Origin of the sequence: Nocardia sp. XZ_19_385 (assembly GCF_015355755.1) — a bacterium.
In the GTDB taxonomy this organism is placed as follows: Bacteria; Actinomycetota; Actinomycetes; order Mycobacteriales; family Mycobacteriaceae; genus Nocardia.
The window spans coordinates 1-41,808 of sequence record NZ_JACVEE010000010.1; the positions used below are offsets into that span (position 1 = coordinate 1).

The 41,808-nt window shown below is 64.5% G+C and carries 41 protein-coding genes and 2 pseudogenes; 25 read left to right on the forward strand and 18 right to left on the reverse strand.

The window, feature by feature from the left end:
- Positions 1-676 precede the first annotated feature (676 nt).
- Complete coding sequence (locus IBX22_RS36810; protein ID WP_194820476.1) at positions 677-865, forward strand: hypothetical protein; 189 nt, start codon at positions 677-679, stop codon at positions 863-865.
- A gap of 49 nt (positions 866-914) precedes the next feature.
- Here the strand turns inward: IBX22_RS36810 and IBX22_RS36815 are convergent, their stop codons facing one another.
- The gene (locus tag IBX22_RS36815) at positions 915-1,139 is read right to left on the reverse strand and encodes a hypothetical protein (protein WP_194820477.1); all 225 of its coding nucleotides are present in this window, start codon (positions 1,137-1,139) and stop codon (positions 915-917) included.
- A 264-nt stretch (positions 1,140-1,403) separates the two neighbouring features.
- Here IBX22_RS36815 and IBX22_RS36820 point away from each other — a divergent pair, with 264 nt between their 5' ends.
- The 3 genes from IBX22_RS36820 to IBX22_RS36830 all read left to right on the forward strand — a co-directional run bounded on the left by IBX22_RS36820 (position 1,404) and on the right by IBX22_RS36830 (position 3,058).
- A complete protein-coding gene (locus IBX22_RS36820; RefSeq protein WP_194820478.1) occupies positions 1,404-1,925 on the forward strand; it encodes a hypothetical protein in 522 nt (173 codons plus the stop codon).
- 97 nt (positions 1,926-2,022) lie between these two features.
- Positions 2,023-2,313 carry a hypothetical protein gene (locus IBX22_RS36825; protein WP_194820479.1) on the forward strand — a complete coding sequence of 97 codons (291 nt, stop codon included), beginning with the start codon at positions 2,023-2,025 and terminating at the stop codon, positions 2,311-2,313.
- A 376-nt stretch (positions 2,314-2,689) separates the two neighbouring features.
- A complete protein-coding gene (locus IBX22_RS36830) occupies positions 2,690-3,058 on the forward strand; it encodes an STAS domain-containing protein (RefSeq protein WP_194820480.1) in 369 nt (122 codons plus the stop codon).
- 459 nt (positions 3,059-3,517) lie between these two features.
- Here IBX22_RS36830 and IBX22_RS36835 read toward each other — a convergent pair whose 3' ends face one another.
- On the reverse strand, positions 3,518-3,949 hold the full coding sequence (locus IBX22_RS36835; RefSeq protein ID WP_194820515.1) for a hypothetical protein: 432 nt from the start codon (positions 3,947-3,949) through the stop codon (positions 3,518-3,520).
- Between the two features lie 168 nt (positions 3,950-4,117).
- Between IBX22_RS36835 and IBX22_RS36840 the strand changes: the two genes are divergently transcribed.
- Positions 4,118-4,816 (forward strand): TetR/AcrR family transcriptional regulator, encoded by a 699-nt coding sequence (locus IBX22_RS36840; RefSeq protein ID WP_309234948.1) that lies wholly within the window; start codon positions 4,118-4,120, stop codon positions 4,814-4,816.
- A 21-nt stretch (positions 4,817-4,837) separates the two neighbouring features.
- Here the strand turns inward: IBX22_RS36840 and IBX22_RS37840 are convergent, their stop codons facing one another.
- Complete coding sequence (locus tag IBX22_RS37840) at positions 4,838-5,062, reverse strand: hypothetical protein (RefSeq protein WP_309234950.1); 225 nt, start codon at positions 5,060-5,062, stop codon at positions 4,838-4,840.
- Between IBX22_RS37840 and IBX22_RS36845 the strand changes: the two genes are divergently transcribed.
- Positions 5,011-5,310 (forward strand): helix-turn-helix domain-containing protein, encoded by a 300-nt coding sequence (locus tag IBX22_RS36845; RefSeq protein WP_194820482.1) that lies wholly within the window; start codon positions 5,011-5,013, stop codon positions 5,308-5,310. The genes IBX22_RS37840 and IBX22_RS36845 overlap by 52 nt on opposite strands.
- 267 nt (positions 5,311-5,577) lie before the next feature.
- On the opposite strand, the gene IBX22_RS36850 is transcribed toward IBX22_RS36845, so the two are convergent.
- The 4 genes from IBX22_RS36850 to IBX22_RS36865 all read right to left on the reverse strand — a co-directional run bounded on the left by IBX22_RS36850 (position 5,578) and on the right by IBX22_RS36865 (position 10,787).
- Positions 5,578-5,919, reverse strand: coding sequence for an Lsr2 family protein (locus IBX22_RS36850; protein ID WP_194820483.1), 342 nt, complete (start codon positions 5,917-5,919; stop codon positions 5,578-5,580).
- Between the two features lie 124 nt (positions 5,920-6,043).
- On the reverse strand, positions 6,044-7,477 hold the full coding sequence (locus IBX22_RS36855; RefSeq protein WP_194820484.1) for an NAD(P)/FAD-dependent oxidoreductase: 1,434 nt from the start codon (positions 7,475-7,477) through the stop codon (positions 6,044-6,046).
- A gap of 25 nt (positions 7,478-7,502) precedes the next feature.
- Positions 7,503-9,323 (reverse strand): DUF3556 domain-containing protein, encoded by a 1,821-nt coding sequence (locus IBX22_RS36860; protein ID WP_194820485.1) that lies wholly within the window; start codon positions 9,321-9,323, stop codon positions 7,503-7,505.
- 69 nt (positions 9,324-9,392) lie between these two features.
- Positions 9,393-10,787 (reverse strand): AMP-binding protein, encoded by a 1,395-nt coding sequence (locus IBX22_RS36865; RefSeq protein ID WP_255526632.1) that lies wholly within the window; start codon positions 10,785-10,787, stop codon positions 9,393-9,395.
- A 214-nt stretch (positions 10,788-11,001) separates the two neighbouring features.
- On the opposite strand from IBX22_RS36865, the gene IBX22_RS36870 reads away from it, so the two are divergent.
- The 3 genes from IBX22_RS36870 (at position 11,002) to IBX22_RS36875 (ending at position 14,384) form a co-directional block, all read left to right on the forward strand.
- A complete protein-coding gene (locus IBX22_RS36870; protein ID WP_194820487.1) occupies positions 11,002-12,225 on the forward strand; it encodes a CdaR family transcriptional regulator in 1,224 nt (407 codons plus the stop codon).
- 314 nt (positions 12,226-12,539) lie between these two features.
- Positions 12,540-12,719: a hypothetical protein gene (locus IBX22_RS37845; RefSeq protein WP_228540216.1), complete on the forward strand. Its 180-nt coding sequence runs from the start codon at positions 12,540-12,542 to the stop codon at positions 12,717-12,719.
- Positions 12,720-13,115: 396 nt separating this feature from the next.
- Positions 13,116-14,384 (forward strand): CdaR family transcriptional regulator, encoded by a 1,269-nt coding sequence (locus IBX22_RS36875; protein ID WP_194820488.1) that lies wholly within the window; start codon positions 13,116-13,118, stop codon positions 14,382-14,384.
- A 147-nt stretch (positions 14,385-14,531) separates the two neighbouring features.
- Here the strand turns inward: IBX22_RS36875 and IBX22_RS36880 are convergent, their stop codons facing one another.
- On the reverse strand, positions 14,532-15,167 hold the full coding sequence (locus tag IBX22_RS36880) for a TetR/AcrR family transcriptional regulator (RefSeq protein ID WP_194820489.1): 636 nt from the start codon (positions 15,165-15,167) through the stop codon (positions 14,532-14,534).
- An 84-nt stretch (positions 15,168-15,251) separates the two neighbouring features.
- Complete coding sequence (locus tag IBX22_RS36885) at positions 15,252-16,547, reverse strand: ROK family protein (RefSeq protein WP_228540217.1); 1,296 nt, start codon at positions 16,545-16,547, stop codon at positions 15,252-15,254.
- Positions 16,548-16,755: 208 nt separating this feature from the next.
- Between IBX22_RS36885 and IBX22_RS36890 the strand changes: the two genes are divergently transcribed.
- The 8 genes from IBX22_RS36890 to IBX22_RS36925 all read left to right on the forward strand — a co-directional run bounded on the left by IBX22_RS36890 (position 16,756) and on the right by IBX22_RS36925 (position 25,705).
- Positions 16,756-18,018 carry an ABC transporter substrate-binding protein gene (locus tag IBX22_RS36890; protein WP_194820490.1) on the forward strand — a complete coding sequence of 421 codons (1,263 nt, stop codon included), beginning with the start codon at positions 16,756-16,758 and terminating at the stop codon, positions 18,016-18,018.
- Positions 18,019-18,088: 70 nt separating this feature from the next.
- Positions 18,089-20,095 carry an ABC transporter permease gene (locus tag IBX22_RS36895; protein WP_194820491.1) on the forward strand — a complete coding sequence of 669 codons (2,007 nt, stop codon included), beginning with the start codon at positions 18,089-18,091 and terminating at the stop codon, positions 20,093-20,095.
- The gene (locus tag IBX22_RS36900; RefSeq protein ID WP_194820492.1) at positions 20,092-20,868 is read left to right on the forward strand and encodes an ABC transporter ATP-binding protein; all 777 of its coding nucleotides are present in this window, start codon (positions 20,092-20,094) and stop codon (positions 20,866-20,868) included. The genes IBX22_RS36895 and IBX22_RS36900 overlap by 4 nt, the downstream gene beginning before the upstream one ends.
- A complete protein-coding gene (locus IBX22_RS36905; RefSeq protein ID WP_194820493.1) occupies positions 20,865-21,629 on the forward strand; it encodes an ABC transporter ATP-binding protein in 765 nt (254 codons plus the stop codon). Before IBX22_RS36900 ends, IBX22_RS36905 begins: the two co-directional genes overlap by 4 nt.
- Complete coding sequence (locus tag IBX22_RS36910; RefSeq protein ID WP_194820494.1) at positions 21,619-22,020, forward strand: DUF6379 domain-containing protein; 402 nt, start codon at positions 21,619-21,621, stop codon at positions 22,018-22,020. The genes IBX22_RS36905 and IBX22_RS36910 overlap by 11 nt, the downstream gene beginning before the upstream one ends.
- Positions 22,017-23,042, forward strand: coding sequence for a sugar phosphate isomerase/epimerase (locus IBX22_RS36915; protein ID WP_194820495.1), 1,026 nt, complete (start codon positions 22,017-22,019; stop codon positions 23,040-23,042). The genes IBX22_RS36910 and IBX22_RS36915 overlap by 4 nt, the downstream gene beginning before the upstream one ends.
- Positions 23,039-24,571: a GMC oxidoreductase gene (locus IBX22_RS36920; RefSeq protein WP_194820496.1), complete on the forward strand. Its 1,533-nt coding sequence runs from the start codon at positions 23,039-23,041 to the stop codon at positions 24,569-24,571. Before IBX22_RS36915 ends, IBX22_RS36920 begins: the two co-directional genes overlap by 4 nt.
- A gap of 33 nt (positions 24,572-24,604) precedes the next feature.
- Positions 24,605-25,705, forward strand: a complete 1,101-nt coding sequence (locus tag IBX22_RS36925; protein WP_194820497.1) for a zinc-binding alcohol dehydrogenase family protein — start codon at positions 24,605-24,607, stop codon at positions 25,703-25,705.
- A gap of 61 nt (positions 25,706-25,766) precedes the next feature.
- On the opposite strand, the gene IBX22_RS36930 is transcribed toward IBX22_RS36925, so the two are convergent.
- From IBX22_RS36930 to IBX22_RS36955, 6 genes are all read right to left on the reverse strand, one after another.
- A complete protein-coding gene (locus tag IBX22_RS36930) occupies positions 25,767-27,017 on the reverse strand; it encodes an MFS transporter (protein ID WP_194820498.1) in 1,251 nt (416 codons plus the stop codon).
- Positions 27,018-27,078: 61 nt separating this feature from the next.
- Positions 27,079-28,614: an FAD-dependent oxidoreductase gene (locus IBX22_RS36935; RefSeq protein WP_194820499.1), complete on the reverse strand. Its 1,536-nt coding sequence runs from the start codon at positions 28,612-28,614 to the stop codon at positions 27,079-27,081.
- Positions 28,615-28,677: 63 nt separating this feature from the next.
- The gene (locus tag IBX22_RS36940) at positions 28,678-29,376 is read right to left on the reverse strand and encodes a hypothetical protein (protein WP_194820500.1); all 699 of its coding nucleotides are present in this window, start codon (positions 29,374-29,376) and stop codon (positions 28,678-28,680) included.
- Between the two features lie 96 nt (positions 29,377-29,472).
- Positions 29,473-30,399 carry a VOC family protein gene (locus IBX22_RS36945; RefSeq protein ID WP_194820501.1) on the reverse strand — a complete coding sequence of 309 codons (927 nt, stop codon included), beginning with the start codon at positions 30,397-30,399 and terminating at the stop codon, positions 29,473-29,475.
- A 7-nt stretch (positions 30,400-30,406) separates the two neighbouring features.
- Positions 30,407-31,288, reverse strand: a complete 882-nt coding sequence (locus IBX22_RS36950) for a fumarylacetoacetate hydrolase family protein (RefSeq protein WP_194820502.1) — start codon at positions 31,286-31,288, stop codon at positions 30,407-30,409.
- A 212-nt stretch (positions 31,289-31,500) separates the two neighbouring features.
- A complete protein-coding gene (locus tag IBX22_RS36955) occupies positions 31,501-32,289 on the reverse strand; it encodes an IclR family transcriptional regulator (RefSeq protein ID WP_194820503.1) in 789 nt (262 codons plus the stop codon).
- Between the two features lie 116 nt (positions 32,290-32,405).
- Here IBX22_RS36955 and IBX22_RS36960 point away from each other — a divergent pair, with 116 nt between their 5' ends.
- From IBX22_RS36960 to IBX22_RS36995, 8 genes are all read left to right on the forward strand, one after another.
- Positions 32,406-34,034 carry a bifunctional 3-(3-hydroxy-phenyl)propionate/3-hydroxycinnamic acid hydroxylase gene (locus IBX22_RS36960; RefSeq protein ID WP_194820504.1) on the forward strand — a complete coding sequence of 543 codons (1,629 nt, stop codon included), beginning with the start codon at positions 32,406-32,408 and terminating at the stop codon, positions 34,032-34,034.
- The gene (locus IBX22_RS36965) at positions 34,027-34,956 is read left to right on the forward strand and encodes a VOC family protein (protein WP_194820505.1); all 930 of its coding nucleotides are present in this window, start codon (positions 34,027-34,029) and stop codon (positions 34,954-34,956) included. The genes IBX22_RS36960 and IBX22_RS36965 overlap by 8 nt, the downstream gene beginning before the upstream one ends.
- Positions 34,957-35,041: 85 nt before the next feature.
- On the forward strand, positions 35,042-35,794 hold the full coding sequence (locus IBX22_RS36970) for a fumarylacetoacetate hydrolase family protein (protein ID WP_309234949.1): 753 nt from the start codon (positions 35,042-35,044) through the stop codon (positions 35,792-35,794).
- A complete protein-coding gene (locus IBX22_RS36975) occupies positions 35,791-36,753 on the forward strand; it encodes a TAXI family TRAP transporter solute-binding subunit (protein WP_194820506.1) in 963 nt (320 codons plus the stop codon). Before IBX22_RS36970 ends, IBX22_RS36975 begins: the two co-directional genes overlap by 4 nt.
- Before the next feature lie 46 nt (positions 36,754-36,799).
- Entirely contained in the window at positions 36,800-37,795 is a 996-nt protein-coding gene (locus IBX22_RS36980; RefSeq protein ID WP_194820507.1) for a hypothetical protein, read from the forward strand.
- Positions 37,792-38,892: an alcohol dehydrogenase catalytic domain-containing protein gene (locus IBX22_RS36985; RefSeq protein WP_194820508.1), complete on the forward strand. Its 1,101-nt coding sequence runs from the start codon at positions 37,792-37,794 to the stop codon at positions 38,890-38,892. Before IBX22_RS36980 ends, IBX22_RS36985 begins: the two co-directional genes overlap by 4 nt.
- Before the next feature lie 38 nt (positions 38,893-38,930).
- Positions 38,931-39,599, forward strand: coding sequence for an MBL fold metallo-hydrolase (locus IBX22_RS36990; protein WP_194820509.1), 669 nt, complete (start codon positions 38,931-38,933; stop codon positions 39,597-39,599).
- The gene (locus tag IBX22_RS36995; RefSeq protein ID WP_228540218.1) at positions 39,599-40,321 is read left to right on the forward strand and encodes a class II aldolase/adducin family protein; all 723 of its coding nucleotides are present in this window, start codon (positions 39,599-39,601) and stop codon (positions 40,319-40,321) included. Before IBX22_RS36990 ends, IBX22_RS36995 begins: the two co-directional genes overlap by 1 nt.
- A 31-nt stretch (positions 40,322-40,352) precedes the next feature.
- Here the strand turns inward: IBX22_RS36995 and IBX22_RS38110 are convergent.
- The 3 genes and pseudogenes from IBX22_RS38110 to IBX22_RS37005 all read right to left on the reverse strand — a co-directional run.
- A pseudogene (locus IBX22_RS38110) lies at positions 40,353-40,790 on the reverse strand (transposase family protein); the annotation flags it as partial.
- Positions 40,767-41,168: pseudogene (locus IBX22_RS38115) on the reverse strand (GAF domain-containing protein); the annotation flags it as partial. The pseudogenes IBX22_RS38110 and IBX22_RS38115, both read right to left, overlap by 24 nt.
- A gap of 118 nt (positions 41,169-41,286) precedes the next feature.
- A complete protein-coding gene (locus IBX22_RS37005) occupies positions 41,287-41,607 on the reverse strand; it encodes a hypothetical protein (protein ID WP_194820511.1) in 321 nt (106 codons plus the stop codon).
- Between the last annotated feature and the right edge of the window lie 201 nt (positions 41,608-41,808).

Consider the following 41,808-nt stretch of genomic DNA (forward strand, 5'->3'; position numbering starts at 1 on the left):
CGGGCCGACCAGGGACCGGGGAGCGGGGCCGTTGCCATGCTGAACAGACCGGCTTGACACCAAATCCATCCACCATCGATTCTACGGCCGCGCCCGCCCGCACAAAAGTGCCTCTCGCTGCCGAAAGCCCTTGCCAGGTCATGACTTTCTTCTCGGCGGCCCCAAGACGTCCTTCGAGCCCTGATCGATCCTGCCCTGATACCGACCGGGCAAGACTTCGCGGCACAGTTAGACCCCTGCGATACCCGGACCACGCAAAGCGGTGTCATTCTGTCTGCACGAAACCGCTACTCGTGATGCGATGGGACGCTCGAGTTCAGCTGCAAACGATCCCGGAATTCCCCCCGTCTGGCCACGTGTCGATTGTGATATCTGGACGACCGCCCAACGCGCGCGCCGCGGCAAAAGCGTGTAGTGGAATCGACGACCCCGACCACCCAGACGATCAGTCCGCCGATCAAGGTTGGCGGAAGGCTTGGTGCGGCGTCGCCCATCCGTCGCTCAGACGGCGCCGAACTAGATGAGGGTCAGCTGGTTCTGCGAGACCGGCAGATCTGATCGGATACGGGTGTGTCATCGAGGAGCGCGACGCGCAGACGGCTCCTCGATGACCACCGGATGTGAGGGCCTGTAGCGAGTTGACCACCACACAGACACCACCGAACAAGGGGCAGATGTGGAACGGCAACCGAGCGACATCGGGGCCTACCGGCTCCTGAACGAGATCCTCGCACGCTACGGCAGTATCGACGCCTTCTGCGCCTATCTGCACCGGCTGCTCGACGACCCCACCACCGAGACGGCTCCCCAGCCCATCATCTCTGCACCCGCCCCGGGCGGGCGACACCACCGGCTTGAAAGCTGAGCAGCTCGACACACGATGGTCTTCGGTGCACGACGTCGCGTTCAGGGGTTCACCGGCTTTCTTCGCGTCTTGATGTCTGTTCGTTGTATGCGTCCTGGTCGATCGTTTGCAGGATCTGAAGGGCAGCATCGATCCTGCCGCTGACCCACCTCAGGATCGCCTCCTGCGGCGGCTTCTCCGCTTTGAGGGAAGCCCACTGTGCGTAGGCTTTCGGCAGCATGTCATCGACGATGTGATCACGAACGTGCTCGAGGGTTGTGCCGTCATTGATCATCGGGGCATTGTGCGCCGCCTGGGGCCGTAGCCGGGCCGGACGCGCCGACTTCGGCTCAGCACCTGACCATGGGCGGTTGCGCCCATACCCACGACTCCAAAAAACTGACGCTGCCTGCGAACCACTGATACCCCCACAGGTCCGAGAGGCCACCGATAGGGGCGGGTTTTGCATCGATCCGCCCGGGTATCGACCGCATGCCGCTGATTGCCTGCGGTTAACCACTCCATTCGGATCAACGATGATCGTCAGAGGAGAGCACTAATGGCTGAACTCAGGAAGATCGCAGCTTTGTCCGCTATTGCCGCCAGTGTCCTGGCCGCCCCGCTCATCGCAAGCCAGCCTGCCCAGGCGGAGCCGATCGGTGGCTGGTGCCCGGCGAGTGTGATGACCTTCCACACCAACCCGCTGGGGATGAACACCGTCGCAGCCCAGGGCGGATTCAACGCCGACCTCGGCGGCTGCACCGGCACGCCGACCGGTGACGTCGCTTTCCGTAGTCAGTTCAACGGCAACGCCAGCTGCAACGACGCGCTCGGCAATCTCGAAGGCGCCCTGCACTGGGCCGACGGACAGACCAGCCGCGTCGCCGGTCAATGGCATGTACCGGGCGGCAATCCGGCCGCCGCCGTCACCAACGTACTCAACATCATGGACGGCCCCGGCGCCGGCGGGCGACTGCACGTGGATCAAGGTCCGGTAGACAGTGGGCCCCTGGTCAACGCGTGCTTGAACGGGACGATGCAAAACGGTCGAATCCCGATCACCAGCCTTCATTTCAGCTGAACTCGACCGGGGTGTGGTGCCCGAATCGCCCCACGCCCCGCTCGCGTAGCGGTACACACCGACTTCCGATCTTTCGCCCCGGCATCCCTCGAGGAGCATGACAGTGAGCCTGATCCTGTGCGCCCTACAAGACACCGTCCTCACCCAGGTCGTCGGCAACCCCGCCCCGGAAGCGCCGCCATTGGCCGACAAACTCCTGCAGATGGGCCGCTACTTCACCTGGCTGGTCCAGCTCTCCGGCATCACCGCCATCACCTATGGCGGCGGCCGCTTCGCCTGGGAGAAATGGAACGGCGGCAACCTGCAGTCACCGAAGATGATCGCGGGCGCCATGACCGGCGGCGCTGTCGCCACCAGCGCGGGCACCATCATGAACACCGTGGTCTAGAAACACTCACCGCCGGCACCGCCCAGGCGGCGTCACCTCGGGAGGTCGAATGTGCAGCACACGGTGCTTGCTCGCTATCTCGACCAGGCCTTAGCAATTTTCGCCTCTGGTCATCTGCCACGTCTCGCCGCGGTGGGATCGACACCTGGATAGCCCGAAACCGACTGGGGCTCATCGCGAGGCCGCACACAGGTGGCGAGCCAGATCAAGTCCGCGAGGCGTACGCACTGACCAGGATCCAGCAAGTCGCCCTGCCGGCCTTGACCCCGCGCATTGTCGAGTGAACAGCGCCGACGCAAACGCTTGCCAGCACGGAGACACACCCCGAGGTCAGCCCACAAGCGATCGAAAGTGGTTCCTACCCAAAGGAGTTCACATGATCGACCTACCATGCACGATCGGTGTCGAGTTCGAGAGCGGGCACCAGGACGGACCAATTCTGGTCGTGACCGGGGAGGTGGACATCAACACCGTCGCCGAGCTGTCCAACGCGCTCGCGACAGCCTTGGAAAGACATCCCAAACGGGTTGTGGTGGATGTGAGTGAGGTGTCCTTCATGGGTTCTGCCGGGGTCGTGGTGCTGGCGAGGGCTAATGCCGCGGCGTGGCCACACACGGACCTCGCCGTGGTGGCCGCGGGCCCTGCAGCGCGGCCGCTGCGGTTGACCGTTCGCGAGACCGGAATCGCGCTCTACCCACACCGGTCGATGGCCTTGGCCTGTACCCCCGCCCTCGCACGGGCCTAGATGGTGTGACCCGCGACCATTGGACAGGAAAGGGGCAGTGGTCCCAGTTCGGACCTCGATCATGCTGGAGTTCCCCAAAATTCGCGCATCTGCGCAGCACCGTTGCACTCAGCGCCGCCGCCGGAACCCCGAGCCCGACGGCACGTCGGGGAGGTGGTCACGTTTGGTCCACGTCCAGCCGGGCCGGGGTGACCACACACACACCGCCACCACACCACCGGACAGGGGAATATGTGGATCGGTTGGGAGGAGGTCGGCACCTACAGGCTGCTGAGCGAGATCCTCACCCGCTACAGCATCGCCGCCTTCTGCACGACGCAATCCTGTCGATTCTTACCGAGTTCGCGATTACGGGTCGCTACAACCACCTCGACAGCCTCGGGTCCTCGACCATCACCTCCAAAGACGCTGAGCAGGAGTGGGACAAGAGAGTCCTGCCGTTACTGGCCGAGAAACACCTCAATGGGTTGTGCAGGTACCGATCTCGCTGCTCCGCCACAACCGGGGCTGGGCCGACTGGACCTGCCTCCCGCCGTGACTGTGCCCGCAGCCACCGCGGCCGGCGTTGTAGCGGGCTTCTTCCGCAACGTGGCACGGATCCGGCAGCAAGCGCCTGATCAGGACCCTCGACTGGTCGTTCCGGACGAGGAGGTGATGCTGGGGTCGAGCATCGTTGGGGGCACTGCGTGACTGCCTGTCTCGCAGGACACGGATGCCGATGAACCCGTACAGCAGGCCGGTGCCGATCTCGGCGAGCGCACTCATCCAGGAGAACCAGGTGACGTTGGTGTGCGGCAACGAGATGTAGCTGTCTTGAAAATCGGCCCAGAACGTCGGCAGCAGGTGGGCGTAGGTGAAAGCCGCGCCGCAGATGATCCAGACCGTGGACACCGAAGCCGATCAAAAATGTCACCGCCGCCGACCGCAGGCCCCTTGCCGTATTTCGATGTACCTGCCCGGCCATTACGCACCTCGATCCCCTTCGCACAATATGAATATATTGTGTCGCGATATGAATGTATCGTGACACGGTATGGGCATATTGTCTATGGTGGATCCGTGCACCACACATCGCCGTTCCCGCTACCAGCGGCTCCGGACCCGTCGGCCGCCGACCGGATCCGCATCGCCGCGTTGAAATGTTTTGCCGCCGAAGGAGTCGCGGCGACCTCGCTGCGGCTGGTCGCCGAGAAGGCCGGGGTGTCGATCGGACTCGTACAACATCACTTCGGCGCCAAGGCCGGACTGGTTGTCGCTGTCGACGAGTACGTGCTGCAAACGGTCGCGACAGCAGTGGCCTCTCAGCCCCTGCCGTCACCACCGGATGATTCGCTCGGCGAACTCGGGCATCGGGTGACTTCGATCATGACCGACCACCCCGAGGTCGTCGATTACACCGCACGCGCGTTCGTCGACGGCGATACCATCGGTGCCACCATCTTCGACGGCCTGCTCAGCATCAGCACGACACAATGGGATCAATTCGACGAACACGGCCTGCTGCAACCCGGTATCGACCGCACCTGGGCAGCGCTACACCCACTGATCCTGGTCATCGGCACGGCCCTATTGCGGAAACAGATCGACCGCCACCTCCCCGAGCCCCTCACCACGCCAACACAATTGCACCTCTGGGACGACGCGGTCGCCCAACTTCTGCGCAGCGGACTCTTCGCGAACTCGTCATCGTTCGCCGGCTCGCGGCGGAACACCAATGCTGACACACACGGTCCACCCCGAGGGTCGGACGCGTTGTGATCATCCAGTCTCCAATACACGTCAGCCGCGCGGATGCCTGGAGTTTCCGCGCCTGAAATCCGTTGGCTGATTGCAGTATTCGGCGGTGGACTGGGAGCGACTGCAGGCGCCGGAAGAATACGCTGTGGCGCCAGCGCAACGTCTCCGGCGGCACGGCGAGGGTGATGTCGGGTAGCGGTCGAGGAGGTGGGTGAGTGCGGTGGTGGCTTCGAAGCGGGCCAGGCGGGCGCCGAGACAGTGGCGGATCCCGGCGCCGAACCAGGTGCCCCGACATCCACGGCCGTGCTGGCCTGGTTGCTACTCGGCCAGTCACTGGCGACGGCCTGGTCGCCAGGACCTCCTACCCAGAGGTGCCGCCGCGCGTGGAGTACGCCCTCACGCCGCTGGGTGAGGGTTTGCTCGAAATCGTGGCCGCACTGGTCGATTGGGCTTCCGAGCATCACGAGGAGATGGAGCGCAGCCGTTCGGCATCAGCCGACGGCACGGAGCAGTGACTGTTGCATTCCGGCACCTCGAGATCAACTGCCAGTTGTAGGAGGGCAGAACGTTGGTGACTCCAACTCGCGATACTGACGGGAGCGCGCCCCGAGACATCAAGAGCCCCGCGACACAGATCCGTTCCCTATCATCGTGGGCGAGTGCGGAATACAAGGCGCTGGGCCCCGCGTCGCCGCTCAGTGTCGAAAGTCCGAACTCGGACGCCATCGGTTCCAGACGAACAGATTCTAAATCCGAGCCCTGCGAGCGAGTCCTTGTGCAGATCACATGCTTTGGTGTGCTTTCTCGTAGGCCGCGACCAGTTCGGTCGAGATGCGCCCACGGCTGGAAACATCATGGCCGTGCTGGCGTGCCCAAGCGCGGATTTTCGCGCTCTGTTCCCGGTCGACGGGTGGTCGCGGCGCGCCGCTCTTGCTGCGCGGTGCGCGGCCGACTTTGCGGGCGTGTGGTGTCCACTGTTCGAAAACGGCGCGCAGTTGTTTGGCATTGAGGGTCGACAGGTCGATCTCGTAGGCGGCACCGTCTAGAGCGAACGACACGGTCTCATCGGCGCTGGATTCGCCGTCATGGTCGTCGACCAGTGTTACTACGACTTTGCGGGCCATGCGGTGTCCCTTCGAGGTGTACGAACCTTGGAGAACGAACGGTAGTGCCGCCCGAAGAGGAGGGCAAAACCGGACCGGTGAGTGACCTCGAAGGCTTCGAAACTTGTTAACAGTGGCACTGTGATCACCGTTCCGAAACGGTTCGGTCCGCAGATCGGCGGAGTGCTCGGTGCGCTGCGTTGGCTCCGCACATGCCGTGCGCTCCTGGGCCTGGCGGGGTGGCCGCGGAGCAGAGATAGTGTCCGGGTATTCCGAGGTCGTAGGGGTGCGGGGTTTTGCGTGGTCCGAAGACGAGTTGGGAGATGGTCTTGGCACCGGTCATGATGTTGCCGCCGACGTAGTTGGCGTTGTAGGTGGCGAATTCGGGTGTGGTGGTGACGCTGGTGCCGATGATGCGGTCGCGGAATCCGGGCGCGAAGCGTTCGATTTGGGCGATGATCGCGGCGGTCGCGTCGCCGGTGTAGCTGTGGGGGACATGGGCGTAGGACCAGATGGGGTGCACATTGCCGACCGAGCGCTGGGGGTCGGCGAGGTATTGCTGGCCGACGAGGACGAAGGGTCGTTGAGGCATTCGTCCGTGATGGATGTCGCGTTCGGTGGCCGCGATTTCGGCGAAGGTGCCGCCGAGGTGCACCGTGCCGGCGTGCTGTGCGCGTTCGGCGCGCCAGGGGATACCGCCTTCGACGGCGAAATCGACTTTGAACGCGCCCGGACCGTAACGGAAACGACTGTATGCCTTGATGATTCGAGGTGGTAGGTGATCGCAGAGGATTTCGGCGACCGCTGTAGGGGTGGTGTCCCACATCGTGATGTCCGCGGGCGGTAGGTCGCCGGCGGCTTGTATGTGGATGCCTGTTTCGATCTTGCCGCCGAGTTCGCCGAGGGCGGCGGCCATCGCGTCGGTGATCCGTTGGGAGCCGCCGGTTGCGACGGCCCAGCCGTAGGTGTGACCCGCGGTGAGGATCCCCAGACCGATACTCGCGCTGAGTGGATGGTGCAGCGGGTGGAACGCGTGGGCGGCGACGCCGCCGAAAAGCCCGGCGGCTTGCTCGGTGCCGAACATCTTCGCCAGGACCGCGGCAGGAGCCAGCGCGGGAATACCGAACCGCGCCAACAGCAGTGGGTGGCGTGGTACCCGTAAGAGCGGCTGCATGATGTCGGTATTCAAGCGGTCGTAGTTGGTGGTGGTGCGCTCGAACAGTAGGCGCCACGCTCGTGCGTCGACGCCGAGACCGGTGGCGGTCTCTTCGACCGACCGCAGCAGGATTCCGGCGGTGCCGTCGTCGAGGGGGTGGGCGCAGTCGACTTCTGGCCAGGCCCACCGTAGTCCGTGGCGTTGCAGGTCGAGGCTGCGCAGGAACGGAGAGCCGACGGCCATGGGGTGGATGGCCGAGCAGTGGTCGTGCAGCAGGCCGGGCAGGATCGCTTCGCTGGTCCTGGTGCCGCCGCCGATTTCCTCGGCACGTTCCAGCACGGTGACTTCGTGGCCGGCGCGGGCCAGGGTGATGGCCGCCGCCAAACCGTTCGGGCCACTGCCGACAACGAGTGCGGTACTCATCGGTCTCTCCGTTCCTGCGCTCGTGTCAGTCGAAGTGTTGCGGCGCGGTGGCCGGCACGAGGTTGTGGTGTTGTGCCAGTGGTACATACCCCTCGCGCCGCCAGGTCACTCGGTGGGGGATGGGGCCATCGGGCAGCCATGGTTGTGCCTGGACGGCGTCGCGGACTTCCCAGCTGCCGCGTTCGACGACACCGAGGGCGGCGTCGATGACTTGGTAGTGCTGGGTGCCGCGATGGATGGGCTGGGATTCGACCCACACCACGATCCATTCGCCGGGCGCGAAGCCGACGCGGGATTGCACGGCGTTGATCAGGTCGATGTTGTGCAGGTGTCCGTCGCCGAAGTTGAAGCCGATCAACGAGTTACACCCGAATTCGGCCTCGCGGATGGTCCACCGGTCGATGTCGGGCAGGTGGCGGTACAGCAGTGAGAACAGTCCACGTCCCTGACTGTGCATCGATCGCCAGGCGATGGTTTGTTGCATCGTGATCTCGGCGATGGCAAGGGTGTGGCCCATCGCTTGGAGTTGGTCGACCTGATTGCGGGTGGGCCGGTGTGCGATGGTGTTCAGCTTGGCCTCGGCGCCGGGTGCGAACGCCCACAGCGCTGAGGCCCAGTTGCCCGCGTATTGGCGCATCGAGGGAAGGAACGACACCAGGTCCGGACGCAGATTGCCCAGGATCGGGAAGAACGCGAGTCCAGCGATGATCGCGACGGTCAGCCACGGCGAGGACATGTCGCCGAGGCCGTAACCGCTCTGGTTGGGGTAGCCCAGGAACAGGAACACGCTCAGGTAGGCGAACAGGATGTTCCACTCCAGGGGCACCGCCAGCGGGAATGTGGAGGTGATGAACGTGTGGAAGAGCACCATCAGCGCGACACCGGCCACGCTGACCCAGTGATTGGTGGAGAACAGCAACACCAGGGGAGCGAGGATTTCGACGGTGGTGCCGCCGACGTGGGCCAGGGACGAGGCGACTTTGGACGGGCGGATGTCGTGGGGGAAGTCGCGGTAGTGCAGGCGTTTGATCCACTTGGCCGGCACCCCGGGACTGTTGGAGACCATCGGGGGCACGACGTTGCTGAAGTGGCGTCCGAACTTCGACGCTCCTGCCCCGATCCATACCGCGCAGATCAGCAGCTTCGCGGCGATGATCATGTCGACGAAAGGCAGCGCGGCGAAGAAGACCAGCGCCGGCAGATACTGTTCACCGCGGGCGGTGAGGAAAATGGTCTTGTCCCGCAATCCGCACAGGACATAAAGGATGATCGGCGCGATCAAAAGAGCCGGGTTCACCAGGTCGGAGGTGTTGTCTGGCAGCGCGGCGCTCAGGGACGCGCTCGGGACCCCGGGCAACAGGATGGCCAGCAGCAGCGAGCCCAGAAACGCCAGGTATAGCAGTACGTCGGCGACCGTGCGAGTGTCACCGTTGGTCAGCGGTACGCGCCGCCACGGCCGCAGCCGGATCGTTCCAGGCCGGGCGTAGAAGAGGACTCCGCCGGTCATCGGCTTGAATTTGCCCGCCAGCGGCCCCCAGGATCCGGCGATGCCGATCGCTTCGATCAGTACGGTCCACAGCACCAGTTTCTGGTACACGATCGGCTGGTTCCACCACGTCGCGACGTCCCAGAACGGGCCCACGCCCGAGGTCCAGGTTGTCAGCGCTACACCTGCGAGCACCGAAATGAACAGCATCTTGGCCAGGTAGATGGTGTGAACCATCTTCGGCGTGCCGAAGCCGTACTCCACCCAGTGCAGGGCAAGGGTTTTCACGCGCTCTTGTAGTGGTTTGTGGAGAAAAGTATCCACATCGACGGGCGGGAAGTTTCCCGTTTTGAACCCCATTGTTCTGACCTTTCTAACAGGCGCGAAGAGGAACCGCGCGCCGACGACCTTTAGCGAGGTGACGCGATATCAGCGAGTGGCGGCGAATGCGCGGAGCTTTCGTTTGTCGATTTTTCCGACTGGATTTCGCGGGAGCGAATCAAGGAGGTCGATCGAGGTCGGTAGTTTCGTGCGCGCGAGGGTTTTCGCGCAGTGTGCGAGCAGGTCTTCGGTGTCGATCGATGTGCCGGGCATGGCGACGATGTAGGCCGCCGGGACCTCGCCGAGCACGGGGTCGCCGGCGGCCACTACAGCAGCCTCCAGGACGCCGGGGTAGCTGTGGAGAACGTTCTCGATCTCTTTGGGGTAGATGTTTTCCCCGCCTCGGATGATCATGTCCTTGATCCGGTCGACCAGCACGAGGTATCCGTCGGGATCGATGTAGCCGACGTCGCCGGTGTGCAGCCAGCCGTCGATGATCGTTCGTGCGGTGTCCTCCGGTCTGGCGAGGTAGCCGCGCATGACATTGGCCCCGCGGATCACCACCTCGCCGGGCTCACCCTGTGCGGCGTCGCTGCCGTCGGTATTCTTGATCGCTACCGTCTGCCCGGGCAACGGCTTACCCACGGTCCCGGGCCTGCGCGGACCGTCCGGGGGATTCAGTGTCGAGGCGCACGTCCCTTCCGACAATCCGTAGCCTTCGATAATCGGTACGCCGTAACGGGATTCGAACTTGTCAATCAGCTCCGCGGGCATCGGCGCGGCTCCGCAGATCACCCGGCGCAGCGACGAGGTGTCCGGTGCTGCGCTCTCCGGTTGCGAGACGAGCATCGCGAAGATGGCGGGGACCGCCGAGAAGTAGGTTGGCTGTAGGCGTTCGACGAGGTCGAAGAGCGCGGACGCCGAGAATCGGCCCGCGATCGTTGTCTGCCCGCCCGCCAACAGCGGCGACAACACGCTCACCACGATTCCGTTGACGTGGAACAGTGGCAGGATAAGCAGGCTGTGGTCGGTAACATCCAGGTTCAGCGCCTCCACGATCATCGCGCACATCGCCGCCACGTTCGCGTGGTCGAGCATCACACCTTTGGGCTGGCCTGTGGTGCCGCTGGTGTAGATGATCAATGCCAACGCCTCGGTGTCCACTGTCGTGGCGTCGGGGATCGCGAGACCACTCTCAGTGGCGCAGACCTCGGCGATATCGAGGGTGTCCACCCCGCGGCCGCCCTCGGTGACCACGACCTTCGCCGCGCAGTCCGCAATCTGATATCGGAGCTCGTCGTAGGTCGCGTCCGGTCGCACGGGGGTGGCCGCGGCGCCCAGACGCCACGTCGCGAACAATACAATTACGAATTCGATCCGGTTGGGCAGAACGATCGCGACGACATCGCCTTCGCGAATCCCGTGCGCGAATAGCCTCGCCGATGCGATGCGCACCCGCCTCGCGAACGCCGAATTATCGAGTATTTCCCGTTCGTCGGCCAAACACGGACCTGATGGATTACGCCTCGCCCGAATGTCGGGCAATTCAACGAGCTGCTGCACTTCTTCCTCACGACCGCTGTGATGGGTATTACATTTCACGGTAGGTGTGCCGTGATGCACTGACTACGGTCCGCCGCTCCAGAATCGGCGGCGCCTGTTGTGCCGGCGGCACGAAAGTACGAATTCGCCGGCCGCGCTCCGGTACGGTCCGGGAATGGATCTCGAGGTGGAGACGACCGTCCGCGTCGTCGCCGAGCAGGTCAAGAACGGGCTCGACGCGCTCACATCGGACATGACGACGATGTTCATCGACGTCATCCCGGAGTTCCGTCATGACGACGAGGTTCGCCGGCTGATGATTGCCAGCACAGCGTCGAACCTGGCCGCGATCCTCGATGTCCTCGCCCTCGGCATCTCGAGGCATGACATCACCGTGCCGCCCGCCGCCGCCGAGTACGCGCGGCGATTCGCCCAACATGGAATGTCGCTTGAGGCTCTGTTGCGCGCCTACCGCCTCGGCGAGCACATGTTCGTCCAGCACGCGATTGCCGTACTGGCGCAGGAGAATCCACCGACAGAGCGCGCCCTGGCCGCCGCCAGCCACATCGCTCGATTGGTCAACGCTTACATCGACCAGGTCATAGAGGGCCTCATCGACATCTACGAAGCCGAGCGGCGACGCTGGGACGCACGCTCGGACAGCAATCGCGGCGCACAGATCCGCGCGGTCCTCGACACCGAAGACCTCGATCTCGCCTCCGCCGAGCAAATGCTGGCCACTTCACTGCGCGGATGGCATATGGCAGCGGTGATCTGGATCGCCAAACCCGTTGCAGGCTCAGCCGATGCGCTTCGTGCTGGTGCAGGCATGCTCGGCGCCGCCACCGGGAAGAGCCCCTTGATGGTGCTGGTCGACGAACAAAACTGCTGGGCGTGGATCTCCTCCTCCGGCAAACCCGCGCTCGATTCCGACCGACTCGAACACCAGTTGCGGCAGCAACCGCACATCCATATGGCAATCGGCGATCTGGGGCCGGGGCTTGCGGGTTTCCGGCAGACCTTTCGCGACGCCCAGCGCGCCCGCAACCTCGCTCTCGCCACGAACCGGCCACGGCAGCTGACGTTATACAACCGGGTTGCCCTGACAAGCTTGCTGATCGACCGCCTCCCGGACACGCGTGCCTGGGTACATCGGGTATTGGGCGCTCTCGCCGCCGACGACGAAACATCGGCGCGGCTACGCGAAACGGTGCAGGCCTACCTGGACGCCCGCGGCAGCCTCACCGACGCCGCATCGCGGCTGCACGTACACAAGAACACCGTTCACTACCGGATACGAAAAGCTGAAGAAGTCCTTGGTCATTCGCTGGCCGCCAACCGTCTCGAAACCGAAGTCGCTTTGCGGCTTTGCGAGCAACTCGGGCTCGACCGGCTGTGACTGCACAGCGTGACGGGCGTCCACGGGACGCCGAAGGATGGAGTGCATCCTAGTAGCGTTGCCACCGTCGCGATATGCCTCATTTACACACAGAGATAATCCCATACCGGCAGAAGGTTATGAATTTCCACAACGGATATTATTGTGGGGCGGGGTTGTCGGTGAATTGTATATTTCTACGAATGTATTTGAATTTGGCGGTGATTCATCCGAAATCGCATCGAGTAGGAGGGGCGTGCGACTCGGTTCTGGTCTGATGGGGATCGTCCCGAACCCGGGGCGTGTCAGATGGAACAAACACCGAGGATCGTTGTATGAACTCCAAAATCATCCGTCCGCTTGTTGTTGCCGGACTCGCAATGTCCGCCGTTGCCTTCAGTACCGGGGTCGCGGCTGCGCATTCCGCCGCTCCGATCTCCGGGTCGAGCTCCGGCTCGGTGGAGGTATGCCTGCCGATTCCGCTGGGCCCGTTGGAGTTCAGTCTCTGTCTCTAATCGTCGGTTATCGGGTCGGCGATGGTGGCGCGGCTGTTCGTCACCATCGTCGGCTTGTTGCGTGCCAAGGGCTCGTCGGGAAACGTCAGGCGGAGGGTCAGACGCCTTCGCTCGCGGATGTATTCAGTCGGCGGAGGCCGGTTGGTCTGCGGCCGGCGAGGTCGTCGTATGTGAATAGTGCTGGTTGCCAAGCTGATTGAAAGGTGGATCGGGTGTGTCAGTCGGGGGCATACCGGGTTTCGCTGCCATCGGTCAGCTCTCGGCGATCTTGTTAGGATCTCCAAACCGGCGGAACATTCGTTCTCCCTTGTCACAAGCGGCGAGGCGCGTCAAGAAGTCCTACCCGCCGGTAGCGTTGGGTTCCTGCCCGATGTGCTGTGCAGGAAAGGAACTACCATGTCTGTCACAACCTCTTCCGAGCCGTTTCTGACTTCTTCGGGTCGGCCGGTGTCTACCCCGTTGAAGGATGTGCGGACTGTTTCTCGTCAGATGGTCGGTCATTTCATCGAGAATGTCGTGCCTTGCGCGACGTTGCCCGGCGAAGCACTCCATGGCGACGTGACAACCATAACCCGGGTGTGCTTGGAACTGACCCGGAGCATGCTCGATGGGCGAGACCTTCCGGGGCGCACCGAGCGCGTGCGAGCGGCCGCGGCGGGCTGGGCCCGTGAAGGAATTCCTATCGACACCATCCAGCACGCGATCCATGAAGGTTTCAAAATCGGTTTCGATCTTATTCTGGCGAATGGTATAACTCAGGACCATGAAACCGTCGCGGGGGTTGCGCTGCGGTTGATGGAGGCTCTGGACATGATCACCTCGGCGGTGTCGGTGGGTTATGTTCGTGAATTGCGTTCGGTGGTCAGCGAACACCACACGGCGGTACACACCTTGACCTCGGCATTGCTCGGCGGTCAGAGCACATCGACCATGGCCAGGGAATGCGGTATCGAAGTCGTCGACGAGTATCATGTTGTGGGGTTGGAGCTTCCGCGACATCCGGATGAGTTCGATTCCGCACTGGACGCGAATGTGGTTGCGCGGCGGAAATTACGACGGGTCCAAGCGGAGCTGGCCAACCGGTGCGGCGGGAAAGTGCTGTCGCTGCTGAGTGTCGATGGTGGCACGCTGCTGCTACCCGCTCCGCAATTCTCCGATTCTGACCTGGATGAATTGATTGGCCATTTGTCGACGGCCGCGCACGTGCCGGTCCGGGCCGTGTCGATGACGGCGGCGCATGCGGAAATCCCGATGGTGGCCGAGCAGGTCCATGAGCTCGTCGATATCGTTCATCGGCTTGGTGGCGAGAGCAGGGTGTATCGCCCGCACGAGTTGGCGTTCGAGTATCAGTTGACTCGCCCGGGCCCGGCCCGCGACTACCTCAGTTCAGTGCTCGACTCTCTCGAGGCCCATCCGGACTTGCTGCTGACCCTCGAGGTGCATATGGCAACGAACATGCAGCGCAACCTCTCAGCGCGTAAGCTTCATGTGCACGCGAATACCGTCGATTACCGGTTGAAAAGGATCGGTGAGATCACGGGGTTCGACCCGACGGACCTCACCGGTCTGTGTCATTTACGGGCCGCGCTACTGATTCGGTCCCATCGCGGACGCAGCGCCGCACGAACTCGGCATTCCCAGCAGGTCGATTCCTTGGCGGGGTAGGTGCGGCCGCTGCCCTGAGCAGCTCGGTGACTGCAGTGCCCCGGTCAGGCGCTGCGGCATCGACCGGTCTCGCCAGCCGTCGGGCGGACTACTCCTATCAGATGCGAGATGGGCGCACAATGCTCGCTCCGGTCATCCGCGGGTGGACTACCAGGGAAGATCGCGAGCGGGCTTGCGGTGTTCCTCGAACCAGGTGGCGATCATGTCCGCGGTGGCCGCGATGAGTTCGCGGCGTTCGCGACCATCGACGTCGAGGGCCGAGGCGCGCAGTACCGCGGCGAAGCCGGTGTTGACCACTACCGAGGCCATGACGTCGTATTTACGGTCATCGCCGGCGCCCAGGATCTGGATCACCAGCACCTTGATCATCAGCCGAAGTCGCGGCTCGAACTCGGGCAGGCCGCTGCTGTAGAACTGCACGCCGGCGATCAGTGCTCGGACCAACCCGGCGTTGGCGACCAGCACGTCGGTGATGACGCCGATGATCGTTGTGAACATGTCCAGGACGGGCATGTTCTTGAGGCTGAAAAGCGAAGTGGTGAACGCGGTTTCGATATCGGTGAGCAGCCGATCCAGCAGCTCGTCGACCATCACCGAGCGGTCGCTGAAGTAGCGATACACCGTGCCGATACTGACCCCTGCCTCGGCCGCGATGCGGTTGGTCGAGGTCTCGGTGATCCCGCGTTCCCCGAACAATTTCGCTGCGGCGTCGAGGATGTGGCTTCGGGTCGCCTTGGCCCGGTCCTGCGTGGGGCGGCGACGGCTACGAGGAGTCGAGGGCACCCCTGTTCTCCTTTCGTGGTCAACACTGAGCCGGAGGACAGCGTATGCCGCGCCACGTCCGCGAGCTAATGATTCACCGCTGCGTCAGGCCTCTTCTTTCGCCATCTCCGGCGTGATGCGGTGCGTCCAGGTGTCGATGTAGGTGGAGCTGAGCAGCTCATCGATGGCGGTCAGTGCCGCTCCGACGATGCCGGCTTGGTCGGCGTGGGTGCTGAGAACCACTTGGAGGTCGCGGGTGGCCAGCGGTAGCGATCGTTCGTAGACGACCTTGCGCAAAGAGGGCAGCAAAAGATCGCCCGCTAGGGAGACACCGCCGCCTATGACGATCAGTGACGGGTTGAAGAGGTTCACCAGGGTGGTCAGCGCCTCGCCGAGGTGCTGGCCGGCGGCGGAGAGTAATTCCAGGCTGGCCTGATCACCGGCAGCAGCGGCATCGCGGACATCGATGGCGGTGAGCTGATAGCCGTCTGCGGCTCGGCGAGCAAGCTCTGGGCTCGTACCGCTTCTGGCCAGCATGGCAGCCTCTTTAGCCAGGGCGTTGCCACTGGAGTAGGTCTGCAGGCAGCCGACTTTGCCGCAGCGACAGACGCGGTCGGAGTTCGGGTCCAGACACAGGTGCGCGATGTCGCCCGCTGAACCCTGCGCGCCGCGATGCAGACGTCCGGCGGAGACGAGCCCGGCACCGATGCCGGTTCCGATCTTTACGTAGACGAAGTCGCGGTGCCCGCGAGCCAGGCCGCTGCGAAGTTCGCCCAAGGCCATCGTGTTGACTTCGTTGTCGACCCAGACGTCGACGCCGAACCGCTCCGCGAGCCGTTCTCGGACCGGATAGTTGTCCCAGCCGGACAGTATCGGCGGGGAAACAGGTCGGCCACTGGCGAATTCGACCGGGCAGGGGAGTCCGACGCCGATGCCCAGCGGGGGAGCGTGACCTGAAGATTCGGACAGCAGCTCGTCGAGCATGCGCTCGAGCTCGGCGAATGTAGATTCGGGCCCTGCGGTGGCCGCCCACTGGATCTCGCGGGTGGCCAGAGGGTTTCCGGCCAAGTCGGTGAGTCCTGCGGTCAAACTGGTGACGCCGACTTCCACCGCGATCACCGTGCCTGCTTCGTGTCGGAAGCGCAGTTCACGCGGTGAGCGGCCACCGGTCGATCGGCCCTTACCGCCGTAGGCCAGCAGTCCGGTTCCCACGAGGTCGGAGATGCGCTGGGCGACAATCGTTCTGCCCAGCCCGGTGGCGTCACAGAGGTCATTGACTGTAACGAGTTCGTGAGTACGAACCAGCTCGACGAGCATCGCGGTTGTCTCGGCCGTCGTGGTGCGCTTCAGTCCGGGCGCCAGTGCGCGCACGGTGGCCTGGCCGTCGGTTGCCCGTTTCAAGAAGGTCTCCTTACGTCGCCGGAGGGTTGACTTCCCTCACTTATGGGGTTAGTTTCCTCACATTCCGGCAAAAGTTCAATAGCTATAACCAAAAGTGACGTGGCCAACTCCCGCCGCCCCCGTGGAAAGCTCTCCACCTCGGCGGCGATCGGTGCACCCGGACTCCGCTCGCCTTTCCCCGGTCACCTCGAAAGCTCCAGGAGCTGACATGAATTCATCCTCTCCCTCGAGACTCGCCATCGCTCTGGTCTCGGTTGCCGCGCTGCTGAGCGCGTGCGCAGACAACAACGCACCGCAGAGTCCCGGCATCGCTACGACGATCGACAACGCGGTCGGGAAGACCTACAGCGGCAGCACCGGCAATGGGAATGCGACGGGTTCACCGATCATGATCGGCCTGGTCAACCAGCAAGGCGGCCCGGTGTCCAACCCCGAATTCACCGTCGCCGCGCAGGCCGCCGCGGACTACATCAACGACCAACTCGGCGGGGTGGGCGGGCGGCCTGTCACCCTGCACACCTGCGACATCGTCGCGGCCGAGTCGCAAGGCCAAAAGTGCGGACAGGAAATGCTCGCGAACCAGGATGTTCAGTTCATCCTGCAGGCGGGACTCAATGTCGGAACGCAATCGCTGCACGCCACGCTCAATGGCGCCAAGCCGGTACTGGTCGCCATCGCCAATCCCGGCCCCGACGTCACCGCAAAGAACACCTATGCGATCAACGCCAGCTCACTGGCCGGAATGGCCTCCACCCCACTGTTTTTGAAGAACGTGCTCAAGGCTAAGACCGCAGCCATGATCGCAGACGACAACCCCGGCAACCAACTGATCGCCAACCGCCTGAAGGCTGGGATCGAAGCCCAGGGCATCGCAGTACGACTCACCACGTACCCGGCAGGCTCGGCCGATCTGGTGAGTCCACTGACCGCTGCCGGCGCACAAAAGGTCGATGTGATTCTGCCGATCGCGGTTACACCCACCGCCTGCATCGCCACCGCGAAGGCCTACCAACAGTTAGGGCTCAGCACGCCGCTGCAGTCGTCCGGGCTCTGTGCCTCCGACGCGGTCAAAAAGGGTCTCGGTGACTTCCCTAAATGGATCTTCAGCGGATCGCTGCTGAACATCCACGCTCCCGACGACACCGGGCAGGTCCCGTTCTACCGGGCGGTCATGGCGAAATACGCGCCGAAGGGCGCCGAACTCGGCATCAACGCCCCCGCCGGTTTCGCGGGCCTGTTCACCGCCGCCGATATCCTCAACCAGGCGGGGCCCGAACAACTCTCGGCCGACACCATCGCCAAGGCTGCCGCCGCGTTTACCGGTCCAGTACTGCTGGGCTCGCCCAAACTGAAGTTCGGTGTGGATCCCGCGATGCCGACGATCGGTTCCCGTGCGGCGCGCTACTACCGCTACGAGGGCGCGGACAAGTGGGTCGACATCTCCAACGGTTGGCTCAACCTCCCCGAATGAGCAACTCCGTATGCGGTTTTCGGACGGACGGTCCGTCTGCGGTTCCCTGGAAAGATCGTGAGGTTCAAAGTTGAACCAGTTACTGCTGTTCATTCTCTTGGGGGTAGGTCCCGGTGCCCTGTACGCGGGTCTGGCCCAGAGCCTGGTCCTGACTTACCGCGGTGCGGGCGTGATCAACGTCAGTGCCGGTGCGATGGCGATGTGGGGCGCCTACAGCTTCTACGCGTTGCGGGAAGGGCACTTGTTGTTGCCGTTCTTCTATCCCGATTTGGGCGGGCCGATCGCTGTCGCGCCGGCCTTCCTGATCGCGACCGTCGAATCCGCACTGCTCGGTGTCTTCATCGACCTCTTGGTGTTCCGGCCGTTGCGGCAAGCAGCGCCCTTGGCGAAGCTGGTCTCGACCGTGGGCATTCTGCTCACGGTCCAAGCGGTGATCGTGCTGCGGTTCGGCGGCCAAGGCCAGACGGCGCCCGCAGTGCTCTCCGGGGGCACCGTGACCGTCTTTGGTGGGACGGTGCCGATCATCCGGCTCGAAACCTTGGTGCTCGTCATAGTCTCGGCTCTCGTGCTAGCCACGGTGTATCGGTACAGCCGATTCGGACTGGCTACCCGCGCCGCCCAGGAAGACGAGGCCGAAGCCGTTATGGCGGGACTCTCTCCGCGGACCTTGTCGTTGATAAACACGACCGCGGCTGGTGGTCTGGCAGGTGTGGTCGGAATCCTGGTGGCACCGATGACCCAGCTCGATCCGACCACGCTCACCCTCTCGGTGGTGCCGGCCCTCGGTGCGGCGCTGATTGCGAAGTTCTCCTCTTTCACCGTGGCCGCGGCCGGCGGAATCGCTATGGGCGCAATGCAATCGGTGGTCACCTACCTGCAGACCTTGCCGTGGTTTCCCACTTCCGCTGGCCTGCCCATGCCCGGGCTCGCCGACGTGGCGTTCTTCATCGTCATCGCCGCAGCGCTGGTCTGGCGTGGGCGGAGCCTGCCGGAAAGAGGTAGCTACATCGAGCCGCGCCTGCCGCCCGCGCCGGCACCGAAGAAGATCGTGAAACCGGCGGTCGTGCTGGCGACGGTCGCGGTGGTTGCTCTGGTGGTCCTGCCGTTCGATCTGCGGCAAGGTTTGATCATCACCTTCATCGGGTTGATCTCTTGCCTGTCGCTGGTGGTGCTGACCGGCTTCGTCGGCCAGGTGTCGTTGGCGCAGTACGCATTTGCGGGTCTATCCGGCTTGGTAGTGTCGAAACTGGCGATCCACGCCGGGCTCGGGTTTCCGTGGGGGCCGATCGCCGGGATCGCTGCCGCAACCGTCTTCGGATTCATCGATGTCCTGCCGGCTACCCGAGTTCGTGGTGTCCACTTAGCCGTACTGACGCTCGCGGCGGCAGTCGCCTTGCAGAACTTCGGTTTCCACAATCCCTCATGGGGTGCTAGCGGTCTCGGATCACCTGTGAGTCCGCCGACGATTTTCGGCCTCAACTTCGGCCCCACGGGATCCTTCCCGGTCAACGGTGAGCACCAGCCCAGTCCGCTTTTCGGGATCGTCTGCTTGGCTGTGGCCGTCAGCATGTGCGTAGCGGTGGCCAACCTGCGTCGCAGCGGTCTGGGGCAGCGGATGCTCGCGGTTCGCTCCAGCGAGCGAGCTGCCGCGGCTGTGGGCATCTCCGTTCCCGGTATAAAGGTCACCGCGTTCGTCATCTCCGCGTTCATCATGGGTGTGGCCGGTGTCCTCTACGCCTACAACTACGGATCGGTGGATCCGGCCACCTTCAACATCGTCAACACCCTCGTGCTGATCGCGCTCGCCTATATCGGCGGCATCACCACCATCAAGGGTGTCGTCATCGCCAGTCTGCTCATGGCCGGTGGCCTCGCGAGCACCATTATGGAGAACTACATCGGGCTGCCCTCGGATTACCTGTTGCTGTTCGCGGGTGTATCCCTCGTACTCACCATCGCTATGAATGCCAGCGGTATCGCCATGGCACGCGACAAACCCGACCCTGAGCAAACCCTGCCCGACAACGAAATCCGCACCTCCGGGCTCACCACCGCAGTCGCGGAAGGAGCACGATGACCACCCTGACAGTCTCCGAACTCACCGTCCGTTACGGCGGCGTACTCGCCCTCGACGCCGTCAGCTTCACCGTCGTGTCCGGCGAACTCGTCGGCCTGATCGGTCCCAACGGGGCAGGAAAAACTACCTGTATCGACGCCATTTGCGGTTTTGCCTCCGCCGCAGGCCAAGTCACACTCGATCACCACGTGATGACCGGCGAACGAGCTTTCGCTCGCGCTCGTGCCGGTCTCGGGCGTACCTGGCAACAGGCTGACCTGTTCGATGACCTCACCGTCGCCGAAAACCTCTCTGTCGGTGCCTACCGGCCCGGTCTATGGCACACCGCGATCGAGGTTTTGCGCGGACGGTCCTCCGAACAGGCTTCCTCCCAGCACATCCCGAGGATGCTGGGAATCGAGCACCTGCTATCCCGCCGCGCCGATGGACTATCGGCCGGGCAACGCAAACTCGTCGACGTCGCCCGCGCGCTCGCCGGAGATCCACCCATTCTGCTACTCGACGAGCCCGCCGCCGGGCTCGACACCAACGAAAGCAAGATCCTCGGTCAACGATTGCGTTCGATCGTCGACTCAGGAAAAGGCATGCTGCTCGTCGACCACGACATGAGCCTGGTGCTTTCGGTCTGCGATCGGATCGTGGTGCTGGACTTCGGCGCCGTCCTGGCGGTCGGCACACCGGCTGAGATCCGCCAGAACCAAGACGTGATCAATGCCTACTTGGGTCGTACCGCCACCGAAACCACCACCACTGCTGCCGGAGGCCGGCAATGACCGCCACCCCTACCACCACGGCGCTGCTGGACATCCGCGGATTGTCAGCTGGCTACTTCGGTGCCGCCGTGGTCCGTGAGATCGACCTGACCGTCGGGCGCGGCGAGGTTGTCGCGTTGCTCGGCCCCAACGGCGCCGGCAAGACGACCATCCTGCGAGCGGTCTCGCGAACGCTCACACCGCTGTCGGGCGAAATCACCCTCGCAGGCACTGACCTCGCCAAGATGCGACCGCAGGAAATCGCGCGCGCGGGTCTGGTGCACATGTCCGACCGGCGCGGAATCTTCTATAGCCTCACCGTGGAGGAGCATTTCCGGCTGCGCGCCAAGGGCGAACGACTCGATGTCGACGCCGCCTACGAGTACTTCCCCGAACTCACCCCGCTGCGTTCGCGCCGAGTCGGGTTGCTCTCGGGCGGTGAACAGCAGATGGTCGGGCTGGGCCGGGCACTGGCGCGCCACCCCAAAGTCCTGATGGTCGACGAACTGAGTAAGGGCCTGGCGCCGGTCATCGTCGAACGCCTCATGCCGGTTGTCCGCCGGTACGCCGACGACACCGCCGCTGGGGTGCTGCTCGTCGAACAGCAAGTGCAACAGGCGCTGGAGATCGCCGATCGCGGCTACATCGTCGCCCACGGAAGCCTCGAGCGCCACGGCAACGCCGCCGATCTGCTGGCCGACCGCGATGTGATCGTGTCCAGCTATCTCGGCGGTGCCGCCTTGACGAATGCGAGTCGGCAAGGAGGCGACGTTGTTCCGTGAACGGATCATCGCTGAGGATTCCCTGGTCATCACACCCCGCGGATATCAGCTATCGGTGCGACTGCCCTGGTATCGCGCTCTGCCGGTCAGCGCCATCGAAGAACTCGAAGTCAGCCTCGACGGGGTGCGGGCCGAACCCGACTCCATCACCATCGAGATCAACAGCCGCGAACGCACCCTTGCCGAGGCCGCCCTGGACTGGGACGACGTCTGGTATGTGCTTGACGACGCGATAGTGCGCGTCACCTCCGACCCGGTCGGGCGCAAACAAACCCACGAGCTCGAAGTGACTCTCGGAGTACGCATTCCGTACCTGCCCGTGGCCGGACGTCCTCTGGTGATGACCGAGCGCTTCGTCAAGACCATGCCCGAGAAAGAGATCAGAGAATGAGCCTGCCCAGACTCGGCGTGACCCTCTACAGCTTTACTCCCTGCTTCCACGCCCGCCGATACAGCTTCGAAGACCTCATTCGCGTCGCAGGTGAACGCAACCTCGGCCCCGGGCTCGAGGTTGTCGGATTTCAGAGCATCAAGAACTTCCCGGTACTTCCGGACGGATTCGCGGCGCATTTCCGGCGTCTCGTCGAGGACTCCGGGCTCGAATTGTCGTGTCTGGGAGCCAACGCCGACGCCGGGCTGCGCCAGGACCGGTTGCTGACCGAAGATGAGCTGGTCGAGTACATGCGCGCTCAGCTCGAGGCCGCGCACAGTCTCGGCTTCCCGACGGTCCGGGTCCAGCACTCGGTGACCGCTGACCTGATGGAGCGCCTGCTCCCGCACGCCGAGCGACTGAATCTGACCCTTGGTATGGAAATCCACAGTCCGCACGGTGTGCACCATCCCAAGATGCAGGCATTGCTGGAACGCTTCGAAAAGCTGAGCTCCCCACGCCTGGGGTTCATCCCGGATTGGGGTGCCTCGCTCACCCAGCTGCCGCCCAGTCTGCTCGAAACCTATGCCACCAAAGGTGTTTCGATCCAGCTGCTCGACGCATTTCGCGACCAGTGGAATGCCTTCCACCGGGAACCACTGATTCGTGACGATGCCGAACAGGGCGCCCGGTTCCAGCGGATGCGCGAAATCAACGACATGTTCGGCGGTGACGACATCTCGGTCCGCATCGGAACCAACTCCGTTGGTTTGTTCGGGCACATGAACCCCGAGGACTGGCGCGAGATCATGCCTTGGGTCGTGCACGTTCACGGCAAGTTCTACGACATCGACGCCGACGGGAACGAGCCCTCGATCCCGCACGAGATCCTGCTCCGCGATCTCGTCGCCGCCGGCTACGACCGCTACATCTCGACCGAATGGGAGGGCTGGCACTGGAACGACACCGATGATCCGTTCGAGATGGTCGCCGCCCAGCACCAGCTGAGCGAACGCATCCTGGCCAGGCTGGCGGCGGCATGAACTCCACCGACCCGGTCCAGGTCGAACTCCTGGTAATCGGAAGTGGCCCTGCCGGAGCGACGTTCGCACGCCGCACTCTCGATACAGTGCCGCAAGCCCGAGTCGTCGTGGTCGAGGCAGGGCCGGCGCTGACCGAACCGCCCGGGGAGAACATCCGCAACCTGCCTCTCGATCAGCGCCGCGCTGCCCAGGACCGGGTCAGCGGCGAACAGTCCGAGGGCTTCCGCCCGATGGGTGCCCGACCCTTGCACGCGCGGCCGGGCACCACTCTCGTCGCCGCCGACGACGGCAGCTCCGATGGGCAAAACGGTATGCCTGCCGCCGCCTATTCGACCAATGTCGGTGGCATGGGCGCACATTGGACCTGCGCCTGCCCCCGACCCGGCGGCAGTGAACGGATCCCGTTCATTGCTGACGAGGAAATGCAGGCAGCTATCGACACCGCCGAGGCCCTGCTAAACGTCACTACCGCCGCGTTCCCCCCGACGTCGGCCAGCACGACTGTGCTGGCAACCCTTGCACGCCGTTATGGCCAACGGATGGCCGACGGCCGGGCCGCGGGGCCGATGCCATTGGCATGCGCGCCTGGCTACGAGGCGGGGGCGCTGCCGCGCTGGACCGGAATCGACACAATTCTTGGCGCCTCCGACGAGCGGTTGACCATCCGGCCGGGATCGCTTGCCCGCAAACTGCTTTGGGTCGGTAACCGCGTGCGCGGCGCGGAGATCGTCGAGGTGAACACCGGTGCGGTGTTCCACATCCATGCCGACGTTGTGGCGGTCACTTGCGATGCGTTGCGATCGCCACAGTTGCTGTGGAACTCGGGTATCCGCCCACCCGCGCTGGGCCGCTACCTCAACGACCAACCCCAAGTCGTCGTCGGGGCACGCCTGGACCTGCCCGCCGAAACCGACCGTGGCGCAAAGGCCAACGACCCGCGCGACACATTGACCGGTGTGTGCTGGGTGCCCTACACCGACGACGTACACCCGTTCCACGGACAGGTGATGCAACTGGATGCCTCACCGATCGCGATCCACGTGGGCGACAAACCCGACCCCCGGCCCATGGTCGGGCTCGGATGGTTCTTGCCCAAAGACATCCAACCCGAGGACCGCGTCTGGTTCGACGACAGCGACCGCGATCGATGGGGCATGCCCCGCATTCATATCGACTATCAGCTCACCGACATCGACCGTGAGAGGGTCGCCGCTGCGACCACCGAACTGGAAGCTCTGGCAGCTGAACTCGGCGAGCAGACCCGTACTCCGGACCTGCTTCCTGCGGGATCATCGCTGCACTACCAGGGCAGCGTCCGGATGGGTGCCGTCGATGACGGCACCAGCGTCTGCGACGACCACGGGCGCGTGTGGGGCTTCGAGAACCTGTTCGTCGGCGGCAACGGCGTCATCCCGACCGCAATGGCCTGCAATCCGACGCTGACCGGTGCTGCTCTGGCCGTGCGCTCGGTCGACGCGGTCACCAAATTGCTCAGAGCTCGTGAGCAGCGAGGGCAAGCCCAGTCCTGAGCCGCCATCATCCTCACCTGATTGGGACCTTTCATGAATAACCCCCCGCCTGTGCCGACCACCACCAAAGCTGTTCGCGTCTTCGAGTACGGTGGCCCCGAACAGCTGGTCTACGATGACTTTCCGCTGGAACCGCTGGGCCCCCGCAGCGTCTTGGTTGCCGTGCACACGGCCTCGGTCTCGGGGTGGGACCTGAAATACCGTTCCGGGCTGTTGTCGGGCAAGGCGTTGCCGGGGCGGCGCCCGCTGCCGATGCCGCAGCAGCTCGGTCGTGAAGCCGCCGGCACCGTGGTCGCCATCGGAGCCGACGTCACGTGTTTCACCCCAGGACAGTCCGTTGTCGCCGTGGTGCACCCGGAGAACCCCAGCTCCCTGGAAACCCACCGAGGGTTGGGCAATTTGTCCACCGGTATCGATATCCCCGGCCACGCCGCGCTGGGGTCCTACGCTCAATACCTTGTCCGAGACGAGCAGATGTGGCTGCCGCTACCCGACCACGTCGATCTCGAACAAGCCGCCGTCATCCTCTGGCCCTATGGCACTGCACACCGAATCGTGCGCGATCGACTGCAGATCGGGTTGGGGCAGACCGTGCTCATCTGCGGAGCCTCAGGGGGAATGGGCGAAGCCACAGTGCAATTGGCACGGCTGGCCGGGGCCCGCGTCGCGGTGACCACTCGCCACGAACAGAAAGCCGACCTGCTGCGGCAGACAGGAGCCGACTTGGTCGTCGTCAGTACCGAGGGCGATGCTGCTCGCGAGCAGTTGCGTGAATGGACCGGCGGCGACGGAGTCGACCACGCCGTCGACTACACCGGCAACCCTGATCTTTTGCGGCTCGGTGTCGATTCCCTGCGCTTGGGCGGCAAGCTCTGTCCCGCCGCCGGCAACCAGCGCGGCGGGGGCCTGATCCCGTTGACCATGAATGACTTCACCCGCTGGGAAATGGAGGTCGTCGGAGTGCGTGGTGCCCGCCACCACGACGCCGTCGCTGTTCTAGACCTGCTCGCGCGGGGGCAGATCGGCATCCGTATTGCCGCCCGGTTCCCGCTATCGGACGCCCAGTCGGCGCACGCCTTGCTGGAGACCGGCATGGACCTTGTCGGCAGGGTGGTCCTGCAGCCCTCCCGTTGATCTCACCTCGCGATAGGCCCTTCCCAACTTTGGGAAGGGCCTATCACCAAGCGATTTGCGATTACCGATTCGTGTTCTGTTCGAGCGGTAGCGGAGCGGCGGCCTCAGGATCGGAGACGGCGTGGGTGTCGGGGGCGGGAAGCAGTGTGACGGTGATGGCGCCGAGCAGCGCGGGGGCCATGAAAGCGAAGAAGCCGGCGCGGGGCGAGGTGAAGAATGCGGTGGCGGCCGATAGGTAGGACGGCCCGGCGATGGCACCGAGGCGGCCGACGCCCAGGCCGAATCCGAGTGCGGTGGCGCGTAGCCGGGGCGGATAGTAGGCGCTGATGTAGGCGATGACCAGGTTCTGGCAGCCGAGGGATCCCAGGCCAGCCAGTGCGGAGATGGCCAAGAGCAGAGGGCGAGGCTGATTGGTGCTCAGCACCAGCAGGGCAATGGCGGCGAGTGAGAAGGTTACGGCGGTCACAATTTTCAGATGCCCGCGGTCGGCCAGGATCGCCATGAGTACTCCGCCGCAGGCAGCTCCCGCGGTAAAGGCGATCATGAATTCCAGCGAGGAGTTGAGGCTGTACCCGTTGCGCATCATGACCGTCGGCAGCCATGCGGTGGTGCTGTATACCAATGACATGCTGGCGAAGGTCGCGATCCAGAACAACACTGTGGCGATACGGGTGCTGGGCGTGAACAATTCTGCGACGTGCCGGTTCCGCTGGGTGTGACCGGAGTGGGGGGTGGTGGAGGGAACGATCCAGAGGATCAATGGCACCAAGACCACCGGAAATGCGCCGATGAGAAACAGAGTCTGGAAGTGGACCTCGGACAGGAGAACTCGTCCCAGCAGTGCTGATGCGGTGCCGCCGATTCCGATGGATCCCATGGCGACGGCCAGATGCAGGGTTCGGCGGTTGCGTGGGGCGTGGTCGGAGACCAACGCCGCGACCAAGGGGGCAAGCGCACCGACTCCGATTCCGGTGCCGACCCGTGCGGCGCCGAGTTGGGTCAAGTCCTGTGCGGCTGCGGCGGCCAGCATCGACGCTGAGATCCAGCACACGGCAACGACCAGTGGGATTCTGCGGCTCCAGCGGTCAGCGGCCCATCCGGCCAGGATCGAACCCACCGGCATACCCAGCGCTGTGAGGCTACCGAGTGTGCCCAATGTTGTCACCGATGCTCCCCAGGAGCGGTCGCGCAGCAGACTGGGGCCGATGGTGCCCAACGTGAACAGGTCGTAGCCGTCGACGAACAGGACCAGACATGCGAGTAGGAGTACTCCGGTGCGGTGCCTGTTCGGGGTTGTCGTGATGGTGGCCATGGTCGTCTCCTTTGACGCGGGGGTCCGGCAGCACCGACGGGTACGGCTGGTCTAAGGCTCTCTAGTTGTGGTGTCCGATTGCGCGCCGCAGGGTCTCGCGTGGGCCGCCGGGTTCTCCGGCCGTCCAGGCGATGTGTTGATCAGGGCGCACCAGCGTGAGCGAGGTGGCGGGGTGGTCGAGCAAGGTCAGTGGCACGGCTTCGGTGCGTGCGGCGTCCTCGAATTCGGTGACGAGGGGATCGCCGAGGTCGCCGACGAGGGTGAATTCGGGGCCGAGGTGGTCATAGAGTGAGTCGCCAGGGCCGAGCCAGCTGTGGGCAAGGCGGCCGCCTGCTTTATCGGACACCACCGGTGAACCCTGGTAGGTGTAGCCCAATACCAGGTCCAGGCTGTGGAATTCGCTGTGCTTGGTGTGCTGGACCGCGCGGGCGACCACCGGTCGGATCACGTCGAACTCCGCGCGTGTTCCGACCAAACGTTCGTCGCTGAGTTCAGGGGCGAGGGTGGCCATGTTGCGGGCCGCCGCGGCGATGGTTTGCGCCGCAATCGGTTTGCGTTCGGCTTCATAGCTGTCCAGCAGCCCGTCCGGGGCCCAGCCATTGACGACCGCAGCCAGTTTCCAGCCCAGGTTCACCGCGTCACCGATGCCGGTGTTGAATCCGTGGCCGCCCCACGGCGGATTCAGATGCGCGGCGTCACCGGCGAGGAAGACTCGCCCGGCCCGGTAGTGATCGGCCAGCAACAGTTTGGCTTTCCAGGGGTCGGTCGCGAGGATGTCGGCCTCGATATCGGCGCCTACCAACTGGCGCACGATGCCCAAGGGGTCGGCATTGCCCTGCTCCTCGGACACGCCCTGGGCGATGCACCACCACATGTCGTCGAGGTCGAGTCGGCCGATCAATCCTGGCCGACGTGGGTGCAGGACCCAGTAGTGCACGGCGGGGCCGTGGGGAACCCTGTCCGCGAGCGCTGGGGCACGGAAGACGATGTTGAAGTTCGGTCGTTCGTCGGCGCTGCCTTCGTATCGCGCGCCGATGGCTTCACGCACCTTGCTCCAGGCGCCGTCGGCACCGACAATGAAGTCGGCGTGCAGCATTCTGGTTGTGCCGTCGCGATTTTCGATCCGCGCGGTGACTTGGTCGTTGTCCTGGCACAGGTCGGTCAGAGTCCATCCGGTGAGCAATGACGCGTGTGGTGTGGATTCGATGGCATCCCGCAGGATCTCCTCGATGGCCGGTTGCGGTATCTGTTGGCCTGCTTCGGCTGCGAGGTCCTCGCCGGTGAGGTTCAGGCCGAAACAATTGTGGAATCGGGTGATTTCGCGTCCCAGCAGGCTGGTGGTGAAGACCGCTTCGGCTGACCAGGTGACAGGCAGCGCCGCTCTGGCCCGGATGATGTTCGATAGGCCCCATCGCCGGAACAGCTCCATTGTTCGCGCGGACGTCGTTTTCGCGCGGGGACGCAACGGAGAGACCGTTGCCCGGGGCTCGACCACCTGCACGGTGACACCGTGGTGTGCCAGCTCCATAGCGGTGGCCAGCCCTACTGGTCCGCCTCCGATGACGAGGACGGGGACGTGGTTGATCGGGTTGCTCATCGGACGCTCCTGGGCGGGGGCTTCCCGAGCGGTTGGAGGACCACGCCGCCCGGGAAGCCTGTTTCACTTGGGCTGTTGATTCGGCATCGGGGAGTTGATGGTCGTGAAGTACTGGACGGCGGCCATGAGGGCCACCGGCGCAGTGACCAACAGCTGGCCCACTACAGTGCCCAGGAAGCCGACGGCGGCGATGCCGCCGAGGCAGCCGATCGCCGCAGCCGGAATGAATGCCCCGAACAGGCCGATGATCGCGGCTGAGGCGATCGTGGCGCCGGCGATGCCACCGAGCACACAACCCACCGCGGCTCCGCCCAGGCCACCGACCAGGGTGCCGATCGTGGCCCCCATGGAAATGGTCTGGGTCATGCGTGCCCACGCCGCTTGTTCACGGTCGTAGGGAGTCTTCCAAGGCGCCTGGTCCTCATAGGGCAAGGCAACCGGGCTATAGGTGGCATGTGCGATATCGAACTGTGGACTCAGCGTTGCGGTGCGGCCGGCAACTTCCGCGGCGATCGGGAAAACGAAATCGTCGACGCGGAAGGACAATTCGGTGCCGCCGAGCATTGCACCGCGCGGTGACTTGACTTTCAGAGCGCCGTCCTCGACAACGAGTGATCCGGCGTCGGTGGAGATGATGGCTGTTTTCTCCGTCGCGGTGGCCGTGTAGTGGATGTCCTGTTCGGCGGGGGCTGCCGAAACGGTGCCCGCCGTGATACCCAACGCTGTGACCAGCAGCGCCGATGCTGTGATGACTTTCCTCATGTGTTTTCTTTCTCTAACTGTGGCTGCGCAGCGGGACCCGCTGCTGTGCCGGAAACCGTTCAGCCGCTGCCGAATCGCTCGACGTGGCTGGGCTGTTCAGCCCTTGGTGGAATGCGCGCCGGTCATCAGCGCGGCCAGGTCGTCTGGTTCGAGGAACGATGCCGGTGGTGGCGGTCCCCACGCGTAGAGGCCTTGCAGTCCCTCGAGTACCTGGGGCGACCACAGCTCGTCCTCGGGGATGGTGTCCATGTCGGAGTAGTACTCGGAGAAGTTGCCGGCCGGATCCTTGAGGTACCAGAAGAAGTTGGCGCCGGCGAAATGGCGGCCAAGTCCCCAGGTGTGGCGTTCGGGGTGGCCTTCGAGCATGGAGTGGGCTGCGCGCCCGACTTCGTCGATGTCGTCGACCTGCCAGCTGGTGTGGTGCATGAAGTTGACCGGGGCCGCCATGACCAGCACGTTGTGGTGTTCGACCGAACAGCGCAGGAAGGCAGCCTTGTCACCCATATAGTCGCTGATCTTGAAACCGAGGCCTTCGGTGAAGAACTGACGAGTGGTGTGCAGGTCGGTACTGCCGATGACGACATGACCGAGTTTTCGCGGGCGTACCGGCTCGGTGCGGGCGATGAACGGCGCGCGTCCCCACCGGTCGATGCGGTCGGGCCCGTTGTAGGGCGTCGCGAGGACGGGTGGGTCGATGGCGATTCGCGGTCGAACGGTGACGGCGACCAGCGTGCCGGTGACCGGCTCGATCGCGCGCACCGAGTCGGCGGTGAATTGATGCTCGAGGTCGTGTGCGGCCAGTCGTGCCGCAGTGGCGGCTATATCATCGAGGTCGTCTGCGCCGATGGACAATTCGAGCAATCGCCGGGTCGGGGCGTGTGCGATGCGTAGTTGTTCGCCCCCGTCGCGGGTCGCGAAGATACCCTTACCGCGATGCTCGAGACCGAATTCGGTGTAGTAGGCAATGGTTTCGGTGACATTCGGGACGCCCACCGAGACCGAAGCGAGTCCATGTAGTCCCATGACTCATCTACTTCCTGTCCGTTGCGGCCCGGAAGTGCTGGTGCAACTGACCGATGCCTTCGACCCAGCTGTCCAGACGCTGATCGGGTTGGACAAAACGTTGTGGGTCCCGTCCGACGCCGACCCCGGCGGGCGTGCCGGTGAAGATGACATCGCCGGGGTAGAGGGTCACCGTGCGTGACAGTGCGGCGATCAAGGCCGGCACGCTGAAGATGAGCTCGCCGGTGCGGCCCTTCTGTAGTTCTTCGCCGTCGAGAGCGCACCCCAACTCGAGGTCGTCGGGGTTGTCGAACTCGTCCGGTGTCACCAGCCACGGGCCCTGCGGGGAGAATCCTGGAAAAGATTTACCGAGACCGAATTGCGGTGCGGGGCCGCGCAGCTGAGAGACGCGCTCGGAAATGTCCTGTCCCGCAGTCAACCCTGCGACATGGTCCCAGGCATTCGAAACGTCGATCTCGAAGCCGGCTTTTCCGATGATGACCACGAGTTCGATTTCCCAGTCGACGTTGCCGCCGTCGGGCAGCGCCACCTCGGTGTCCGGACCCGTGAAACTCGAGACGTACTTCGTGAATATCGGCGGCAGATCGGTGGGTGCGTCGAAACCGGATTCGCTGGCGTGGGCTCGGTAGTTCAACCCGACGGCGAAAACCTGGCGCGGCATGGGGGAGGGCGCACCGAGTACTGCCCTGTCGAGTGTGGCGGTTCGGGCATTTTCGGTGTGCGGTCGGTGCTCGGACGCCCAAGCGGTGAATGCGGCCCAATCTTGGTACAGGGAGGGCAATTCGGGGCCGAAGCGCCCAGCGGAAGCGGTCGCGATATCGAGAAGGCGTTCGGCGCCCGAGGGGCCGAGGATCAAAGTCGCCCGGCTGTTGGAATTTGCGATCCGCATCTGAAACCTACCTCCGTGATAACTGAGCTCTGGATCACAGCGATAGTAGAAATGTGTCCTGGATCGCAACAGTGCTGTCCTGGAAACCAGGACTTGACTCGGTTAATCAGCTCATTCAGATCGAGCCGAACAACCGAAGATGCGAAGGTGGGTCCCTGACGTGTAGGCGCCGATGGCCTCGCCGACCACGGCCAGGGCCGCGCGGAATGCCTTCAGGCGTCACGCATCTCGAGGTGCCGCGACACGGTGGCGGCTGCGGCTTTCACCTGCCCCTCGATGTTCTTCAGTTCCGAACGGGGAACCCGGGATGCGAGGGCGGCGATGCTGATCGCGGCGCACACCGCTCCGGAGGCGTCGCGAATCGGCGCGGCGACACCGAGGATGTGATCATCCAATTCTCCCTGGGACAAGGCGGCGCCGCGTTTCCTGATGTGCGCCAGCCGGATACGCAGCGCTTCGGGGTCGGTCAACGTTTTCGCGGTGAAGCGTTCGAGCGGTCCCTGTTCGAGAATGGCGGTGACCTCGCCCGGATCGGCCCACGCGAGCAAGACCTCCGCAGCCGCGCCGGCGTTGATCGGCAGGACGTGCCCGCGTTCGTAGGACAGCCGCACGGTGTGCTGTGCCTCGACCAGATCCAGGCAAACCACCGAGCGACCCGACCGCCGGGTCAGCAGGACCGTCTCGTTCACCTGTGCTGCGAGTGCTCGCATGGCGGGTAGCGCGACTTCGGACAGGCCGAGACCGGCACGTGCGAGGCGTGCAAGTTGAAAGATCCGGGGCCCGAGCCGGAATCCGCCCGCCGCTTCCTCGATGAATCCCGAGCCGGTGAGGCTCTGCAGGTAGCGATAGGTGGTCGAGCGCGCGACGCCCAGACGCGCCGATATCTCGAGCCCCGACCAGACTGGTTTGTCGGCGCTGAACAGCAGCAGGATGTCCAGGGCGCGGTCCGCGGTGGAGTTGCGTTCACGGTAGGTGCGGGGCGGGTCTTCCTTGGTTGCCATGCGGCTCACGATATCCACCAGTGAGTGTCCTGTAAATCAGGACGCATCTTTCGAAATGCAGGACCGCCGATTTACCGTGTGCCTACCGCGGTCGAAGACAGGAAGCAGGTGGGCAAATGGCGGCGAAGGTGCCGACAAGCACAGCCGATGTCGTGGTGTGCGGTGCTGGGCCGGTCGGTCTGACGGCGGCCGCGTTGCTCGCGGCGCGAGGTGTCGATGTCGTTGTGCTGGAACAGAATGCTGGCACCAGTGACGAACCCAAAGCAATCAGCATCGACGATGAATCGCTGCGCGTCTACCAGGCCGCGGGCATTGTCGACCGGGTTATGCCGGTGGTGGTGCCGGGCACCGGAACACGCTATTACAGCCGGCACGGCAAGGAGTTGTTCCATGCCCGGGGGCCGCGTCCGTTCCGGCTGGGCTATCCGTTCAAAAACCCCTTCGCGCAACCGGATCTCGAACGCGCGCTGGCGGACGCACTGGCTGACACCGGCAATGTCGAGATGCGCTACGGCACCCGTGTCGTCGGATTCGACCAGCATCCCGACCAGGTGAGCGTCCACGCGGTGACCGCCACCGGTCGATCGGTGGTGCACGCCCGGTACGTGCTGGGCTGCGACGGCGGCCGTTCGGCGACCCGGCTGCTGCAGCACATCGACATGACCGGCCGCAGCTACCCGGATGTCTGGCTGGTGGTCGACACCCTCGAGGATCCGCACACGCAACGATTCGCGATGCATCACGGCGACCCCGTCCGCCCGCATGTGATCGTGCCGGGTCTGAACGGTCGTTGTCGTTACGAATTCCGGCTCTTCGACGGCGAGGGCACTCCCGAGGAGAAACCCGATTTCGCCTTGATCGAGCGACTGGTGGCGCCCTACCGGCCGATCAGCCCGCACCAGGTCGAACGCGCGATCAACTACCGGTTCAACGCCGTTGTCGCCGACCAATGGATGATCGGACGATCGTTTCTGCTCGGCGATGCCGCGCACATGATGCCGCCGTTCGCCGGCCAGGGACTGAACTCGGGCCTGCGTGATGCCGCCAACCTGGCCTGGAAAATCACCGATGTGCTCGCCGGACGGCTGGACCCGTCGATCCTGGCCACCTACCAGCAGGAACGATATCCCCACGCGCTGGCCACCGTCCGGCTCTCGGAACGGCTGGGACGCGTGGTGATGACGACCTCACCGCGGTTCGCTCGCCGCCGCGATCAGCACATCGAACGCACCCTGGCCACCGTGCGAGGCCGCGCGTTCCTCGAGGAGATGCGCTACCGTCCGCCCACCCGATACGAGACCGGCCTGCTTGCCGCCGGCGACCGACCCGAACTGGTCGGGATCCCGATCGGACAACCGCTGGTCTTCGACGCGGTTACCCACCGTCTGTGCCGGTTCGACGATGTTTTGGGCAACGGCTGGGCGCTGCTGGGAATCGACGTCGACCAGACCGATTGGACAGAGGTCGCCTCGATCCTGGAACAACTCGACGCTGCCCCGATCCAGGTATCGACTACCGAGCACATGCCGCGCGCCGATCACCGGGTCGTCATCGACGTCGACGGCGCGCTCGTGCGCGAATTCGTCCACTACACAGGGCGTTTCGCCCTGATCCGTCCCGATCGTGTGGTGGCCGCCGCCTGGTCACCCGCCGATTCCGCCGACCTCGTCGAGCAGGTCCGGTCCTGGACTCCTGCCGGAACCGCGTCGATCACCTCGCCAGAAAGGGCCCTGACCCATGGATAAGCCGCATCGCGTCGTCCTCGAAGAGAGAGCCGCAGCGGGAACATTGACCCGGACCGCGGTCTCGCACATCGGGTTTTCCGTTCCCGATCTCGCCGCCACCGTCCAGTTCTACAGCCGGGTCCTCGGCCTTGTCGTCCAGCGGGAATTCTCCGACGGGCGAGTGCGCTTGGGCTGGGGCGGCGGCCACCATGTCATCGAACTGGTTGAAGGCCCGAAGGCGCTGCGCCACTATGGATTCGAAGTCCGTGACCGCGACGGGGTCGAGGGCATAGCCGCCCGCCTGACTGCCGCCGGGCACACCGTCGAACCGCTCGACGCGGACTACATCGACGCCGCCGCCGGAACCCCGCACGGCATCGCGGCTGCCGACCCGCACGGCACGCCGGTCCATTTCCACACCGTGGTGCAGCGACACGGCGAAACCACCGCGGACACCGGACGGCGCCCGATCAAGTACCAGCACATCACACTCGGCACCGACAACGTCGCGGCCATGGTCGCCTTTTTCGTCGACCAGATCGGGTTCCGGATCTCCGACCAATTGGCCGACGGCCGATTCGCGTGGCTGCGCAGCGACCGGGACCACCACACGCTGGCGGTGGTCGACATCGGGCGGGGCGGCGATATCGACCACTACTCCTATGACCTGTCGCAGTGGGAGGACTTCAAAGCGTGGTGTGACCGGCTCACCGACGAAACCGTCGACGTCACCTGGGGACCCGGCCGGCACGGTCCGGGCAACAACCTGTTCGTCTTCTTCGACGACCCCGCCGGCAACCACATCGAACTATCGGCGGAAATGGAGAAATTCCACGACGACCGCGCCACGTACGTGCCGCGCCGGTGGCAGCCGATCCCCAACACCGTGAACCTGTGGGGTGGCCAGCTCGCCGCCTGGCGCAAGACCAGCGAAGGAATGTGAACCCATGACATAGGCCACCTACGAACACGACGGCCGGCGGCGCGTCGGCGAACTGCGCGGTTCATCGCTGGTTCCGCTGGCGGGTGTGACCGAGCTCGGCGCCGATACCACTCCTGAACTGCTACGTGATGCGGTGCGCGAGACCGCGCAGGCGGTTTCGGCCGCCGAGGTGCGGATCCTGCCCGTCGTCCCGCGGCCCGGCAAGGTGTTCTGCGTGGGCCTCAACTACCGCGAGCACGTCACCGAATCCCGCCGTGAACTGCCGACCTACCCGGTGCTGTTTCCCAAATTCGCGGACAGTCTGCTGGGCGGCTTCGACGATATCGTCCTGCCACCGGAGTCGGCGCAGGTCGACTACGAAGGCGAGCTGGCGGTGGTCATCGGTCGTCCCGGACGTCGGATTCCGGAGGAAAATGCCACCGATCACGTCCTTGGCTATAGCGTGGCAAACGATGTCACGATGCGCGATTACCAGTACAAGACACACCAGTGGATGCAGGGCAAAGCCTGGGACGCAAGTACTCCGGTCGGTCCCTATCTCGTCCCGCCCGACAGGGTCGATATCGCCCAGGCCGGTATCCGGACCGTTCTCAACGGCGCGAAGGTCCAGGAGTCGGACCTGTCGATGCTGATCTTCTCGATCCCGCGTCTCATCGCGACCATCTCCACCTTCACCGCCCTGGCACCCGGCGACCTCATCCTCACCGGCACCCCCGGCGGCGTCGGCTACCGGCGCGACCCGCAACTGTTCCTCGCCGAGGGCGACACCATCAGCGTCGAAATCGACGGTGTCGGCATCATCCGAAACACCGTCCGCACCACCGAGAGCCGCGCATGAACGCCCCCAGGCCCGAAGAACCGGCCATCGCCCGCTCCCTTACCCTGCACCTGCGCGGTGACTGGGGAACGGCCAACCTGCACCGTGTCTGCGGCTGGATCTCTCAGGAACTCACCGATCGCGCGGGCCCGGACACCCGCGTCGCGATCTGGAACAGCCGCGGCTTCGCCGACGCCGTCCGCGCCGTCGGGCACGGCGAGGTCGACGTCGCCCTGACCACCCCGGCCGCGTTCACGGTCGCCGCCCTCGACGGTCGTGGCGTCTACCAGGACGAGTCGTTCCCGCACCTGCGGGCATTGGGTGTCGTGCCGCAGCGGGACCGGCTGGTGATGGCGGTGCACCGTGCGCTGGAGGTAACTACATTCGCCGAGCTGCGAGCGGCCAAACCCGCGCTGACCCTGGCGACGTCGATCAACGACGGCATCAACCACGTCGGGCTGGCCGCGCACGCGCTGCTCGAACGCGCCCAGATCGACATCTTCGGATGGGGTGGGCGATTCCTCGAGGACGAGCGCCCGTTCGAATCATTCGACCATGTCCTGGCTGGGCGAGCCACCGCGATCGTCCACGAAGCGGTCATGCTGCCGCACTGGCAGCAGTTCGGCGGAGACTTCCACTTCCTCGAAGTCGAACCCGAGGTGCTCGAGCAGCTCGATACCGACTTCGGGTGGCCCGCTGCGACCGTCGCCGACAACTACTTTCCCGGGCGCGATGCCTTCCGCACTCTCGACTTCTCCGACTTCCTCGTGCTCACCACCACCGAGCTGGAAGAGGACGTGGCCTACGCGATCGCGTGGATTCTGGGCGAAACCCGCCACCTCATCGAGCAGCAGTACCGGCACATCCCGCCGTCCCGCAGCCCGATCACCTATCCACTGGATCCGGTCACCATGGGCCGCGCTCCGATCCCGCTCCATCCCGGGGCTCAGCGCTACTACTCCGCGTTGCCCACCCCCTGATTCGCAGCCACAGCGCCGACCGTATTCACCAGAGAAGGAGGTGGCCATGAAAGTCATCGAGGACGTCGTGGTCATGGCAGCCGCCACTGCGTTGCGGAGCATCGCCCGCGACGAGGATCAACTGCTCGCGCCGCCGCATCCCGCAAAGGCCCCGATCAAGCTGTGGCGCGACCAGCCGCCGCTGAACGTGGTGCATTTCCCTCAGCGGTACCGCGCCCAACCGTTCGCCCCGCCGCGCGGGATCTACGAAAGCGATCAAATCCGCGTCGAATGGCAAACCATGGACAATCGGCAGCCGTTCTACCACCGCAACTGCGACGTCGACGAAATCTCCTACCAGATCGCCGGCGAACGCACACTGATGACCGAACTCGGCGTCGTCGAACATCGGCCGGGCGAATTCTCCCGCATCCCGCGCGGAGTCGCCCACGACAACTACGGCCGCAAGGAAAGCCATCTGCTGTTCTATGTTCCCGCACCGGTCGCCGAGGTCGGGCCGGGCGTCGGCGAATCCCAGCCGCTTTCACCACCTTTCGACGGCTGGCAGCCCGGCGGGATCAACGAAGCGGTCACCCAGTGTATGGGGGCCCGCGGCCACGACATCGCGGTGTTTCCCACCGACGAACAGCTGCTGCTCGACCAGGTGCACAACGAAAAGGAGCGCATACAAGTACTGCGCGGCACTTCCGGCAACGCGACCACCTGGCTATATGCCACCGACCAATTCCGCCTCGGCATCCACCACGACCCCGCCGCGCAAGTGTCCCGTCGCTATCGCCGCCTGCTGGACGGCGATACCGTCCACTACCAGGTCAGCGGCACCCGCACGCTGATCTCCCAGCGCGGCATCGTTGCTCTCGAACCCGGTGACTTCGTCCACATTCCGCTGGGCGTGGCCTACACCAGCGTGAACGACGAACCCGGCCAATACATCACGCTGCTGTCACACCGCGAGCTGCCCCAAGTCGCCGACACCACCCGAACCGCTGACCCCTATTCACCCGAGCGGCTCGCCGCCGCGTGCGCAAAGGCCGATCGATGACTGTCATGCTCGCTGCCCGCGCCCACCGCGGCTCTGATTCTGTTGTCCTGGAGCAGATCCCAGTACCGACCCCCGGGCCTCTCGACGTCGTCGTCAAGATCGCCTCGGCAGGACTCGCACCCGGAATGATGCGGTTGCTGGCAAGCGGTGCCTTCAAACATCTCCCCACGACCCTGGGACATGAGGCCGCCGGTACGATCGCCGCCCTCGGCTCCCAAGTTTCCGGAATCACTGTGGGAGAACGGGTTCGAGTCCACCCGAATCTCAACTGTCGCGACTGTGGCTACTGCCGCACCGACCGCGACATGATGTGTGCCCAGCAGGCCATGATCGGCCACGCCGCCTTCAGCCGGGCGCCGATGCCGCTCTACGACCGCTACCACGACGGAGCGTTGGCCGAATACATCCGGGTCCCGCACTGGCTGATCGACAAACTGCCCGACAATGTGGGCTTCGATGTCGCCGCCAAGGTTCACGATCTCGCCAATGCCGTCCGCGCCCTCAAATGCGCCGACCTGCCGCTCGGGGCGACGGTGATCGTCACCGCCGCCACCGGAACCATGGGTACCGCCACCATCAAACTCGCTGAGCAGCACGGCATCTCGCGGCTCATCCTCGTCGGCCGCAACGCCGATCGCCTCGAAGCCGTCCGAGCTCTGGCCGGCGGGGTAGCCACCGACATCGTCGCGATCGATGAACTCGACAGCGACTGGGCAACAACTGACGGGCTCACCGCACGACTTCGCGCACTGGCCCCCGACGGAGCCGACGCGGTAATCGACTTCATCCCCGACGGCCCCGCGACCGGACAGGCCATGGCCGGGTTGGCCACCGGCGGAACGCTGGTGCACATGGGCGCCAACCGGACACCGCTGCCGTTCCCGCCCGCGGCACTCATGATCAACTGCTGGCGTTACGTCGGCACCCGCTCCTGCACCCGCACCGACGCCCGCGAGGTCCTCGCTCTGCTCGGCGAGGGCGCCCTGCGCGTCGAGGAACTGATAACTCAGCGATTCGCGCTCGCCGAGGTGGTCGCAGCCATCGATGCGATGCAGCGCCGCGACGAACCCATGTGGATGACTGTGGTCAACCCGTAACCGGCTGAGCCACAAGCTATCCCAGGAAGGACGCTGTCATGATCATCACCCACTACGGGCACGCTTGCGTGCTGCTCGAAATCCCGTCGCAGGATCGGCCTACCCGCCTGCTGATCGATCCGGGTACCTACTCCACCGACTATGCGGACCTGCGCGACCTCGACGCCATCCTCATCACCCACGCCCATCCCGATCACCTCGATGTCGACGGCGTCACCGCACTGGTCGAGCACAATCCGAACGCGCAACTGCTGCACGGCCGGGCCGCCGAGGCGACGCTGGCCGAGCGGGGGACCTCGGGCCATGTGGTCGACCCCGGTGCGACCGTGACTGTGCGAGAGGTCGAGATCATCGTCACCGGCGGTGCGCACGCGTGCATCCATCCCGATCTCCCCGGTTCGGAAAACATCGGATACCTCATCGCCGACACGGTTTTCCACCCCGGCGACTCCTTCGATCTCCCGCCCCGCGCAGCCGACACCGTGCTGGTACCGGCAGGCGGGCCGTGGATGAAGATCGCCGAAGCGATCGACTACCTGCGAGCCGCGGCACCTCGGATCGCCATACCGATCCATCAAGCCGGACTCGCACCCGCCCACCAGCAAATGCACCACGGGCTGCTGCGAAGACTCGCACCGGAAGCCACCGAAGTCCTTGTCCTCGACCACGCCACACCGCACACGGTGAGCGCCGGCGGACGACAGTGATGATGCGCCCAGAGTTGGTTTCGGTCGTCCAGGCCAGTCGGGCGCTGGCCGCGGCCGGCCTGGGAGACATGGTCTGGGGACACGCGTCGGTACGCGACACCGATGGCCGTGGGGTGTGGATGAAAGCCTCCGGGTGGGGATTCGAAGAAATCGACCACACAAAGGTCGTCCTCGTCGGCCCGGACGGGACCGTAGTCGAAGGTAACGGCCGACGCCACCTCGAATTCCCAATCCATACCGAGATCATGGCGCTCCGGCCCGAGGTGACAAGCGTCGTGCATACCCACGCGCCGGCGCTGAGCGCCTTCGCCTCACTCGACTGTGAGCTGCGTGCCATCTCCCACGACGCGGTCCCGTTCACATACCCCCAGTTACCCCGGTTCACACAAACCGGCACACTGATCGCGAATCGAGAACTCGGCCACGCGGTAGCCGAACGACTGGGCGAAGCCAACGCCGTGCTGTTGCCCAACCACGGCGCAATCACCGTCGGGCCCGATCCCGCCACCGCGGTCATGTACGCAGTCCTGCTCGAACGCGCCTGCCGCACACAACTATTGGCCCAGGCAGCCGGTGGACCGAACATTTGGTCCCGCGAGGCGGAAACCAGATTCAAACAAGAACAGGTCTGGAATTCGACGCAACTCGACGCCGGATATCAATACTTGCTGCGACGTGCCGAGTCCAGTGCAGCCACAAGTGAACCCGCGAAATATTTCTGATTTCCGCGCCATGCGGACTGAGCTTGCGTTCTTGAAGGGCGTGGATCGCGTGCGCGCGGTTGCTGGCCTTGTGCGGGCAGCAACGTAGTTCTTGCAGGATTTTCCAGGTCTCGAGCTGGGCGTTGGCGCGTTCGCCTGAGCCGCGTAGCCGGGCATGATCGAGGTTGAACTGCTTCTGCGGTTCGGGCTTGTTGCGGTCCTTTCCCGGTGTCACCAGTGGATCCACACCTCGACATCCCTTGTCGCCCAGCATGATCCATCCATCAGTAGCCAGTTCGCGGGTGACTCGCCAGATCCATGCAGCCTTCGCATCATGAACGCTGCCGGGCAAGGCACCCGATACCCACACGATCTCCCCGTCCGGGGTTACGATGACCTGCAGATTCATCCCGTGCTTGCAGTGCTTGGGGTGCTCGCCCGAGTAGTAGGGCCGGTCCGCGGCGACACGGTCGATCTCGAGATCTTCGCCCGACCAGCAGCGTTCGGCTTCATTGTAGAGGTCGATGGTGCCGATTTTGTTGTCGCCCAGGCGCATCGGGATCCCGGCGACCGCACGGATCCGGTGTTGCAACGCGACCTGCGCGTACTGCGGCCACTGGTCGAGACACTCACGCAGGTCCGCCACCGCGACGACGTCGCCGGTGGTGTGTGCCTGCACGCACGGACCTTGCTGGGCGATCTCCTGCATGCGCTCGACGGTGGCGATGCGTTCGCTGTGGGCGGTCATGAACCGCAACATGCCTTCCGACTCCAACGTCACTCCCGCCCCGGTCAAGCCGAGGACCTCGGTGACACCCTCGACCAGCTCGTCCAACGCCGTAGCTACGTCGTATTCGGTAGGCAGCATCCACGCGAACCGGGACAACGCCGTGATCAACGCCTTGTTGTCGACCGCCACCAAACCCACCGCCTTCTCCCGGCCCGGTTGTGCCCCTCTCCACAGACCTGCCCAACTTCACCAGCACTCACGACCCCGCCCCCGGGCCGCCGCCACTGAATTCTTCAATCGTCATCCCGACAGTGACGTGGCGTTCCATAGCTGGCACGTCCAGCGCTGCTCGGCCGATCGCTGTTTCGAGCAAACGGCGCGCGAGGGTGGTCAGCTTCCAGGTCTGCTCCGGTTCGGTGCCGGTCTGCTCGACAAGGCCTGAACTGGTAAGCGAGGCGAGGGATTTGCGGATCATCTTCACCTCGAGGTGGGTCACAGACGCCAAGCCCGGCAGACTCAGCGGTGTTCGGCCAGCGAGCAGGGCCGCCAATACGCGGGCTTCGTTGATGGTGGTCATCTCCGCGCCTTCGAAATAAGAACATGCATCTGCCCGGTGGCCGGTTCGGTCATAGCCCGATACTGACCCTAAGTCCGCGCCCCGCGAGCGGCATTGGCACAAGTTGATGTGGCCTGACTTCCCGGTGACCTGGTCTAGGCGGCGGGGGTGGTCGTCCCGATATCGGTTGTCTCTGGCCCGATCGGCGCGCTGGGGCGGGGG

What these genes read in the sequence shown, in the direction of transcription:
- IBX22_RS36915 (WP_194820495.1), top strand. Translation starts at nt 22,017, where the DNA reads ATGAGCCTGCCCAGACTCGGCGTGACCCTCTACAGCTTTACTCCCTGC.
- IBX22_RS36825 (WP_194820479.1), top strand. Translation starts at nt 2,023, where the DNA reads ATGACAGTGAGCCTGATCCTGTGCGCCCTACAAGACACCGTCCTCACC.
- IBX22_RS36950 (WP_194820502.1), bottom strand. Translation starts at nt 31,288, where the DNA reads ATGCGGATCGCAAATTCCAACAGCCGGGCGACTTTGATCCTCGGCCCC.
- IBX22_RS36955 (WP_194820503.1), bottom strand. Translation starts at nt 32,289, where the DNA reads ATGGCAACCAAGGAAGACCCGCCCCGCACCTACCGTGAACGCAACTCC.
- IBX22_RS36860 (WP_194820485.1), bottom strand. Translation starts at nt 9,323, where the DNA reads ATGGGGTTCAAAACGGGAAACTTCCCGCCCGTCGATGTGGATACTTTT.
- IBX22_RS36815 (WP_194820477.1), bottom strand. Translation starts at nt 1,139, where the DNA reads ATGATCAATGACGGCACAACCCTCGAGCACGTTCGTGATCACATCGTC.
- IBX22_RS36900 (WP_194820492.1), top strand. Translation starts at nt 20,092, where the DNA reads ATGACCACCCTGACAGTCTCCGAACTCACCGTCCGTTACGGCGGCGTA.
- IBX22_RS36975 (WP_194820506.1), top strand. Translation starts at nt 35,791, where the DNA reads ATGAACGCCCCCAGGCCCGAAGAACCGGCCATCGCCCGCTCCCTTACC.
- IBX22_RS36980 (WP_194820507.1), top strand. Translation starts at nt 36,800, where the DNA reads ATGAAAGTCATCGAGGACGTCGTGGTCATGGCAGCCGCCACTGCGTTG.
- IBX22_RS37845 (WP_228540216.1), top strand. Translation starts at nt 12,540, where the DNA reads ATGAACTCCAAAATCATCCGTCCGCTTGTTGTTGCCGGACTCGCAATG.
- IBX22_RS36945 (WP_194820501.1), bottom strand. Translation starts at nt 30,399, where the DNA reads ATGGGACTACATGGACTCGCTTCGGTCTCGGTGGGCGTCCCGAATGTC.
- IBX22_RS36820 (WP_194820478.1), top strand. Translation starts at nt 1,404, where the DNA reads ATGGCTGAACTCAGGAAGATCGCAGCTTTGTCCGCTATTGCCGCCAGT.
- IBX22_RS36985 (WP_194820508.1), top strand. Translation starts at nt 37,792, where the DNA reads ATGACTGTCATGCTCGCTGCCCGCGCCCACCGCGGCTCTGATTCTGTT.
- IBX22_RS36935 (WP_194820499.1), bottom strand. Translation starts at nt 28,614, where the DNA reads ATGAGCAACCCGATCAACCACGTCCCCGTCCTCGTCATCGGAGGCGGA.
- IBX22_RS36875 (WP_194820488.1), top strand. Translation starts at nt 13,116, where the DNA reads ATGTCTGTCACAACCTCTTCCGAGCCGTTTCTGACTTCTTCGGGTCGG.
- IBX22_RS36850 (WP_194820483.1), bottom strand. Translation starts at nt 5,919, where the DNA reads ATGGCCCGCAAAGTCGTAGTAACACTGGTCGACGACCATGACGGCGAA.
- IBX22_RS36990 (WP_194820509.1), top strand. Translation starts at nt 38,931, where the DNA reads ATGATCATCACCCACTACGGGCACGCTTGCGTGCTGCTCGAAATCCCG.
- IBX22_RS36870 (WP_194820487.1), top strand. Translation starts at nt 11,002, where the DNA reads ATGGATCTCGAGGTGGAGACGACCGTCCGCGTCGTCGCCGAGCAGGTC.
- IBX22_RS36905 (WP_194820493.1), top strand. Translation starts at nt 20,865, where the DNA reads ATGACCGCCACCCCTACCACCACGGCGCTGCTGGACATCCGCGGATTG.
- IBX22_RS36965 (WP_194820505.1), top strand. Translation starts at nt 34,027, where the DNA reads ATGGATAAGCCGCATCGCGTCGTCCTCGAAGAGAGAGCCGCAGCGGGA.
- IBX22_RS37005 (WP_194820511.1), bottom strand. Translation starts at nt 41,607, where the DNA reads ATGACCACCATCAACGAAGCCCGCGTATTGGCGGCCCTGCTCGCTGGC.
- IBX22_RS36930 (WP_194820498.1), bottom strand. Translation starts at nt 27,017, where the DNA reads ATGGCCACCATCACGACAACCCCGAACAGGCACCGCACCGGAGTACTC.
- IBX22_RS36890 (WP_194820490.1), top strand. Translation starts at nt 16,756, where the DNA reads ATGAATTCATCCTCTCCCTCGAGACTCGCCATCGCTCTGGTCTCGGTT.
- IBX22_RS36995 (WP_228540218.1), top strand. Translation starts at nt 39,599, where the DNA reads ATGATGCGCCCAGAGTTGGTTTCGGTCGTCCAGGCCAGTCGGGCGCTG.
- IBX22_RS36920 (WP_194820496.1), top strand. Translation starts at nt 23,039, where the DNA reads ATGAACTCCACCGACCCGGTCCAGGTCGAACTCCTGGTAATCGGAAGT.
- IBX22_RS36830 (WP_194820480.1), top strand. Translation starts at nt 2,690, where the DNA reads ATGATCGACCTACCATGCACGATCGGTGTCGAGTTCGAGAGCGGGCAC.
- IBX22_RS36960 (WP_194820504.1), top strand. Translation starts at nt 32,406, where the DNA reads ATGGCGGCGAAGGTGCCGACAAGCACAGCCGATGTCGTGGTGTGCGGT.
- IBX22_RS36940 (WP_194820500.1), bottom strand. Translation starts at nt 29,376, where the DNA reads ATGAGGAAAGTCATCACAGCATCGGCGCTGCTGGTCACAGCGTTGGGT.
- IBX22_RS36925 (WP_194820497.1), top strand. Translation starts at nt 24,605, where the DNA reads ATGAATAACCCCCCGCCTGTGCCGACCACCACCAAAGCTGTTCGCGTC.
- IBX22_RS36855 (WP_194820484.1), bottom strand. Translation starts at nt 7,477, where the DNA reads ATGAGTACCGCACTCGTTGTCGGCAGTGGCCCGAACGGTTTGGCGGCG.